Source organism: Thalassococcus arenae (assembly GCF_019104745.1).
GTDB classification, from domain to species: domain Bacteria; phylum Pseudomonadota; class Alphaproteobacteria; order Rhodobacterales; family Rhodobacteraceae; genus Thalassococcus_B; species Thalassococcus_B arenae.
The window spans coordinates 389,726-439,955 of sequence record NZ_JAHRWL010000002.1 but is presented as its reverse complement, the minus strand read 5'-3'; the positions used below and the strand labels follow the sequence as shown (position 1 = coordinate 439,955).

Annotated in this window: 40 protein-coding genes and 2 tRNA genes (1 of these 42 only partly in view); 21 read left to right on the top strand and 21 right to left on the bottom strand. The window is 65.7% G+C overall.

Annotation, left to right across the window (positions count from 1 at the left end; all coding sequences use genetic code 11):
- The coding region (locus KUH32_RS13445; RefSeq protein WP_284438342.1) for a calcium-binding protein at positions 1-8,642 on the bottom strand (8,642 nt) is incomplete at its 3' end.
- A gap of 57 nt (positions 8,643-8,699) precedes the next feature.
- On the opposite strand from KUH32_RS13445, the gene KUH32_RS18500 reads away from it, so the two are divergent.
- Entirely contained in the window at positions 8,700-9,380 is a 681-nt protein-coding gene (locus KUH32_RS18500) for a hypothetical protein (RefSeq protein WP_254899167.1), read from the top strand.
- A gap of 17 nt (positions 9,381-9,397) precedes the next feature.
- On the opposite strand, the gene KUH32_RS13440 is transcribed toward KUH32_RS18500, so the two are convergent.
- Together KUH32_RS13440 and KUH32_RS13435 are read right to left on the bottom strand one after the other, a co-directional pair.
- Positions 9,398-10,084, bottom strand: coding sequence for an imm11 family protein (locus tag KUH32_RS13440; protein WP_217779139.1), 687 nt, complete (start codon positions 10,082-10,084; stop codon positions 9,398-9,400).
- A gap of 3 nt (positions 10,085-10,087) precedes the next feature.
- Positions 10,088-10,615, bottom strand: a complete 528-nt coding sequence (locus KUH32_RS13435) for a toxin-activating lysine-acyltransferase (protein ID WP_217779138.1) — start codon at positions 10,613-10,615, stop codon at positions 10,088-10,090.
- A 387-nt stretch (positions 10,616-11,002) separates the two neighbouring features.
- On the opposite strand from KUH32_RS13435, the gene KUH32_RS13430 reads away from it, so the two are divergent.
- The 3 genes from KUH32_RS13430 to KUH32_RS13420 all read left to right on the top strand — a co-directional run bounded on the left by KUH32_RS13430 (position 11,003) and on the right by KUH32_RS13420 (position 13,928).
- Complete coding sequence (locus tag KUH32_RS13430; protein ID WP_217779137.1) at positions 11,003-11,332, top strand: SMR family transporter; 330 nt, start codon at positions 11,003-11,005, stop codon at positions 11,330-11,332.
- Between the two features lie 63 nt (positions 11,333-11,395).
- Entirely contained in the window at positions 11,396-13,213 is a 1,818-nt protein-coding gene (gene typA, locus KUH32_RS13425; protein ID WP_217779136.1) for a translational GTPase TypA, read from the top strand.
- 52 nt (positions 13,214-13,265) lie between these two features.
- Entirely contained in the window at positions 13,266-13,928 is a 663-nt protein-coding gene (locus KUH32_RS13420) for a DUF6639 family protein (RefSeq protein ID WP_217779135.1), read from the top strand.
- Positions 13,929-13,932: 4 nt separating this feature from the next.
- Here KUH32_RS13420 and KUH32_RS13415 read toward each other — a convergent pair whose 3' ends face one another.
- The 3 genes from KUH32_RS13415 to recA all read right to left on the bottom strand — a co-directional run bounded on the left by KUH32_RS13415 (position 13,933) and on the right by recA (position 18,155).
- Positions 13,933-14,220, bottom strand: a complete 288-nt coding sequence (locus KUH32_RS13415) for a DUF1330 domain-containing protein (RefSeq protein WP_217779134.1) — start codon at positions 14,218-14,220, stop codon at positions 13,933-13,935.
- 1 nt (position 14,221) lies between these two features.
- Positions 14,222-16,897, bottom strand: coding sequence for an alanine--tRNA ligase (alaS, locus tag KUH32_RS13410; protein WP_217779133.1), 2,676 nt, complete (start codon positions 16,895-16,897; stop codon positions 14,222-14,224).
- 181 nt (positions 16,898-17,078) lie between these two features.
- Positions 17,079-18,155, bottom strand: a complete 1,077-nt coding sequence (gene recA, locus KUH32_RS13405) for a recombinase RecA (protein ID WP_217779132.1) — start codon at positions 18,153-18,155, stop codon at positions 17,079-17,081.
- A gap of 182 nt (positions 18,156-18,337) precedes the next feature.
- On the opposite strand from recA, the gene KUH32_RS13400 reads away from it, so the two are divergent.
- A complete protein-coding gene (locus tag KUH32_RS13400) occupies positions 18,338-18,934 on the top strand; it encodes a gamma-glutamyl kinase (RefSeq protein WP_217779131.1) in 597 nt (198 codons plus the stop codon).
- Positions 18,935-18,946: 12 nt separating this feature from the next.
- Here the strand turns inward: KUH32_RS13400 and KUH32_RS13395 are convergent, their stop codons facing one another.
- The 3 genes from KUH32_RS13395 to guaB all read right to left on the bottom strand — a co-directional run bounded on the left by KUH32_RS13395 (position 18,947) and on the right by guaB (position 23,933).
- Complete coding sequence (locus tag KUH32_RS13395) at positions 18,947-21,124, bottom strand: hybrid sensor histidine kinase/response regulator (protein ID WP_217779824.1); 2,178 nt, start codon at positions 21,122-21,124, stop codon at positions 18,947-18,949.
- A 212-nt stretch (positions 21,125-21,336) separates the two neighbouring features.
- A complete protein-coding gene (locus KUH32_RS13390; protein ID WP_217779130.1) occupies positions 21,337-22,488 on the bottom strand; it encodes an RsmB/NOP family class I SAM-dependent RNA methyltransferase in 1,152 nt (383 codons plus the stop codon).
- Complete coding sequence (gene guaB / locus KUH32_RS13385; RefSeq protein WP_217779129.1) at positions 22,485-23,933, bottom strand: IMP dehydrogenase; 1,449 nt, start codon at positions 23,931-23,933, stop codon at positions 22,485-22,487. The genes KUH32_RS13390 and guaB overlap by 4 nt, the downstream gene beginning before the upstream one ends.
- A 156-nt stretch (positions 23,934-24,089) precedes the next feature.
- On the opposite strand from guaB, the gene speB reads away from it, so the two are divergent.
- The 4 genes from speB (at position 24,090) to KUH32_RS13365 (ending at position 29,155) form a co-directional block, all read left to right on the top strand.
- Positions 24,090-25,049, top strand: coding sequence for an agmatinase (gene speB / locus KUH32_RS13380; RefSeq protein WP_217779128.1), 960 nt, complete (start codon positions 24,090-24,092; stop codon positions 25,047-25,049).
- Between the two features lie 117 nt (positions 25,050-25,166).
- Positions 25,167-26,315 (top strand): CaiB/BaiF CoA transferase family protein, encoded by a 1,149-nt coding sequence (locus KUH32_RS13375; RefSeq protein WP_217779127.1) that lies wholly within the window; start codon positions 25,167-25,169, stop codon positions 26,313-26,315.
- 48 nt (positions 26,316-26,363) lie between these two features.
- The gene (locus tag KUH32_RS13370) at positions 26,364-27,029 is read left to right on the top strand and encodes a hypothetical protein (protein ID WP_217779126.1); all 666 of its coding nucleotides are present in this window, start codon (positions 26,364-26,366) and stop codon (positions 27,027-27,029) included.
- An 86-nt stretch (positions 27,030-27,115) separates the two neighbouring features.
- Complete coding sequence (locus tag KUH32_RS13365; RefSeq protein ID WP_217779125.1) at positions 27,116-29,155, top strand: ASKHA domain-containing protein; 2,040 nt, start codon at positions 27,116-27,118, stop codon at positions 29,153-29,155.
- A gap of 145 nt (positions 29,156-29,300) precedes the next feature.
- Here the strand turns inward: KUH32_RS13365 and KUH32_RS13360 are convergent, their stop codons facing one another.
- The gene (locus KUH32_RS13360; protein ID WP_217779124.1) at positions 29,301-29,609 is read right to left on the bottom strand and encodes a hypothetical protein; all 309 of its coding nucleotides are present in this window, start codon (positions 29,607-29,609) and stop codon (positions 29,301-29,303) included.
- Between the two features lie 151 nt (positions 29,610-29,760).
- On the opposite strand from KUH32_RS13360, the gene KUH32_RS13355 reads away from it, so the two are divergent.
- The 3 genes from KUH32_RS13355 to KUH32_RS13345 all read left to right on the top strand — a co-directional run bounded on the left by KUH32_RS13355 (position 29,761) and on the right by KUH32_RS13345 (position 31,616).
- Complete coding sequence (locus KUH32_RS13355) at positions 29,761-30,306, top strand: hypothetical protein (RefSeq protein ID WP_217779123.1); 546 nt, start codon at positions 29,761-29,763, stop codon at positions 30,304-30,306.
- 188 nt (positions 30,307-30,494) lie between these two features.
- The gene (locus KUH32_RS13350; protein ID WP_217779122.1) at positions 30,495-31,508 is read left to right on the top strand and encodes a helix-turn-helix domain-containing protein; all 1,014 of its coding nucleotides are present in this window, start codon (positions 30,495-30,497) and stop codon (positions 31,506-31,508) included.
- Positions 31,509-31,542: 34 nt separating this feature from the next.
- Positions 31,543-31,616: transfer RNA gene (locus KUH32_RS13345), tRNA-Gly, on the top strand.
- A 56-nt stretch (positions 31,617-31,672) separates the two neighbouring features.
- Here KUH32_RS13345 and KUH32_RS13340 read toward each other — a convergent pair.
- Complete coding sequence (locus KUH32_RS13340) at positions 31,673-32,767, bottom strand: acetoin utilization protein AcuC (protein ID WP_217779121.1); 1,095 nt, start codon at positions 32,765-32,767, stop codon at positions 31,673-31,675.
- 82 nt (positions 32,768-32,849) lie between these two features.
- On the opposite strand from KUH32_RS13340, the gene KUH32_RS13335 reads away from it, so the two are divergent.
- Positions 32,850-33,944 carry an AbrB family transcriptional regulator gene (locus KUH32_RS13335; RefSeq protein ID WP_217779120.1) on the top strand — a complete coding sequence of 365 codons (1,095 nt, stop codon included), beginning with the start codon at positions 32,850-32,852 and terminating at the stop codon, positions 33,942-33,944.
- Here the strand turns inward: KUH32_RS13335 and KUH32_RS13330 are convergent.
- The 3 genes from KUH32_RS13330 to KUH32_RS13320 form a co-directional block, all read right to left on the bottom strand.
- Complete coding sequence (locus tag KUH32_RS13330; protein ID WP_217779119.1) at positions 33,910-35,730, bottom strand: ABC-F family ATP-binding cassette domain-containing protein; 1,821 nt, start codon at positions 35,728-35,730, stop codon at positions 33,910-33,912. The two genes, KUH32_RS13335 and KUH32_RS13330, sit on opposite strands and share 35 nt — an antisense overlap.
- Before the next feature lie 112 nt (positions 35,731-35,842).
- Positions 35,843-36,577, bottom strand: a complete 735-nt coding sequence (locus KUH32_RS13325; RefSeq protein ID WP_217779118.1) for a GNAT family N-acetyltransferase — start codon at positions 36,575-36,577, stop codon at positions 35,843-35,845.
- A 78-nt stretch (positions 36,578-36,655) separates the two neighbouring features.
- Positions 36,656-37,117, bottom strand: a complete 462-nt coding sequence (locus KUH32_RS13320; protein ID WP_217779117.1) for an outer membrane protein assembly factor BamE — start codon at positions 37,115-37,117, stop codon at positions 36,656-36,658.
- Positions 37,118-37,210: 93 nt separating this feature from the next.
- On the opposite strand from KUH32_RS13320, the gene KUH32_RS13315 reads away from it, so the two are divergent.
- The 8 genes from KUH32_RS13315 to KUH32_RS13280 all read left to right on the top strand — a co-directional run bounded on the left by KUH32_RS13315 (position 37,211) and on the right by KUH32_RS13280 (position 42,822).
- The gene (locus KUH32_RS13315; RefSeq protein WP_217779116.1) at positions 37,211-37,774 is read left to right on the top strand and encodes a YceD family protein; all 564 of its coding nucleotides are present in this window, start codon (positions 37,211-37,213) and stop codon (positions 37,772-37,774) included.
- Positions 37,775-37,946: 172 nt separating this feature from the next.
- Positions 37,947-38,153 carry a 50S ribosomal protein L32 gene (gene rpmF, locus KUH32_RS13310; protein ID WP_217779115.1) on the top strand — a complete coding sequence of 69 codons (207 nt, stop codon included), beginning with the start codon at positions 37,947-37,949 and terminating at the stop codon, positions 38,151-38,153.
- Positions 38,154-38,174: 21 nt separating this feature from the next.
- Entirely contained in the window at positions 38,175-39,281 is a 1,107-nt protein-coding gene (plsX, locus tag KUH32_RS13305; RefSeq protein ID WP_217779114.1) for a phosphate acyltransferase PlsX, read from the top strand.
- Positions 39,278-40,249, top strand: a complete 972-nt coding sequence (locus KUH32_RS13300; RefSeq protein ID WP_217779113.1) for a beta-ketoacyl-ACP synthase III — start codon at positions 39,278-39,280, stop codon at positions 40,247-40,249. The genes plsX and KUH32_RS13300 overlap by 4 nt, the downstream gene beginning before the upstream one ends.
- Before the next feature lie 98 nt (positions 40,250-40,347).
- Entirely contained in the window at positions 40,348-40,650 is a 303-nt protein-coding gene (gene ihfA / locus KUH32_RS13295) for an integration host factor subunit alpha (RefSeq protein ID WP_217779112.1), read from the top strand.
- A gap of 10 nt (positions 40,651-40,660) precedes the next feature.
- Complete coding sequence (locus KUH32_RS13290) at positions 40,661-41,473, top strand: MerR family transcriptional regulator (RefSeq protein WP_217779111.1); 813 nt, start codon at positions 40,661-40,663, stop codon at positions 41,471-41,473.
- 69 nt (positions 41,474-41,542) lie between these two features.
- Positions 41,543-41,619: transfer RNA gene (locus tag KUH32_RS13285), tRNA-Pro, on the top strand.
- Between the two features lie 123 nt (positions 41,620-41,742).
- The gene (locus KUH32_RS13280) at positions 41,743-42,822 is read left to right on the top strand and encodes a 2'-deoxycytidine 5'-triphosphate deaminase (protein WP_217779110.1); all 1,080 of its coding nucleotides are present in this window, start codon (positions 41,743-41,745) and stop codon (positions 42,820-42,822) included.
- An 8-nt stretch (positions 42,823-42,830) separates the two neighbouring features.
- On the opposite strand, the gene KUH32_RS13275 is transcribed toward KUH32_RS13280, so the two are convergent.
- From KUH32_RS13275 to KUH32_RS13245, 7 genes are all read right to left on the bottom strand, one after another.
- Complete coding sequence (locus KUH32_RS13275) at positions 42,831-43,064, bottom strand: hypothetical protein (RefSeq protein WP_217779109.1); 234 nt, start codon at positions 43,062-43,064, stop codon at positions 42,831-42,833.
- Positions 43,065-43,134: 70 nt separating this feature from the next.
- Complete coding sequence (gene scpB, locus KUH32_RS13270) at positions 43,135-43,743, bottom strand: SMC-Scp complex subunit ScpB (RefSeq protein WP_217779823.1); 609 nt, start codon at positions 43,741-43,743, stop codon at positions 43,135-43,137.
- A gap of 64 nt (positions 43,744-43,807) precedes the next feature.
- Positions 43,808-44,611, bottom strand: a complete 804-nt coding sequence (locus KUH32_RS13265) for a segregation and condensation protein A (RefSeq protein ID WP_217779108.1) — start codon at positions 44,609-44,611, stop codon at positions 43,808-43,810.
- The gene (locus KUH32_RS13260; protein ID WP_217779107.1) at positions 44,608-45,618 is read right to left on the bottom strand and encodes a glycoside hydrolase family 3 N-terminal domain-containing protein; all 1,011 of its coding nucleotides are present in this window, start codon (positions 45,616-45,618) and stop codon (positions 44,608-44,610) included. Before KUH32_RS13260 ends, KUH32_RS13265 begins: the two co-directional genes overlap by 4 nt.
- Entirely contained in the window at positions 45,615-46,643 is a 1,029-nt protein-coding gene (locus tag KUH32_RS13255) for an SPOR domain-containing protein (RefSeq protein WP_217779106.1), read from the bottom strand. Before KUH32_RS13255 ends, KUH32_RS13260 begins: the two co-directional genes overlap by 4 nt.
- An 81-nt stretch (positions 46,644-46,724) precedes the next feature.
- Positions 46,725-48,467 (bottom strand): arginine--tRNA ligase, encoded by a 1,743-nt coding sequence (gene argS / locus KUH32_RS13250; RefSeq protein ID WP_217779105.1) that lies wholly within the window; start codon positions 48,465-48,467, stop codon positions 46,725-46,727.
- A gap of 75 nt (positions 48,468-48,542) precedes the next feature.
- A protein-coding gene (locus KUH32_RS13245) for a cation:proton antiporter (RefSeq protein WP_217779104.1) crosses the window boundary here: on the bottom strand, positions 48,543-50,230 show its 3' portion. 133 nt of this gene lie beyond the right edge of the window; the window shows 1,688 of its 1,821 coding nt (coding positions 134-1,821); its start codon lies off the right edge, out of view — the gene reads right to left on this strand; its stop codon occupies positions 48,543-48,545.

Sequence of the window (50,230 nt, the reverse complement as noted above, 5' to 3'; positions counted from 1 at the left end):
GTCACCTCGGTCGAGGCGACGTCGAGGAAGTCCAGCCGGTCTTGCCGATAGCTGGAGCGATAATCGTGGTCGTAATCCTCGATGGTGTAGGACCCGTCGCCGCGGCTGTGGGTGTAGGCTTCGAACCAGAAGGTACCGGTGACGGTGCCCGAAGCCTTTTCGTCGGCCACGGCGCGCGCCGCCAGTCCTTCGATGTCGTAGACCACGCCGTCCGAGAAGGTGATCGTTTCGATGGACCGATAGGCGTTTTCGTCGAAATTGCCCTTGATCCGGACCACTTCGCCATTGTCGATGCGGATCACCGCATCGGTGCCGTCGCTTTCCACCGTCACCTCGGTCGAGGCGACGTCGGTGAAGGTCAAGGTGTCGGTCCGGTAACTCGCGCGGTAGTCGCTGTCGTAGTCATCGATCGTGTAGGACCCGTCGCCGCGAGCGTGCACATAGTCTTCATGCGCGATGGTGCCGTAGATCGTGCCGCCCGTGGCCTTTGCATGGGCGATGACCTGGTCCAGCACGTCGACATGTGACCAAGTCGAACCATCGGCGAATTCGATGGTCTCGATCCGGCCCACGCCGTTGGACGAAAACTGGCCAACAACGCGCACTTGCGCGTCACCGGGCAGATGCAGGATCAGGTCGTTGCCGCTGCGCTCGGCCTCGACCAGGCCGGCCGCCGCCTGCGTCAGACGCAAGCGATCGGCGTTGCCGGCGACATCGCTGTCGACGATGACATCGTTGCCATGGGCAAAGTCGACCACGTAAAGATCGTCGCCCTGCGCCCCTTGGAGGCGATCATCGCCTTCCTGCCCGTTCAACGTATCGGCATTGTCCGACCCCACGATGGTGTCGTCAAAGGGCGTGCCCTGCCCGATGCTGCGGGCAAAGAGATCGGCCTTGGTCCAGCGCGTGCCGTCCGAGAACGCCACTTCTTCGATGCCGCGGTCGGCGATCCAGCGCAGGGTGACCTGGTCGTTGGTACCGGAAAAGTTCAGAACGATCTCGTCGCGGCTTTGCTCGATGCGGGTAACGGTCACGTCTTCGGGGACGTAGCCGAACAGGAAAAGCACATCGGCGCTGCCGGAACTGTCGGCGATGACATCCCGCCCGTCGCCGCGGGTGAACGTGTAGGAATCGTTGCCCGCGCCGCCCTGGATGTCATCGTCGCCCAATCCGGCAAAGATCGCGTCATTGCCGTTGGTTCCGGTGACATAGTCGTTGCGATCACTGGTTTGCGCATCGACGAAGGCCTGCAGCAGATCGGGCAATTGCCATTCGATCCCGCCAGCCAGCTGGATCACCGGCCAGCTGCCGGCCAGCAGAACGTCCTTGAGCACCAGCTGGTCGCCGGTTTCCGGCGAGGTCAGCACCAGGTCGTTGCTGCTGGGCGCGGCGCGCAGCACCTTGAGTTCGGCGACCGAAAACTCGGTCATCACGATGGCAGCGGCGGCAGGCGCCGCAACGACCTTCACCGTGTCGATCCCAGACCCCTTGGCAAAGACCAGCTGCGTATCGGCGCCCATCGTGATGACGTCGGATCCGCGGCCCGGTGCGATCTCGGTCAATGCGTCGCTGTCGCGCGCGTCCAGAACGTTGTCGAAATCGTTGGCCTCGGCCAGCAGCAGTTCGGCGCGCAGCGCCGCAACGCCCAGTTCCGCGCCATCCGCGAAGACGAAGGTTTCGATCCATTTCGACTGGTCGCTCGATGCCGCACCCAGAACGGCCAGGATATCGCCGTTCTGGCTGAGCCGGATGATCAGATCGCCGTTCAGCACTTCAAAGCTGACATGCTCGCGTGTGACGCCATTGCCGAACTGGATGCGGTCGATGCCGCCGGTTTCGATGATCGCGTCGCGGCCGTCGCCAAAGCCGAAGCCATAGCTGTCGTTGCCCAGGCCACCGCGCAACTCGTCGGTGCCCTTGCCGCCGGCCAGCACGTCGTCGCGGTCGTCAAAGCCGATGATCTGGTCGGCGCCATCGGTGCCCAGCACCATCCGCCCCTTGAGGTCATCCAGCGTCAGGACGCGCCCGTCGGCGAAATGGAACTCCTCGACCGAGGTACCGCCCAGCCCGCCCGCGATGGTCAGCACGTCGGTCGCGTTGCCCAGATCGATGATCAGATCTTCGCCCACGCGGCGCAGCACGAGGTCTTCGACCGTGACCGCATCGCCGAAGATCACCCGGTCGATCACGCCGGCACTGTCGGCCTGTTCCTCGATCCGGTCGAAATCGTATTGCACGCCGAAGGCATAGGTGTCGGCCAGGTTGCCGCCGATCAGCGTGTCGTCGCCCTGCCGGCCGTCCAGCGTGTTTTCCTGGTCGGGCGTTCCGGTGATGACGTTGTCGCCCCGGTTGCCGCCGACGATCTGCAACAATTCCTCGACATCCGAGATGTGCCAGCTGGTGCCGTCGACGAAATCGAACCATTCGACGCCGTCGGTGATGTTGCGGAACTGGTTGCGCACGCGCAGCGTGTCGGTGCGGCCGTCGATGGTGATCAGCAGATCGTCCTGGTCGCGGCTGAACTGGACGTTGTCGATGCTGATGTCGTCGCCAAAGGCGATCCGGTCGTCGGTCTCGACCTCCTTGCCCTTGCGGCCGTCCCAGACGGTGCGTTTCTGCACGTCCTCGATGACGTCCTGGCCATAACCCACGTCGAAGCGATAGATGTCGCCGTCCGAACCGCCGATCAGCGTGTCGTCGCCGGCGCGGCCATCCAGCAATTCCGAAAAGTCGCTGCCGCGCAGCACTTCGGAGGCCGAAGTGCCGATGACGTCGACGTCTTCGGGGTTGAGATCGGTGTAAAGAACCGTGTCGAAGGTTTCCGACAGCCCGTCATTGTCGTCGAAGTCGAAATACTCGACGGCTCGCGCCTGGGCGTCCTCGCGCAGGTACTGACCTTTCAGCACAACCCGCGCCCCGGTCGACGCCACCTCGAAGATCAGGTCGACGCCGTCGCGCAGGATCTCGGTATCCTCGAAGGCGATGCCGTTCAGGCGCAGCCGGTCGCCGCCGCCGCCGGCATCGACGATGGTGTCGTTGCCGTAATCCGGACCGTAGACATAGATATCGCTGCCGCCGAACCCTTCGAGCCAGTCATCGCCGGCACCGCCATCGATCAGGTCGGAGGTCAGGAAGCCGTAGATCGTGTCGTCGCCATCGGTCTTGGCGGCATCCACGAAAGCCTGCAGCAGCTTGGTCCACGACCAGACCGTGCCGTCGCCGAACACGAACTGCTCGATCCGGTTGGTCCACATGAAGGTGATCGCCTGGTATTCCAGGAAATCCTTCAGGATGACGCCATCGTCGGTGTTCTCGACCCGCATCGTCAGCGTGTCGGACGGGCCTTCGCGTTCGAACACGAAATCGGTCCAGCGCAGATCGTCCTGGAATTTCAGGGTGTCGTCCGGTGCCCCGAACAGGCCCAGGCTTTCCACATCGGCATCGTGCAGGACGTCGAGCCCGTAATCCAGACCGTAGAGATAGGTATCGCCGCCGCCGCGCCCGGTCAGCAGGTCGTCGCCCGCGCCGCCGTCCAGCGTGTCGGTGGTGATGAAGCCGTAGATCGGGTCTTCGCCATCGGTCTTGGCGTTCTGAAGCACCCGCGCGGTCATGTCCTCGAAATCGATCGACGAGCCGTCCTCGAAGGTCAGCTGTTCGACGATCGACGGGCCGACGTAGTCGAAACGGAATTCGTCGTTCAGGCGCGACCCCGTGGCCTGGTCGAACATCCCGATGAACCCGTCGAGGTTCCAGCGCATGCCGCCGAACTGTTCCTCGATGGTGATCCGGTCGCCGGTCGGATTGCCGTCCTCGTCGACCACCACGATCACCAGGTCGGTGCTTTCGCCGGCGCGCGTCAGACGCACGTCCTCGGCGGTCAGGTCGCCCAGGAACATCAGGTTGTCAAAGCCGCCCTTGCGGAAATCGACGACCTCGGCCCCGGCCTCGCGTTCCCGAATGACGTCGACCCCGTCGCCGGGGCGGAAGATGTACATGTCGTCGCCGACGCCGCCGATCAGAACATCGTTGCCAAGCGCGCCGATCAGCACGTCGGTGTCGCCCGAACCCACGACCACGTCATCGGTGTCGCGGGGATCGGAAACCGCCATGGCGATCAGGAACGGATCCCAGACCGCGCCGTCGGAAAACACGATCGACGACATCTGCGTCTGCAGTTGCTTGTTGCCCTGGAACGGGTTCAGCTGGCCCAGGAAATGGTTCTTGACCGTCAGGGTGCCGCCAAGGTCGGGGCCGGTCAGGATCAGGTCCTGGCCTTCGCGCCGGGCGACCACATCCTTGGACGACAGGTAGCTGAAGCGCAGCTCGTCGCCGGCGGAAAGGTCGATATCCTCGATCGTATCGTTGCCGAAATCGGCCCCGACGAAATACACGTCGCCGCCGCGTCCGCCCTGGTAGATCTGGTCGCCGCCGGACAGGTAGATGAAGTCGCCCCGGCCGGTGCCCACGACCTCGGTCGCGTCCGCGGCATGGTCGATCAGCAGCGTCTCGTCCATGCGCAGGATGTTCATCACAGCGCGCAGGTCCAGATCGATGCCCACCTGTTCGAAAGCCGGAAGCACCATCTGCAGGATGAATTTCTGATCCACCCCGACCGCAGCACCGCCGATATTGTCGCTGCCATCGACGACGTAATCCGCCGTCACGTAGGACAGGATCTGGTTCCACTTGGTCAGATAATCGAAGGCCGCATCGTAACCCGCTGGTGCCGCTTCGAAAATCGCTTCGAACATCGGCGCAAGCTCGCGATCGGTCGCGCCGGTGAACTTGTTGGTTTCCGCATCGAACGCCAGATCACGGGCGAAGTCGCTCAGACCGCCTTGCAATGCCATCCGCACGGCGACACCGCGGCTGGTGGTGATCCAGCTATCCAGCATCAGATCAAGAAGAGAGATCATCTCCTTGATACCGCTGACATATTCCGTTTCGCTCAGGCTGATGTCGCCGCTGCCATCGACCGAGTAATCAATCACCCCGGTGGCGCTGTCGACACGCGCCGTCAGCATGGCGGGGCGGAAATCGATGCCTGCCGTCGTGGCGATGGCAAAGTTGAACTGGCCAGGCGTCAGCAGCTCGACCCGGAAATTCGACCCATCGGCCGAACCGACCTCGTCCAGCGTGTCGAAATCGACCTCGAAATTGCGCAGGTTGAAATCGCGTGCGTGGCCGTTCTTGTGCTGCAGTTCCAGCGCCCGGTCCAGATTGCGCGCCCAGACATAGAAATCGCCATCGCGGTCGGTGACCTGGACGGTATAGTCCACGGCCTGCTCGTCGATGATGTACAGCCCGATATGATCGACATCGAGATTGGCCAGCGGGCTGAACTGCAGGTCTTCGATCCGCCATTCCTGCCCGTCGGCAACCGCCTGCGCCACCAGGTCGGCGCGGGTCGGTGCAGCGATTTCAACCCCATCCGCGTCCAGCACCGGTGCGCCCGAGGCCAGCCGCCAGGAACCGTCGCCGTTCTGGATGCCATGGTCGACGACCACCACGCGGTCATCGACGATCTCGGCCAGGTAGGGCCGCGCTTCGCGTGCCTGCAGCGGTTCGCCGCGCGACGACGGCGAAAACGCCTGTTCCAGTGTCCAGGTTTCCGCCGTGCCTGCCGATTGCGCCAGCACGTCCTCCAGCGTCGGCCGCGTCAGCACGCCGCCCTGCCCATCCACGATGTCGGCGCCCGAGGCCAGCGTCCAGTATCCGCCCTGCGCGTCCTCGACAAAGACGCCGCGATCCAGCAGCTCTGTGCCGTTCGCGTCGGTCCGGGTCAGCACCGGCGTCAGTTCGCGCGACAGTTCGAGCGTCATGCCCCAGCGGCTCAGCGTCTCGGACGCCTGTTCGCGCAGGATTTTCAGGTCCGGCACCGTCATCAGGGCGGAATCCCGCGCCACGATCTCGGCCAGTTCGAAATCGTTGGATTGCGCCACCGACAGCGCCACGACATTGCCGACGCCGCGCATCTCGATCAGCCCGTCGCCCTTCAACCAATCGGCGATGCCGTTTTCGCCGCTGAAGCGGGTCAACATGTTGTTGACTTCGAACGCGGCGTCATAGGCCGTCGACACCAGCCCGCTGTCGAAATGCACGCGGATATAGTCGAACAGGGTCGTGCCCTGCGGTGTCGTCACGTCCAGCGGGTTGCGCGACAGCTCGATCGTCAGGATGCCCTTGTCGGCCAGCGAACTCAGCTCGCCCTCGTCGGTTTCGCCATCCTGGTCGAAATCCTGCCAGACCAGCAGGTCGGCATAGATCGCGTCGCTGGCGTCGATGACGCCGTCCTGGTTGGCATCGTACTGCGCCAATTCGTCGATGCCGGACACCCCCACATCGCCGAACAGCTCCGAGATATCGTCGATCTTGCCGTTGCCGTCGCGGTCCAGCGCCAGGAACCCGTCATCGCCCTTGAGCCAGCCGGTGCTTTCCTTGAAGAAATCGCCGTCCAGATCGAAATAGACCTTGGATTCGAGCCGCGACACGGTCTCGATCCCGTCGCCGTCCAGGTCGATGATCAGCGGATCCTCATGCGCTGCCCAACGCACGTTCTTGCCGATCTTGACGGCGGTGAAATAGGCCGTGAACAGCAGATCCAGCATGCTGAGCAATTGCAGACCCGCCGAGGCGACCCAACCGACGGTCGTGGTGCCCAGAACGTTGGCGATGGTCTTGAGCGCGATGAAGATCGCCGCGTTGGGCTGCTTGAACGACATCGACAGATCGCCGACCAGCCACAGGTTCCAGCCGAACAGGTGACCCGCGAAATTATCGTAGTTCTTGAACAGCATCGCGCCGATGGGCAAAGGCTCGCCATCCGGGCCGACAACCTCGTCGTTCTGCGGAAAGCCCGCGAACATCGCGAATTTCGACAGCGTCCAGGTCACCAGGTTGGTGACCAGCAATTCCTGTTCCTCGGGGCGGTGGCTGTAGACGATCCAGGGGATGAAGTTGTCGAAATAGATGCCGAAATAGCCGCCATCGCCGATCATGTTGATATCGCCGGCCAGTGCCCCACCCACCGACAGGCTGAGCCACAACGGCACCCCGGACGACCCGCCCACCAGCGGCACACCCATCAACGCCAGGTAATCCGACGTGCCGGGGTCCATCATCACGGTCCCGGAATAGTACCAGATCTTGTCCGAATTCTCGTAGGCACCCTGGTCGACGGGGGCTTCTTCCAGTTCCCCCTGAACGTTGATGGACTTCACCGTCGTCGTGTAGGTATCGCCGTAAATTATCCCGCCGGCCGACGTGTTGTAGATCCAGTCCCGACCTGGCCCGCCAATGGTGACCGCGCGCTCGCCGCCCCAGACAAACAACCAGTCATCGCCGTCTCCGCCGTCCAGCAAAAGCTGCATGTCGGTTTCGGCCTCGAGACGAATATCGTCACTCTCCAAACCTTGCAGCGGCGCTTCGCCGATCGGATCGCCCTGGTTCAGCGTCTTGGGCCGGTACCCCAGCAGGACATCATCACCATCACCGGCCCTGACCTCGCCATAGCCGACATGCAGGATGGCGTTGTCGAATTCATTGCCGACCAATTGCGCGGCATCCTGACCGACAAGCCAGGCGTCACCGTGTTCGCTCGATGCTTCGACCTCCGCGGAATAGGCCGCCTGCAGCAGGTTCGGCGGTCGGCTGATGCCGAACACATGTTCGGCGATGCTTTGAGAAAACTCCTGTAGCGCGTCCATCAATGTGTTGAGCTGAATGGCTTCCATGAACGCCAGCGCCCATTCGGCAAAGGCCTTTAGCCATCGGCGTGGTGCTGCGGAATCCTCGTCATAGGCTTCGACAACATCCCTGAAATAGTCCTCCAGACTGCCAAAGGCCCACAGACCGACAACAGCGGCGGCAGCCAAAGGCCCTCCGACGGCAGCAGCACCGATGGCAGCTCCGATAATCAGGCCGGTTTCAATTGCGGTTGCGGCCAGCCCGTAAGTGAAACTGTTGGCGAGAATGAACGCGTTGCGCGTAGCCCAACTGTCGAAGCTTTCGCCGGAATCCTTCGTCTCGGCCCGGAACTTGGTGTAGACCATTTCGACCGACAGGATGAGCGCCAACGGTGTCGGCTTGAGCCCCCGAAGACCCGACTTCGTGACACCATCCGACAGTTCCCAGACACCCGCCTGGTTTCTCGAGAAATCGAACACTTCCGGGTTGATGTCGTACAGCGTTGTCGCCGAAGTCCGCAACAACTCGGCCGACCGCGCCTCACCCAGCGTTTTTACACCATCCATCGACAGATACGTCGTGAGGTAGTCGAAGTTGTTCGGCAAATTGGGAAGCAATCCGACCGGTCGATACGCCCGAAGCAGGTCTTCGGTATGATCGATCAGCGCCAAACCGCGGTCGCTTTGTAGTTCGACGCCGATCCTCGCGATATCGTTTCCGAATGACGAAATGATCTTGTCACGGGCGATCAGTTCGGCTTGCCGACGGATTTCCAGATCCGGATCCGGCGTGTCGTACGTATTGGAAGGAATATCGTACAATCCGGTATCACGATTGACATGCAACCGGTCGTAAGACAGGTCCTGACCTGCGACACCCGCCCGGAACGACTCCACCCCATCCGTTGAATAGCTGCCCGGATTCGTCAGGTCCAACGTGCCCGCTATACGGTTCATGTTAAAGGATTCATTGGCACGCGCATTGTGCGCATCCGCGGAATCAATGACACCGGTTTGGACAAACCCATCCGCGTTGTTGAATATCAGCAGCGGCCTATCCGTCAGGCCCGCTTCGCGCACGCCGTCCGTCTGAATGGCCATGTGCAGAAACTTGTTCAGCCCCTGGTGTTCTCGCGCCATGAAACGCGAAGCGAAATCATCTGCTTGGCGTTCAGCGATTTCCACATCCGTACCGACAGAGAGCAGTCGGCTGAATTCCACGTCCCGCACGTCGGCGCCGCGCATTTTGATTTCATCTATTCGCGCTCTTACGAAGTCGTCGTATGCGCTGTGACTGCCATTGTGAGTGGCAACGTTCAGTCGCAACGCGTCAACCACGCGGGACGGGACGTAGGTTCCGTTCAGGTCGAAATCGTTGTGAACATAACGAAATTCACCCGCTGCATCCGAAGTGATGCTGGAAAAGTATGCTCCATACCGGTATTCAGGAAGCGTTCCATTGCCACCCGGTTCTGCACCCGATGCCTGAGTCAGTATATTTGTCGGCGTTGTATGGTTGCGCTGCCCGATCGCCACCCGCGACCCATTGTCTTCGGGCGAAAAGAAAAAATAGTGTTCCTCGGCTCCCGCGGAATACCCGTCTCTTATCGTTCGGAAAAACGGGTTTTGCGGAGCATTGGTGAAAGCGGGGTTGGCCGTCGGATCAAAATCGTTCACGGATCAATACTCCAATAACAGGCAATCAACAAACATTAGACTTCAGCCCATTCGGACTGAGCACGATATCCTGTAAGGCCTAGCGCCTTCATTTTTTCGAACAGCGAGTCACGAACAAACACGCAGTACCAATGGAATCGGTAGTCGTGCCAAACGGCCATATCCTGAATAACGTTTTTCCGGACTGCCAGTCTTTCGCGGGATTTCGGAATGCCATCTGCGACATATGTCCATGAATGGCGCCCGTCGGGTTCGCCGCTCACGGTTTCTAAACCACCAAACGACGCATCGATTGCATCGACTTTGCGATGGACATGCCAGACGTAATACCGTGCCGGGTAATCCGTTCCGTCGGCATTCTTGATCGCAATAGGGAAGAAGGTGAATCCATCACCCGCGGGTTCTTCGGACTCGATCGCGTCCTTCATGCGCTGACTGACCAATTTGCCTGTCACACTTTCATGTATGTAATCCGGCAGCTCGGTTCCTTTTTCGAGCCTCAGGCATTTCGGAACCATGCTTTCAGGGCGCTTCAACTCAAGCGTTCGACCCCAGAACGGTTGTTTTCCGGACTTGACGACCTCGATCAGATAGTCGCGTTCCTTCTTTTTCTTGTATTCAACGAAATCCAAAGACGCTTGCTTGTCGGCTTCGGTGCAAAAGTTCAACCAATACTTGTTGTAGTGTTTTCCACCCGAATCGATATCCAGTATCACCGCCACGGTTCAGCCATCCTCTTCTTTTCGGCTCCGCGCCCCCAGCTTCTGCAGCGTCTGCTCGTCCACCAGGCGCGGGATGATCGGGTGCAGGCGCAGTTCGCCCTGTTTGGCGACCTGGCCGAAGCCGGCGATCACACGGGCCGTTGATTTCTGGTCTGGGGCGATGACGTCGAGCAGCCAGTTGATCTTGCCGCTGGTCCATTCGTCGGCCTTGAGACGGACCGGGAAAACCGCCGCCTTGATCTGTTCGCGGATCTTGCGGTCGACCTCTTCGGACACGCTGGCCCAGATCGCGATACCCGCGAGATCGGCCATCGGGTTGTCATCGGCGTCGACCTGCTGGGCGATCGCGATCCGGTCGCGCAGCATCGGTTCGAGGATCAGGTGATTGAGATCGGCCAGCGTGTTGTGGCGGTAGCGCGGCAGCGCCATCATCGCCAGCGCGACCTTGCCGAAATTTTCGCGTACCTGATTGCGGACGGCCGCAATCTTATCCAGCACGTCCGGATCGATTCCGGCGTTCGTCTTGTCCATGGCCCATCCCACGTTTCGTTTTTTATTGGGCCCAAGACATACCGACCCCACCGCATCACTCCGTCTTTGCGACGGTTACTCAACGATCTGGGAAAACAGTCTATTCCACCCCTGATTGATCGCACGCTAGCCAATCGCCACCGGTCGGGCAAACGAAAAATCAACCGCAAACGCTTGACGAATTGAACTGTGGCAACATCTACCAATCTTGGCGTCGCTGCGTCGACAAACAGCGCGATCCGCCCTGATTGTCCGATCACGCAGAGGCCGCAGCGGGCCGGCGCAGCGCCCGTCGTCCCGCGCGCGGCCGCAACATCAACAGAGCGCCATGTCTTTCCCGCCCGGACGGATGGCCCTAGTCTGGCCACCGGACAATCGGAGCGCCCCATGCCCTACCTGATCCTCGCCTTTGCCGTTCTGGCTGAAACCATCGGAACGACGGCCTTGCAGGCCTCGCAGCAATTCTCGCGGCTGGGGCCTTCGGTCATCGTCGTCCTGGCCTACGCCGCCGCCTTCTACCTGCTTGCCCTCGCGCTGAAATTCATTCCCGTCGGCGTCGCCTACGCGATATGGTCCGGGCTTGGCATCGTGCTGATCGCGCTGATCGGGTTCGCCGTTTTCGGCCAGCGGCTGGACCTGCCCGCCATCGCCGGCATCGGGCTGATCATGGCCGGTATCGTCGTCATTCAGCTCTTTTCCGCATCGGCCGGTCACTAGGCGCTGGCCTTTCCGGCCACGCGCGGTTACGTCGCGCGCAAACCAACCGGAAAGGGCCCTGTCATGGACCTGCGCAACATCGCGATCATAGCCCACGTCGACCACGGCAAGACCACGCTTGTGGACGAATTGCTCAAGCAATCGGGCGCGTTCCGCGAAAACCAGGCGGTGGCCGAACGGGCGATGGACAGCAACGATCTCGAGCGCGAACGCGGCATCACGATTCTGGCCAAAGCGACTTCGGTCGAATGGAAAGGCACGCGGATCAACATCGTCGACACGCCCGGGCACGCCGATTTCGGCGGCGAGGTCGAACGCATCCTGTCGATGGTGGACGGCGTGGTGCTGCTGGTCGACGCCGCCGAAGGGCCGATGCCGCAGACCAAGTTCGTGACATCCAAGGCGCTGGCCCTTGGACTGCGCCCCATCGTGGTGCTGAACAAGGTCGACAAGCCCGACGCCGAGCCCGACCGCGCGCTTGACGAATGCTTTGACCTGTTCGCCGCGCTGGATGCCGACGAGGACCAGCTGGATTTCCCGCATCTCTACGCCTCGGGGCGCTCCGGCTGGGCCGATACGGCACTGGACGGCCCGCGCAAGAACCTCGACGCGCTGTTCAAGCTGATCGTCAACCACGTGCCCGCGCCCAAGCAGATCAAGCATGCGGACGAGGATTTCCGCATGCTGGCGACCACGCTGGGCGCCGATCCCTTTGTCGGGCGCATCCTGACCGGACGGGTCGAATCCGGCCGGCTGAAGGTGGGCCAGACCGTGCAGGCGCTGTCGCGCGTGGGCCAGAAGATCGAGCAGTTCCGCGTGACCCGCATCCAGGCCTTCCGCGGCCTGACGATGCAGGATATCGACGAGGCGCGCGCGGGCGACATCGTCTCGCTTGCCGGGATGGCCAAGGCCACCGTGGCCGACACGATCTGCGCGCTGGCGGTCGAAGAACCCCTGCCCGCCCTGCCCATCGACCCGCCGACGATCACCGTCACCTTCGGCATCAACGACAGCCCGCTGGCGGGCCGCGACGGCAAGAAGGTGCAGTCGCGCGTGATCCGCGAACGGCTCATGAAAGAGGCGGAATCGAACGTCGCGATCAAGGTCAAGGACACGCCGGGCGGCGAGGCCTTCGAGGTGTCGGGCCGCGGCGAATTGCAGATGGGCGTGCTGATCGAGAACATGCGCCGCGAAGGCTTCGAGCTGTCGATCTCGCGCCCGCAGGTCATCATGCGCGACACCGCCGACGGGCTGCTGGAACCGATCGAGGAAGCCACGATCGACGTCGACGACGACTATTCCGGCGCGGTGATCGAAAAGCTGACCGGCACCCGCAAGGGCGAGCTGGTGGAAATGCGCCCCGCCGGCACCGGCAAGACCCGCATCATCGCCCATGTGCCGTCGCGCGGGCTGATCGGCTATCACGGCGAGTTCCTGACCGACACCCGCGGTACGGGCGTGCTGAACCGCGTCTTCCACGGCTGGGCGCCGCACAAGGGCCCGATCCCCGGCCGCCGCGCCGGCGTGCTGATCTCGATGGAGAACGGCGAAGCCGTGGCCTATGCGCTTTGGAACCTCGAAGAGCGCGGCCGCATGTTCGTCGAGCCGCAGGAAAAGGTCTATACCGGCATGATCATCGGCGAGCATTCGCGCGACAACGATCTGGAAGTGAACCCGCTCAAGGGCAAGAAGCTGACCAACGTCCGTGCCAGCGGAACCGACGAGGCCGTGCGCCTGACCCCGGTCAGCCGGATGACGCTGGAACAGGCTATCGCCTATATCAACGACGACGAACTGGTCGAGGTGACGCCGAACGCGATCCGCCTGCGCAAGCGCTATCTGGATCCGCACGAACGCAAGCGGATGTCGAAAACCGCCTGATCCCTTCCGCTGGTGGCATTCCGCGACTAGGCTGGTGCCGGGAGGCAGGGCGTTGAGACGGCTACTGGCATTGAGCTTTGCGGGAATGGCGGGCGCGGTGATGGCGCAACCGCAGGCTTGCGACAACGGCATCGTGACGGCCGTGGCCGACGATCCCGCGTTGCGCACAGCGATCTGCACCGCGTCGGACCGGGGCTTGTCCGTGCTTCGGGATTGCGGTTTGCGGCAGCCCGAAACGCTGACGATCGCCGCGGTCGCGCAGGTCGACACGCCTTGCCTCGGGCTTTTCCATTGCGGTGAGCAGTTCGTCGAAGTCCTGACCCCCGGCGCCATGTCGGAATTGCGCGATAGCGAAGGCCTTTTCGCGCATCTGCCCGTCGAACGGTTGTTCGACAGCGTGGTCGCCCACGAACTTGCCCACAGCACGATGGATGGCGCGCCCTGTCCGTTCGACAACTGTATCGCCAGCCAGGAATACTTCGCCTATGCGGTGCAGATCGCCAGCCTGACCGAAACCGAACGCGCACCGATCGAGGCGCGTCTCGAACCCGACCAGAAAGTCAGCCGCGACAACATCAACGCGATGATCCTCTTCATGGCGCCGCATCGGTTCGGCGCCTATACTTGGGTGCACCTGACGCAACGCGATGGCATGTGCGCCTATCTGGGCCGGGTCCAATCGGGCGATCTGGTATTCGACCGCCCACACCCCTGACCGGTCACTCGGTGGTCTCGACCACCATCAATTCCCGCTCCGACGCGTCGCGCGCATGGTTCAGCGCCTGCTGGTATTCGGGCGAGTTGTAACACGCCACCGCCGCCTCGACGCTGGGAAAGCGGGCGACCACGTTGCGCGGACGCTCCTGCCCTTCCAACTGCACATAGCGCCCTCCGCGGGCGATGAAGGTGCCGCCATGCTTGGCGATGGCCGGGCCGGCCAGTTCGGCGTATTTGCCATAGGCCTCGGCATCGGTCACGGTGACATGGGCAATCCAGAGTGCCGGCATCCTATCCTCCCATCACGGTTTCTGCCGCCTTGATCGCGGCCTCGGCATTGGCCGCCGTGGCGCCGCCGCCCTGGGCCATGTCGGGCCGGCCACCGCCGCCCTTGCCGCCCAATTCGGCAACCGCCGCCTTGACCAGGTCGACCGCGGAAAGGGTGCCTGTCAGATCGTCGGTCACCCCCGCGGCCACTGCCGCCTTGCCGCCGGTATCGGCGATCAGCAGCACCGCGCCGGATCCCAGCCGCGCCTTGTGTTCGTCGATCAGCGGCGGCAAGTCCTTGCCCGACACCCCCGACAGCAGCTGGGCTACGAATTTCACGCCGTTCACCGACCGCGCCTCGACGCCGCCGCCCTGCCCGGTCCCGCCTGCCATGGCCAGGTCGCGGCGCAGCTGCGCCACCTCGTTGGCCAGCGCCTTGCGTTCGTCCAGCAGCGCCTTGACGCGGCCGGGCACATCCGTTGCCTGGGCCTTCAACTCCAGCGCCGCCTGCGCCAACAGGTGGTCCTGACGCGTCAGATAGCGCATCGCCTCGGCCCCGGTCAGCGCCTCGATCCGGCGCACACCGGCGCTGGAGGCACTGTCGCCCAGCGTCACGAAGGCGCCGATATCGCCGGTCTGGCGCACATGCGTGCCGCCGCAAAGCTCGATCGAATAGGTCTTGCCGTCGCTGCCCTTGCCCGACCCGGTCTGCGTGCCCATCGACACCACGCGCACCTCGTCGCCGTATTTCTCTCCGAACAGCGCCTGCGCGCCGATCCCGCGCGCGTCGTCCGGTGTCATGATCCGCGTCGTCACCGCGCTGTTCTGGCGGATATACGCGTTGACCTCGTCCTCGACGCGGCGCAGCTCGTCCAGGCTCAACGCCTTGTTGTGGCTGAAATCGAACCGCAGCCGGTCGGGCGCGTTCAGCGACCCGCGCTGCGCGACGTGGTCGCCAAGCGCATGGCGCAACGCCTCGTGCAGCAGATGCGTGGCCGAATGGTTGGCGCGGATCGCGCCGCGCCGGTCGTGATCGACCTCGAGCTGCAGCGCGTCGCCCTTGGCGAAGACGCCCCGCCGCACCGTGACCTGGTGCGCGATCACCTTGCCACCGCCCATCCGTTGGGTATCGGTAACGTCGGCTATGTCATCTTCGTCCTCCAGCCGCCGCAGCCAGCCGGTATCGCCCACCTGGCCGCCCGCCTCGCCGTAGAACGGTGTCTGGTTCAGCACGACCCAGCCGGTTTCGCCCTCGGCCAGCGTGTCCACCGCCGCACCATCGCGCACCAGCGTCAGCACCTGGCCCTCGGCGATCTCGGTGTCGTAGCCCAGGAAATCCGTGGCCCCGGCCTTTTCGGCGATGTCGAACCAGATCGCGGCGTCCGCAGCCTCGCCCGAGCCCGACCAGGCTGCGCGCGCCTTGGCCTTCTGGTCTTCCATCGCCGCGTCGAACCCGGCCTGGTCCACCTTGCGGCCGCGTTCGCGCAGCGCATCCTGGGTCAGGTCCAGCGGAAAGCCGTAGGTGTCATACAACTTGAACGCCGTCTCTCCCGGCAGCGTCGCCTCGTCGGGCAGCCCGTCCAGCGCTTCGTCCAGCAGTTTCAACCCGCGGTCCAGCGTCTGCTTGAAGCGCGTCTCCTCGCTCAGCAGCGTCTCGGTGATCAGCGCCTGCGCCCGTCCAAGCTCGGGATAGGCCGCCCCCATCTGGCGCACCAGGGCCGGCACCAGCCGATGCATCACCGGGTCCTTGGCGCCCAGCATATGCGCGTGCCGCATCGCCCGCCGCATGATCCGGCGCAAGACATAGCCACGCCCGTCATTGCTGGGCATCACACCGTCGGCGATCAGGAACGACGTCGATCGCAGGTGATCGGCGATCACCCGGTGATGGGTCTTGCCCGGCCCGTCCGGATCGGTCGAGGTCGCGTCGGCGCTGGCCTCGATCAGGCTGCGGATCAGGTCGGTGGCATAATTGTCGTTGGTGCCCTGCAACAGCGCCGCGACCCGTTCGATGCCCATGCCGGTGTCGATGGACTGCGCCGCCAGCTCGCGCCGGGTGCCATCCTCGAACTGCTCGTATTGCATGAAAACCAGGTTCCAGATCTCCACGAACCGGTCGCCATCCTCTTCCGGGCTTCCCGGAGGACCGCCCCAATACTTGTCGCCGTGGTCGTAGAAGATTTCGGTGCAGGGGCCGCACGGGCCCGTCGGGCCCATCATCCAGAAATTGTCGTTCGTGGCGATGCGGATGATCCGGTCTTCGGGCACGCCGACCCTCTTCCAGATTTCCGCCGCCTCGTCGTCGGTGTGATAGACCGTGACCAGCAGCCGCTTGGCATCGATACCCAGGTTCCTGGTCACAAGCTCCCAGGCAAAGGGGATCGCCTCGGACTTGAAATAATCGCCAAAGCTGAAATTCCCCAGCATTTCAAAGAAGGTATGGTGCCGCGCCGTATAGCCGACATTGTCCAGATCGTTGTGCTTGCCCCCGGCGCGAACGCATTTCTGCGCCGTGGTCGCGCGTTTGTAGTCGCGCGTCTCGACCCCGGTGAACAGGTTCTTGAACTGCACCATCCCGGAATTGGCGAACATCAGGGTGGGGTCGTTGCGCGGCACAAGCGGGCTCGAGGCCACGATCTCGTGACCCTGCTTCTCGAAATAGTTCAGAAAGGTCGACCGGATGTCGTTCAGCGTGGGCATGGCGGGGCCTTGATTGAAGATGTCCGCGCAGATGTATCCCCGCGCTCCGGCGCTGTCCACAGCCCCAAAAGCCGAAACGAAAGCGGGGCGCCGCGTCCGACGCCCCGCTCCCGGAGTATTCTCGGCCTTCCGTCGAAGACCGGGGGGTTTCTGCAGTCCCCGTCTGCGACCGTTCGGGGCCTCAGGCCTCCATCACGTCGGTATCGTCCTCGTCCGTGGCGCCCATGTCGAAATCCAGTCCATGCGCGGCGCGGATCTTGTCCTCGATTTCCAGCGCCACTGCCTTGTTTTCCTTCAGGAACGTCTTGGCGTTCTCGCGGCCCTGGCCGATCCGTTCGTCGCCGTAGGAATACCAGGCACCGGATTTCTCGACCACGCCGGCCTTGACGCCCAGGTCGATCAGCTCGCCGGTCTTCGAAATGCCCTCGCCATACATGATGTCGAATTCGACCTGCTTGAAGGGCGGCGCGACCTTGTTCTTGACGACCTTGACGCGGGTCTGGTTGCCTACCACCTCGTCGCGGTCCTTGACCGATCCGATGCGGCGGATATCCAGCCGAACCGACGAGTAGAATTTCAGCGCGTTGCCGCCAGTCGTGGTCTCGGGGCTGCCGAACATCACGCCGATCTTCATGCGGATCTGGTTGATGAAGATGACCATGCAATTCGACCGCGCGATCGAACCGGTCAGCTTGCGCATCGCCTGGCTCATCAGGCGGGCATGCACGCCGACGCTGCTGTCGCCCATATCGCCTTCAAGCTCGGATTTCGGCGTCAGCGCCGCGACCGAATCGACCACCACCAGGCTGACCGCGCCCGAGCGCACCAGCGTGTCGGTGATCTCCAGTGCCTGTTCGCCGGTGTCGGGTTGGCTGATCAGCAATTCGTCCAGGTCGACGCCGAGCTTGCGGGCATATTGCGGGTCGAGCGCGTGTTCGGCGTCGACAAAGGCGCAGACGCCGCCCTTTTTCTGTTCCTCGGCCACCACGTGCAGCGTCAGCGTCGTCTTGCCCGAGCTTTCCGGGCCGTAGATCTCGACGATCCGGCCCTTGGGCAGCCCGCCGATGCCAAGCGCGATGTCGAGCCCCAGCGAGCCTGTCGAGGTCGACTCGATATCCTTCAGGGCGTTGTCGCCGCCCAGTTTCATGATCGATCCCTTGCCGAACTGCCGTTCGATCTGGGCCAGGGCGCTGTCTAGCGCCTTCTGCTTGTCCGCGTTGCGCTTGCTGTCCATTGCCAGGAGATCTGCCGTTGCCATTCTGGTTTTCCCTATCGCCGTTATTCCACACCCGTTTCCGGGCGGCAATCGCTGCTTCGTTCACCTCTTGTTCCCATCGCTTATGAGATCAAAAAGAGAACATTTCAAGTCAATTCTTTCCTTTCCTACCTTGCCTCCCGATGGTTAAAGGAAAATTGACGCGCGGCTGATCGGGGGAAGAGATGCTGGTTTTCTGGAAGGCACGGCTGGTCTTGCTGTCCGTGCCCAAGACCGGCACCACCGCCTACCAGGCGGCTCTGGCGCCGCATGCGTCGCTGGTTGTCTCGGACCCGCCCGAGCTGAAACACGCGCCGGTCTACCGCTACAACCGCTTCTTCCGGCCGATGTTCGAAAAGGTCGGCGCGCCGGACATGGCGTTGATGGCCGTCGTGCGCGAACCGGTGGACTGGCTGGGATCATGGTACCGCTACCGCCAGCGCCCCTTCCTCGACGGCAAGCCGGCCTCGACCGCGGGCATCAGCTTCGACGATTTCGTCGACGCCTACTCCACCGGCGATCCGCCGGCCTTCGCCAATGTGGGCAGCCAGGCCAAATTCGTCGAACCGCGTCCCAACGGCGTCTCGGTCACACACCTGTTCCGCTACGAGGATCAGGACCGGATCCGCGGGTTCCTGTCCGACCGGCTCGGTGTCGCGCTGGATCTGCCGCAGCGCAACGTCTCGCCCCGGGCTACGCTGGAGCTCAGCCCCGGGGTCGAGGCCAAGTTGCACCGCAAATGCGCCGCGGATTTCGCGTTGTGGGACAGCGCCGGAGCCTGAGAGCCTGAACGGTCACGCGAACTGCGCGTGCACCGTTTCGGTCAGATCGGCAAGCGAGAACGGTTTGGCCAGGAATGTCGAATTCGGAATGTCCTGCTGGCCTTCGCCGAACATGTCCTCGGCATAGCCCGAAACGAACACCACGCGCACATCGGGGCGCTTTTCGCGAGCTTTGCGCACCCAGGTCGGCCCGTCCATGCCGGGCATGACCACATCGGTCACGAAGACATCGACCAGCATGTCCGCATCGTCCAGCAATGCCAGCGCGTCTTCGGCGGTTTCGGCCTCGACCACAGTGTAGCCGCGCAACCGCAGCGCCCGGGCGGCAAAGGCACGCACCGGCGCCTCGTCCTCGACCAGCAGCACGACACCCGACCCCTTTTGCGGCAGTTTCCGCCGGGCTTGCGGCTCGGGCTCGACCGATGCTTCGCGCCGTGCTTCATGCGCAGGGAACAGCAGTGTGAAACAGGTGCCGCCGCCCAGCACGCTGTCGACGAAGATGAACCCGCCCGATTGCTTGACGATGCCATAGACCGTGGACAGGCCGAGCCCGGTGCCCTCTCCGGTCCGCTTGGTCGTGAAGAAAGGCTCGAACACCTTCTGCAGCTTGTCCGGCGGAATGCCGACCCCGGCATCGGTGACCTTGACGCACACATAGGTGCCCGGCTCCACCACGGCCCGGTCGCGGGTCAATGGCTCGCGCAGCACCTGGCGTTCGGTCTCGATCAAAATCTCGCCGCCTTCGGACATCGCGTCTCGGGCATTGACGACCAGGTTCATCATCACCTGCTCCAGCTGCCGCCGGTCACCGCGAATCGGCGGCAGGATGGGATCGTGGCGCAGCGACAGCGTCACCCGTTCGCCGACCAGCCGGTTCAGCAGATGCGTCAGGTCCGACATGGTGTCGCGCAGGTCCAGCACTTCCGGCCGCATGGTCTGCTTGCGCGAAAACGCCAGCAACTGCCCCACCAGCGCCGCTGCCCGATTGGCGTTCTGGTTGATCTGCATGAGGTCGCCGTAATCGGGATCGCCCTGGTCGTGGCGCAGCAGCATCAGGTCGCAATGCCCCGAGATCGCCGTCAGCAGGTTGTTGAAATCATGCGCCACGCCACCGGCAAGCTGGCCGATCGCCTGCATCTTCTGGCTTTGCACGAATTGCGCTTCCAGCGTCTTGAGTTCGGTCGCGTCGTTCAGGACAGCGACGAGGACCGGCGCGCCGTCTTCCAGCGTGCGGGTCAACGTCACCTGGATGAACACCTCGCGGTCGGCACGCGTCAGACGCAGGAATTCGGAACGATGCAGACCCTTGCCGTCGGCCGCCTCGGCGATCCAGTCCTTGATGGGGCGGCCCAGACCCTCGACATAATCGCCGATCGCGGTCGGTGCGTCGGCGGCGATGTCTAGCAGCTTGGCGGCGCCGCGATTGGCCCGCAGGATGCGCCCATCCGGCGCGATCTTGAGCAGGGCCACGGGAAGCCGATCGAAGTCGGTATAGCTCGCCGCATCGGATTCGGGATCGGAAACCGGAAACAGCGTCAGTTCGACCCGGCCGGCACCGGTTTCGGCCTGCTGCACCAGGAAACGCTTGGTTCCGTCGACCGTATCGAAACTGTGCACGCCGCCGGGTTTCAACGGCAGGTCGCGCACCACTTCGTCGATCCGCTTGGCCCGGTGTCCGACCAGTGCGCGTGCCCTGGCCGACATGTACAGCACCGCACCGTTCCGGCCCAACGTCATCACCGCCTGTTCGCCCGACGCGGCCGCACCTGCCATGCCCCGCTCGAGCCGCCAGAGCGTGATTTCGGGTGACATCATGCGCGCGGTGACGCGCAGGCCCTCGGCATGGCTGGTGACATCCTCGACCGCGGGACGACCGCGGGACGCGGCCAGGCCCAGCCGGTGCAATATCCCTTCGGGTGACGCGAACACCTCGCCCAGCACCTGTGCCAGCGGTTTCGACGGAACCACGTCGAACCGCGCCCGCGCGGCCGCGTTGGCCACCAGAAGATGCCCGTCGCCATCGGTCAGGAAACACCAGGCCGGATCGTCCTCGATCCAGTCCGCGATCGCATTCGGGCCGCCCGGCCTGCGCCAGAGCGCGGCGGCGCCTTGCCCGGCAAGACCCAGGAAACCCACGGCGAACACGCCCGAAGCCGCCCAAAAACCCAACCCGGCCGTCGGGTTCGGCATCAACCAGGCGCCGGCGATGCAGATCGGAACCAAGATGCCGAAGAGCGCCGCGCGCTGGTACAAGACCCGACGCCGCTCCTGATCGCTGCTATCCCCCGAAACCGACACTGCCGCCCCCAATACATCGAATCGCCCGCTACATTTCACGGCGGAGCTTCTAACAGCAGGTTAACCCCGGGCCGGGCACATCTCAAGGTTGAGCGGCCGCGCCTTCAGCGCCGCAGAACGGCTAGATAGAATCCATCTCCGTCCTGGTCGGGCGGAAACAGGCGTTCGGTTTCCAGCCGCCAGCCGGGATTGCGCGCCTGGAACCGATCGATCTGGTCGCGGTTCTCTGCCGCGAAAATGGAACAGGTCGCATAGGCCAACGCTCCGCCGCGGCCGACCAGGCCGGACGCGGCATCGAGGATGGATGCCTGAATGATCCCGAGTTCGGTGAAGCGGTCCGGCGTCAGGCGCCACTTGCCTTCGGGCGCGCGCCGCCAGGCACCGCTGCCCGAACAGGGCACATCCGTCAGCACCAGGTCGTAGGGCCCGCGCGGGTCGGCAACCATGCGGATATCGGCCCCGGCGCGGGCCGCGCGGCCGGGCAGATCGGCCATGCGCGCGGGGTCGGCGTCATGCGCGTCGACCGGCCCGCCGTTCAGCCGGGCGGCCATCGCCAGCGCCTTGCCGCCACCGCCGGCACACTGGTCGAGCACCGTCATCCCCGGATGCAGGGGCAAGGCTTCTACCACCGCCTGGGACGAGGCATCCTGCAGTTCGACCAGGCCCGACGCATAGGCCTCGGATCGCGCCAGGGCCCGCGTGTTCCCGGTGACCCGCAACGCGAAACGCGCCCGCGGCGCGGGCTCCACGCCGATGCCTTCTTCGGCAAGGGCGCGCAGCGCTTCATCAAGATCGCCTCGCAACGTATTGACACGAAGAAAGGTTTCCGCCCTAGACCTGAACGCATCAGCCACCGTTTCGGCCTTGTCCGCCCAATCGGCAACCACCTTCTGCCAAAGCCAGTCCGGAAGGTCCGCAGCCTCGGCCCCCGCGGGATCGCGGCCGGCGGCGCGCTCCGCTTGGGTCAGCGGCGCCGGTCCATGCCCGGCTCCGGAAAACAGCGTGTCCGGGTCGATCCCCTGCTGCCGCAGCAGCCCCAGCATCCGCGCGCGACCGGTTTCCGCACCTCCCAGAACCGCGGTCGAACGCCAGCGCCGCACGGCATCGAAGACGTGGTCGCGCACGGCCGCACGATCCTTCGACCCGGCATATCGCGCGCCCCGCGCCCAGCCCAGCAACGCCTTTTCCGCCGCTTCCCCGGCGGCGATGCGGTCGAGGATCCCGATGGCCGCCTGAACCCGCGCCGCCGGTGTCATCCGACGCGGTAATTCGGGCTTTCGCGGGTGATCTGCACGTCGTGCACGTGGCTTTCCTTGAGCCCCGCATTGGTGATCTTCACGAAGGTGCAGTTGCGGCGCATCTCGTCCACCGTCGCGCAGCCGGTATAGCCCATCGCCGCGCGCAGACCGCCCACCAGCTGATGGATCACCGCGCTGGCGCTGCCCTTGTAGGGCACCTGCCCCTCGATGCCTTCGGGCACCAGCTTGTCGCTGGCGGCGTCCTTCTGGAAATAGCGGTCGGCCGAGCCGCGTGCCATCGCGCCCAGGCTGCCCATGCCGCGATAGGCCTTGAAGCTGCGGCCCTGGTACAGGATGACCTCGCCCGGGCTTTCGTCGGTGCCCGCGATCATGCTGCCGACCATCGCGCAGGACGCGCCCGCGGCGATGGCCTTGGCGAAATCGCCGGAAAACTTGATCCCGCCATCGGCGATGACCGGCACATCGCCCGCCGCCGCGGCGCAATCGCTGATCGCGGTCAGCTGCGGCACCCCGACACCGGCCACCATGCGCGTGGTGCAGATGCTGCCCGGCCCGATGCCCACCTTGACGGCATCGGCGCCGGCGTCGATCAGCGCCCGCGTCGCCTCGGCCGTGGCGACGTTGCCGGCGATCACCTGCACTTCGTTGGACAGCCGTTTTGCACGCGCGACCGCCTCGATCACGCCCTGGCTGTGGCCATGCGCAGTGTCGATGACCACGATATCGACCCCGGCATCGACCAGCGCCTCGGTCCGCGCGAATCCGGCATCGCCGACGCTGGTGGCCGCGGCGACGCGCAGCCGCCCCAACGCATCCTTGCAGGCGGTGGGGTTCAGCACCGCCTGTTCGGTGTCCTTCAATGTCAGCAGGCCGGTCAGCTTGCCGGTCTTGTCGGTGACCAGCAGTTTTTCGATCCGGCGCCCCTTCATCAGGCTGATCGCCTCGTCGCGATCCGCCGGTTCGGCCAGGATCGCCAGGTTGTCCGAGGTCATCATCACCCGCACCGGCGTGTCGTCACTTTGTGCGAACCGCATGTCCCGGTTGGTGACGATGCCGACCACGCGGTGATTGGCGTCGACCACCGGAAAGCCGGTAAAGCCGTAGCGCTCGGTCAACAGCTTGGCATCGGCCAGCGTCTGGTCGGGGCTCAGCGTGACCGGGTTGTAGACGATCCCGCTTTCGAAGCGCTTGACCCGGCGGACCTGGCGGGCCTGCTCGTCGATGTCGAGGTTCTTGTGGATCACCCCCATGCCGCCCGCCTGCGCCATGGTGATCGCCATGCGCGCCTCGGTCACGGTGTCCATGGCCGAGCTGAGCAGGGGAATGTTCAGCGCGATGGCGCGCGTGACGCGGGTACGCGTGTCGGCGGTGCTGGGCAGGACGCTGGACGCGCCGGGAACCAGAAGAACGTCGTCGAAGGTGAGCGCCTCGCGAATCTCCATGGGGGTCTCCTTGGGAGGGGTCCGGTTGGCACGTCCCTATTGCATGGGCCGGGCCCGGGTGAAAGGGTAATTCGACGGAGGGAGGGGGCCAGCCCCCTCTGGCGGCAAGCCGCCATTCACCCCCGGGATATTTCCGAACCAGAGAAGGGTGAAGGGATGCACGGATACGACAAGGGCCGCCTCGACCTGCCCTACACCGGCATCTGCACCTTCGCGAAACGGCCCTACCAGCCGGATTGGGGCGCGCTGCAGGCGGAGGTGGCGGTGCTGGGCGCGCCGTTCGATGCGGGCACCCAGTGGCGCGCAGGGGCGCGGTTCGGGCCGCGCGCGGTGCGCGAGGCCTCGACCCTGTTCAGTTTCGGCCATGCCGGTGCCTATGACCACGAGGACGACGTGACCTATCTGGGCGGGGATGTGCGCATCGTCGACATGGGCGACGCCGACATCGTCCACACCGACACGCTGCAGAGCCATGCCAACATCCGCGCCGGCGTCGAGGCGGCACTGCGCGCGGGCGCCCTGCCGGTGGTGATCGGCGGCGACCATTCGGTCAACATCCCCTGCATCGAGGCCTATGAAGGCCACGCGCCCTTTCACCTGTTGCAGATCGACGCCCATCTGGATTTCGTCGATGAACGCCACGGCGTGACCCGGGGCCATGGCAACCCGATGCGCCGTGCGGCGGAGAAACCCTGGGTCAGCGGATTGACCCAGCTCGGCATCCGCAACGTGTCTTCGACCGCCAGGGAAGGCTATGACGACGCCCGCGCCCGTGGCTCCGACATCCTGTCGGTGCGGCAGATGCGCGGGCTGGGCCCGCGGGCCACCGCCGCGCGGCTGCCGGCGGGCGCGCCGGTCTACATCACCATCGACATCGATGCCTTCTGCCCGTCCATCGCACCGGGCACCGGCACGCCCAGCCATGGCGGATTTCTGTACTACGAGGTTCTGGAGCTGCTCCAGGCGGTCGCGCATGACCATGACGTGGTCGGCATAGACCTGGTCGAGGTGGCGCCCGACTACGACCCGACGGGGTCCACCGCGATCCTGGCCGCGCAACTGTTGATGAACCTGCTGGGCTTCGTCTTTCACGCCCGCGCATTGCGCAACGGCTAGGCATCCTCCGCATCCGGGTGCGGCGGAACACCGCCCCCCGGCCCCGACGCCCTTGCCGTCATCGCCGCTTCACGCTTGTCTGGCAGCGAGCAGCAAACACAAGAACCGGAGACCTCCATGTCCCTGCCCCTGCGCGGATACACCATCCTCGACCTGACCCATGTGCTGGCCGGGCCTTTCTGTACGCAGATCCTGTCCGACATGGGTGCCGAGATCATCAAGGTCGAACGGCCCGGCATCGGCGACGACACCCGCGCCTTTCCACCCTTCAAGGATAAGAAATCGGCCTATTTCGCCGGCTTGAACCATGGCAAGAAATCCATCGCGCTGGATCTGCATGCCGATGACGACAAGGCGATTTTCGAACGTCTGCTCGATCGCGCCGACGTGCTGGTCGAAAACTTCCGCCCCGGCGTGTTGGAACGGCTGGGCTATGGCTGGGAGGCCGTGCATGCGCGCTTTCCCCAGATCGTCTACGGCGCGGTGTCGGGTTTCGGCCATACCGGCCCGGATGCCAAGCGGCCCGCCTACGACATGGTGGTTCAGGCGCGCGGCGGGGTGATGTCGATCACCGGCGAAAAGGGCCGCGAACCGGTGCGCGTGGGGGCCTCGATCGGCGATATCGTGGCAGGCATGTTCCTGTGCCAGGGTATCCTCGCCGCGCTTCTGGACCGCCAGCGCAGCGGCAAGGGCCGCAAGATCGACGTGGCCATGCTCGACAGCCAGCTGGCGATCCTCGAACACGCCGTCGCCATCACCTCGATCACCGGCAAGCCGCCGGTGCCTTCGGGTGCGCGCCATCCCACGATCACCCCGTTCGAAACCTTTCACGCCTCGGACGGGCTGTTCGTGATCGCCGCCGGCAACGACAAGCTGTTCGAAAAGCTGTGCGTGGCCCTGCAATTGCCGCTGGCGCAGGACGAACGCTTTGCCACCAACCCGGCGCGCTGTGAAAACGCCCGGCTGCTGAAGCGCCTGATCGAGGCGGTGACGCTGGACCAGACCCGCGCGCACTGGATCGCCAAGCTGACCAACGCCGGAATTCCCACCGGCCCGATCCAGGATGTGGGCCAGGTGATGAAGGATCCGCAGATCCTGGCGCGCAACATGGTGGTCGACGTTCTGGACAAGTACGGCCGCACGGCCTTCAAGGCCGCCGGCAACCCCATCAAGATGTCCGACTGCCCCGACCTGCCCACCCGGCCGCCCGCTCCGGACCTGGACGGCAACCGGGCCGAGATCCTGCGGTGGCTGGAAAAGGGCTGACCGGCGACGCCGCTTGCCGTGCCGTCCGGGCCGGCGCACACTCGTCCGATGGAAGACCGACAGCCAGGAACCGCGCGGCGGATCGGGCGCACGGTCCTGCGTCTGGGCGCGTCGGGACTCGTGATCGCCGCCGGCCTGTCGCTGTTCGACGTGGTGCAGGACCAGCTGCACGGCACGGCGCCGGGAATGCTGCCGTTGGCCTTGCTGCTGCTGGCCTTCGTGCTGCTCATGGCCCTGCCCTTCGTGCCCGGCGTCGAGATCGGCATCGCGCTGCTGCTGATGCGCGGCGCCGAGATCGCACCCTATGTCTGGCTGGCCACGACCGCCGCGCTTTGCCTGGCCTATCTTGCCGGGCGGTGGCTGCCGACGCGCTGGCTGGTGACGGCGCTCGAAGACCTGCACCTGCGGCGCGGCGCGGCACTGGTCGCCCGGATCAGCGGAACGCCACCGGCACTGCGGATGCGCTGGCTGGGCAGCCGCCTGCCGCTCTGGCTGCGCCCGATGGTCCGGCGCGGGCGCTATCCCGCGCTGGCGGTGCTGCTGAACCTGCCGGGCAACGCGGTGCTGGGCGGCGGCGGCGGCATCGCCCTGATGGCCGGGCTCAGCGGCATCTTCACCGCGCCGGCCACGCTGCTGACGGTGCTGCTGGCGACCGCGCCGGTGCCGCTGGCGGTGTGGCTTTTCGGCCCGACCATCCTGCCCTGGACCGGCTGAGACGCTTTCCGCCTCTCATCCGACGCAACCCGCCTTTCCCTCGGGGCGTGAATCGCTATCTTCCCGCCGCAAAGGCAGGAGCGCGCATGTCCCAGGATCCCCTCGTCGTCTTCACCCCGTCCGGCAAACGCGGGCGGTTTCCGGTCGGCACGCCGGTGCTGACCGCCGCCCGGCAGCTGGGCGTCGATCTCGATTCGGTCTGCGGCGGACGCGGCATCTGCTCCAAGTGCCAGATCACCCCCAGCTACGGCGAGTTCCCCAAGCATGGCGTCACCGTGGCCGCCGACGCGCTGTCGGAGTGGAACGCGGTCGAGGAACGCTATGACCAGAAACGCGGCCTGAAATCCGGGCGCCGACTGGGCTGCCAGGCGACGGTTCAGGGCGACATCGTCATCGACGTGCCCCCCGAAAGCCAGGTGCACCGCCAGGTGGTGCGCAAGGCCGCCACGGCCCGCGTGATCGAGATGGACCCGGCCACGCGCCTGTTCTACGTCGAGGTCGAAGAGCCCGACATGCACGAGCCCACCGGCGATCTCGAACGCCTGGCCCGCGCGCTCCGGACGCAATGGGACATCCCCGCCATCGACACCGATTTCGCGGCGCTGCAAACCCTGCAACGGGTGCTGCGCAAGGGCCACTGGAAGATCACCGTGGCGCTCTACAAGGCCAGCGACAGTGCGACCCCGCGCCTGGTCGCAGCCTGGCCGGGGCTGCACGAGACCGGGCTCTACGGCCTGGCCATCGATCTCGGCTCGACCACCATCGCCGCGCATCTGACCTCGCTGGAAACCGGGCAGGTCGTGGCGTCCTCGGGCATCATGAACCCGCAGATCCGCTTTGGCGAAGACCTGATGAGCCGCGTCAGCTATGCCATGATGAACCCCGGCGGCGATGCCGAGATGACCCGCGCCGCGCGCGAGGCGATCGACACGCTGGCCCGCGACATCGCCGCCGAGGCGCAGGTCGATCCGTCGCTGATCCTCGAAACGGTGTTCGTCTGCAACCCGGTCATGCACCACCTGCTGCTGGGCATCGACCCGGTGGAACTGGGCCAGGCGCCCTTCGCGCTGGCCACATCCGGTCCGCTCGAGCTTTCGGCGGCCGAACTGGGCCTCGCGGCGCTGCGCCCCTCGGCCCGGATCTACATCCTGCCCTGCATCGCCGGCCATGTCGGCGCCGATGCCGCCGCCGTGGCCCTGTCCGAAGAACCCGGCAAATCGCAGGACCTGGTTCTGGTCGTCGATGTCGGCACCAATGCCGAAATCCTGCTGGGCAACACCACCCGCGTGCTGGCCTGCTCCTCGCCCACCGGCCCGGCCTTTGAAGGCGCGCAGATCAGTTCCGGCCAGCGCGCCGCACCCGGCGCCATCGAGGCGATCCGCATCGACCCCGTCACCAAGGAACCGCGCTTCCGCGTCATCGGCTGCGATCTGTGGTCGGACGAAGACGGCTTCTGGGACCGCACCGCCGAGACCGGGATCACCGGCATCTGCGGCTCGGGCATCATCGAGGCGGTGGCCGAACTGCGCCTGGCCGGGCTGCTGGACGAAGGCGGGCTGATCGGATCGGCCGAACAGACCGGCACCACCCGCTGCGTGCCCGAGGGCCGGACACACGCCTACCTGATCCACGACGCCACCGCCGAAGGCGGCCCGCGTATCACCGTCACCCAGGGCGACATTCGCGCGATCCAGCTTGCCAAGTCGGCGCTCTATGCCGGTGCGCGTCTGCTGATGGACGAAATGGGCGTCGACACCGTCGACCGCGTGGTGCTGGCGGGGGCGTTCGGCGCGCATATCTCGCCGCTGCACGCCATGGTGCTGGGGATGATCCCCGATGTGCCGCTCGACAAGGTCACCTCTGCAGGCAACGCCGCCGGAACCGGCGCGCGCATCGCGCTGTGCAACACCGCCTCGCGGCGCGAGATCGAGGCCACCGTGCGCGAGATCACCAAGGTCGAGACCGCGATCGAGCCGAAATTCCAGGAACATTTCGTCGCCGCCAACGCGATTCCGCACAAGACCGACCCGTTCCCGGAACTGGCCAAGATCGTGACCTTGCCAAAGGTGGCCTTCAACACCGGCGGCGACCGCGAAGGCGGCGGGCGGCGGCGCAGGCGGGCCTGACAGAGCTGCCGGGTGACGCGCGGAATCATCCGCTCGGAACTCACCGGATCACGGTATCACCACGCGTGAGCGGGTCCGAACGCTTGCTCGAACACAGCCGCGCACGTCACTCGGCGGATCGCGTTCCGCAGACCCGGCGCTGTGCTCACTGGTTCGACGACCATGCGCAGCGGTCGAAATCGGCGTAGTGCAGCAGCGCCTCGGTGCGGCCGGACGGCACGAGGCGCGAACAGCCTTCCAGCGCATCGGCGCTTTCGAACACCGACACGACACCGTCGCCGCCGCCGCGCGCGCACAGCTCCTCGCCCGAGGCCAGCCACCGCACGATGCGCGCCCCGCCCTTGATTTCCGCCGCGAACAGATGCTCGGCCCCGCTGTCGTTGCGCACGCAGACCTGCGCAGCGGCAAGCCCCGGCAGGGCGCAGGCGGTCAGGACGGCTAAGACAGATCTCATCCCTTCACTGCACCACGCGCCCGCGCACCTGTCCAGTCACGCTGTCGCACGGGAATGACACCGCAACGTGACACCCCGCGCTCCGATCGTGACCCAGCGGCCCGGCCACGGCGGCTAGCATGGAGATACCGCAAGCAAAAGGAGGACACCCATGTTCCGCACAGCCAAAGCCGCCACGCTGGCGCTCGCTCTGGCCAGCCCCGCCATGGCCCAGGACGACGCCTTCGGCACTGATGCCGATGCCGATTACGCTGCCACGCTGTGGCAAGTCATGACCGAAATGCGCCTGGCCGGCGACGGGATGCTGCAGGCCTTTCCCTATGACGGGGTCGAGCCGCACGGCATGATGCTGGAGACCTTCTACACCACCGCCACCGTCGGCGGGCACGAGGGCCAGCTGGTGGTCAAGCGCAATTACGGCCCTGAAGGCGTCAGCGCCGAAGAGGTGCTGAGCGATCCCGGCAAGCACCTGGGCGCCTACACCGTGATGTTCCGCCGCGAAAAAGGCTATGACGCAGACAATGCCGATTGGTTCTGGGTCAAGTACCTGCCCGACGGATCGCTGGACAAGAACCCGGCGGGGATGCGGCTGGCCGGTCGGGTGGCCAAGGGCGCCGATGCGGGCTGCATCGCCTGCCATTCCGGGGCCGAAAACTACCTGTTCACCAATGCCGGTTTCGGCGCGATGATGCAGTAGACAAGGCTGTGCCGGGCGCGCCGGTGACGGCTCGGCCGATCGAACCGGGACTTTTGTCCAGCGTTATCAGATTTTTGAAGAAATGGACCGGTCCTTTTCAAAATCGATCAGCCACCAAGTGACCGGTCCGCGTCGCGCTTGTGTTACCCTTGGGTCAGCCCAAACCGTCAACAGAAGGCGTTTCGCCCATGCCCGACCTGCCCTCTTACCTGCACGGCGCCACGCTGGCGCTGCTCATCCTGCTGCTGGCGCAGGTCGCGATGGCGCGCATCGACACCGCGCTGCGCATCGCCGCCGCGGGCTACCTCCTGGGCGGCATCACGCATCATTTCCTCGGAACCGATCCGGCCAGCGCCAATCCGGCGCTGCTGCTGTTCTGCCTGATGAACCCTGCCTTCCTGTGGTGGATGGTGCTGTGCATCTTCGACGAACACCCCCGCCACGGTGCGGTGGGGGCGATGATGACGGGCTTTCTGGCCATCGCGCTGCTGCTGCCGCCAGGGCTGGCGCCGGCGGCCGGGCAACTGGCGACGATCGCGGTGCTGGGTCACGTGGTCTATCGCTCGCTCACCGGCCTGTCCGAAGACCTGGTCGGCGCGCGCCGCGCGTTCCGGCTGACCATCGGCCTGGTGTTGCCCTTGATCGGGATCGCCGACGCTTTGGCCCTGGCACTGCAACCGGTGCCGACCGAAACCCTGCTGATCGCCAAGCTGGCCACCGACCTGGCCGTCGCCCTGGGATTTGCGATCTGGATCACCGCCCTGCGACCGGGCCTGTTCGACACGCACCAACCCCGCAACCGCGTTGATTTCCGCGACGAGGCGGATGCCCGCGCGCTGGCCGATCTGCTGGCCACCGGCATCCACCGGCAGGAAGGGCTGACGATCGGTGCCTTGGCAAATGAGCTGTCGCTGCCCGAGCACCGGGTGCGGCAGATCATCAACACCCGCATGGGCTATCGGAATTTCAGCGCCTTGCTGAACGACCTGCGCATCGACGACGCCAAGGCGCAACTGGCCGATCCGGACAAGCGGCACCTGCAGATCGCCCAGATCGCCTTTGCCGCGGGCTATGCCTCGCTGCCGCCGTTCAACCGTGCCTTCCGCGACCGCACCGGCCAGTCGCCCAGCGAATTCCGGCGCGACCGGTGGGATGCGGAAACCCCGGGGCAAACCCACCGAACCGGCCTGCGCCCGGCTTGACGGCAACCGCGGCAGGGCGTAAGCCCGGTCGCAAGCGGGTATGGTGTAGTGGTAGCGCGCCGGCTTCCCAAGCCTGAAGTGCGGGTTCGATTCCCGCTACCCGCTCCAGCTTTTTCGCTCTTTCACCAATCCGTACTGAATTCGGGCAAAACAGGACGGATTGGTCACAGCCGATCCCGCAAGCGGGCAACGGCCGCGCGCACCGCGTCGCGCACGGGACCGGGGCGGGGCGGATCGGCAAGCGTTGTCAGCAGCGCCGGATCGGGCCGCGCCTTGCGGTGCCAGCCAAGCCCCGCCAGCACGTTCTGCGCCTGGGGCGCAAGACGCTCCGGCACGTCCTGCCCCGACAATTCCGCCCAGACCCGCGTCCAGCATCGCGCCACGCTCCACGGGTTGTAGCCGCCGCCGCCCGACACGATCAGCCGCGGCGCCAGCGGCCGCAATTCCCGGACCGCCTCGACATGGGCATTGTTGGACAGGCGCAACCGCGACAAGGGGTCTTCGGCCAGCGCATCCGCTCCGCATTGCAAGAAGACCGCGTCGGGCCGGAAATCCACAACCGCCGGTACGACAAGCTCCTGCAATACAAAGGAAAACTCGTCGTCGTTGAAATCGCGCGGCACCGGCAGGTTGAAGGCTGCACCACCGCCGTCATCCTCCAGCGCGCCGGTGAAGGGCCAGCGCCCGCCCTCGTGCACCGAGATCATCCGCACGCTGTCGGACCCGGAAAAGGCCACCTCGACCCCGTCGCCGTGATGGGCGTCGATATCGACATAGGCAACGCGCGCCAGCCCCATCTCGAGCAACCGCTTGATCGTCAGAACCGGCTCGTTGAGATAGCAAAAGCCCGCCGCGCGGTCGGCCAGCCCATGATGGGTGCCGCCACCGGGGTTGAAGACCGCACCGCCCGGCGCCACCAGTTCCGCCGCCAGCAACCCGCCGCCCACCGCCGTCGCCGGCCGGCGGAACATCTCGGCGAAGACCGGGTTCGACAAGGTGCCCAACCCATAGCGCCGACGCACCGTATCCGACACCGCGCCCGCCATCTCGGCCTGCATCAAGGCCGCGACGTAATCCTCTGTATGAAAACGACAAAGCGCCTCTGGCTTGGCGCGCGGCGAAGTCCGGTATCGCTCTGGCCCAAGCCAGCCCAGGGCGCGGCACAGGTCGATCACCGCGGGCACCCGTTCGATCGACAGCGGGTGCCGGGTGCCATAGCGCGAACCGCGATAGATCGGAGAGCCGATGAAAAGCGTCATGGCCCGAACCTAATCGAACGGGCGCCGCGGCCAAGGGCGGAAAGGCTTTGTTTCTGGCGGCTTGCGAACGTATCAGCAGGGTATGACGACGCGACGCATCACCCTGCTGACCCTCGCGCTCATGGCGGTCGGCGCCGTGGGCGGCTGGCTGGCATCCGTGGCGCATCTGCCGCTGCCCTGGCTTCTGGGCAGCCTGGCGGTCACCGCACTGCTGCAGCCGCTGCCGCCGATCGACCGCGCACTCGGCCCCTACCGCTATCCGATGACCCTGCGCAGCTTTTTCGTCGCGCTGATCGGGGTGATGATCGGCAGCCAGGTCACGCCGGAATTGCTGGGGCTCGTCGCGGCGTTGCCATGGACGCTGGCCGGTCTGTTCGTCTTCGTCCTGCTGGCCCATGGCGGCAATTTCGTCATCTTCCGCCAGTTCGGCGGCTACGACCGGCCCACCGCCTTCTATTCGGGCACACCCGGCGGGCTGATGGAAAGCATCCTGATGGGCGAAGAGGCCGGGGCCGACACGCGAATCCTGACGGCCCAGCAATTCCTGCGGATCATCATCGTGGTGACGCTGCTGCCTCTGGGCCTGTCGCTGTGGCTGGGCCGACCGGTGGGCAGTGCGTCGGGCCTGGCCGGCGATGTCGCCGCCACGTCGATCGCGCCGCCGCAGCTTGTGCTGATCCTTTGCACGGCCGCCATCGGCCTGTGGCTGGGTCGCCGGCTGCGCCTGCCTGCGGCCCAGTTGACCGGGCCGTTGGTGCTGGCCTCGGCGGCCAGCCTGACCGGTTCGCTGGACCTGCACCTGCCCTATTGGTTGATCGCGCTGGCGCAACTGGCCATCGGCGTCAGCCTGGGCATTCGGTTCCGCGGGCTGGACCTGGCGCTGCTGCGCCGGTCGTTCGGGCTGAGCCTGGTCTCGGTCGGGTTCATGATGGCGCTTGGCGCGGGGTTCGCCGCGGCGCTGACGGCGGTGACCGACCTGCCTTTCCTGCACCTGCTGGTCAGCTATGCGCCCGGCGGCGTGGCCGAAATGTCGGTGGTGGCGCTGAGCCTGGCCGCCAGCCCCGCGCTGGTCAGCCTGCATCACATCCTGCGCATCCTGCTCACGGTGGTCGAGATGGGCGTGCTGGCACGGCTGTTGCGGATCAGCCCGCCGCCTCGGCCTTCTCCGCCAGGATGAGCCATTCCTCTTCGGCCGCGGCCAGACGCGCCTGCCGGTCCGTCAGCGCCTCGGTCGCCTTGCGGAACTTGACCGGCTCGCGGGTGAACAGATCGGCATCGGCCAGCAGTCCTTCCAGCTTGCCGATCTCGGCTTCGATCCGCGCGATCTCGTCGGGCAGAGCCTCCAGCCGGTGCCGTTCGGTAAAGGACAGCCCCGCGGGTTTCGCCTTTGGCTTGGGTGCGTTGTCGGCCTTGGCCGGTTTCGCGGCCCGCTTCGTGACGGCCGGCTCGGCGCCATCTCCGCGCTGGCTGCGGTAATCGCTCCACCCGCCGGCATAGACCACCGCTCGGCCGTCGCCTTCCATCGCAACCGTGGTCGTGGCTACGCGGTCCAGGAAATCGCGGTCGTGGCTGACCAGCAGCACGGTGCCGTCATACTCGCCCAGCAGGTCCTGCAACAGGTCCAGCGTTTCGACGTCGAGATCGTTGGTCGGTTCGTCCAGCACCAGCAGGTTGCTGTCCTGCGCCATGATCCGCGCCAGCAGCAGCCGCGCCTTTTCGCCCCCCGACAGCGCCCGCACCGGCGCCCGGGCCTGGCGTTCGTCGAACAGGAAATCCTTGAGATAGCCCACCACGTGCTTGGGCTGGCCGCGCACCATCACCTGATCGGACTGGCCCGAGACCCGCATCGTGGGGTCGGTGGTCAGGCTGTCCCAAAGGCTCTGGTCGGGGTCGAGCTGCGACCGGGTCTGGTCGAACACCGCCATCGCCAGGTTGGTGCCCAGCTTGACGGTGCCGCTGTCCGGCGCGATCTCGCCTGTCAGGATGCGGATCAGGGTGGTCTTGCCCACACCGTTCGGCCCGACAAAGGCGACCCGGTCGCCGCGCTGCACCGTCAGGGTCAGATCGCGCACGATCCGCCGGTCGCCGAAGGCATGGGTGACGCCCCGCGCCTCGATCACCTTCTTGCCCGATTGCGGGCCGGACGCGAAGTCCATCGCAGCAGTGCCCTGCCGGCGGATCATCGCGGCGCGGTCGGCGCGCAGGTCGCGCAGCGCGCGCAGCCGGCCCTGGTTGCGCGTGCGCCGCGCCGAGATGCCCTCGACCGCCCAGCGGGCTTCGGCCTTGATCCTGCGGTCCAGCTTGTGCCGCGCGCTGTCCTCTTCGGCCCAGGTCTTGTCGCGCCAATCCTCGAAGGCGGCAAAACCCTTGTCCAGACGCCGCACCTGGCCGCGGTCGATCCACAGCGTCGCGCGGCTGAGTTCGGTCAGGAACCGGCGGTCGTGGCTGATCAGGACAAAGGCGGCCTGGGTCGCGCGCAATTCCTCTTCGAGCCAGCCGATCGCCTCGATATCGAGGTGGTTGGTCGGCTCGTCCAGCAGCATCAGTGCCGGATCGGTCGCCAGAAGCCGCGCCAGCGCCGCGCGGCGCCGCTCACCGCCCGACGCCGTCGCCACGGGGCGGTCGGGGTCGAATTTCAGCCCCGCCCCGGCGCGTTCCACGCGATACAGCTCGGACGGCGCCAGATCCTGCGCGGCGAAATCGCCCAGCGTCGCGAATCCCGACAGGTCCGGGTCCTGCTCCATGTAGCCGGCACTCACGCCCGGCCCCAGCACCCGATCGCCGCGATCGGGCTCAACCAGGCCCGCCATCACCTTCATCAGCGTCGATTTGCCCGATCCGTTGCGCCCGACCAGCGCGATCCGGTCGCCGGGCTGCACGACCAGGCTGAGCCCGTCAAAGACGGGATCGCCGCCGAAAGTCAGCGCAATCTCGGAAAGCTGAAGAAGCGGAGCCGGTGCCATGGCGCGCAGCTAAGAGAGCGGACGCGCGACGTCAATGCCCGATCCCCTGCTTCATCTGGCCGAAAATACCCCGGGAAGTGTGAGGGGCTGGCCCCTCACCGGCCTGCGGTTCTCAACCCGCGACCGCGCGCAGCAACCGCTTGCGCGCCGGCGGGATCGCCGCGATCTCGACGCCGGTGAAGACATGCAGCGTGTTCATCTGCACATCGACCACGGCGTGGTCGCTGACCCAGCCGCCCATCATCAGGTAGGTGCGCAGCAAGGGCGGCATCCGCGACATCGCCTTTTTCGCGTCGGGCTTGCGCCGCAGCCGCTGGGCGAAACGGAAGACGTCCGGCGCCTTGACCCGCGGCAGCCAGCGCTTGGGTGCCAGGTGGCGGTGTTTCAGCATCGCGAAGGCGTCGTAATACTGTTTGGCATCCGTGCCGGTGAACGAAGCGCAGCCGAACAGCAATTCGACCCCGTGGTCGTCGACATAGGCCGCCATGGCACCCCAGGCGGCGCGCAGGATATCCGGGTCGTGTCGGTCGGGATGGATGCAGAATCGGCCCATCTCGACCATCGGACCGCGGTAGGATTCGAGCGCCGACAACTCGTAATACTGCGCCGCGTAGCTGCGGCTGATGTCGCGGCCGTCACTGAGCGGCAGGAAACGGAAGCAGCAGACCAGCGCCCCGTCGCGCAGATCGGTCACCAGAACGTGGTCGCACAACGGATCGAAGGGGTCGCTGTCCGACCCGTCCGGATCGCCATGAAAGGCCATCGCGCGCAGGCGCTGCGCGGCGCGCAGGTCGTCGCCTGTCGCGGCATGCCGGACGGCATAACGCCCCTTGCAGAAGCGGATCATCGCGCTGCCCTCGTGCCTGGACCCCCGGCCGGTTCGCGGACTGGGTGCCAGAGCGTCATGACAGGACCGTGACGGACGTCAGTTGGTCAGCAATTCGCTGGCGTTCAGGCCGCCGATATTGCCGAAAAGCTTGCGAATGAACCCGATGTCGCGGTCGCTGGACTGGGTCACCCGGCGCACCAGGGGCACGACCTGCCCGTCCTCGAGGCCGTAAGTGACGACGTTGTCGACCACGCCGGTTTCGTCGAAGGTGATGGCCAGCACGGTCCGGTCGATGACTTCGGGCCGGCGCCAGGCGAAATGACGCACCTGCGATTCGACGTAGTAGATGCCGCCTTCGGTACGCACGCTTGCAGTGGTCGGCACACCGATCGTGTCCTCGACCGAAGCGCGGGTATCGATGCCGGGAACGATCTGCTGCAATTCTTCTTCGGGCGGCACGTAGCCATGCGTCCGGTATTGCGCGGTGCAGCCGCTCAGCACGGCGATACCCGCCACCGCAACCACCAGTTTCACGCGCGCTGAGATGCCGCTTGTCATGCTCACGCCTAGCCTCGACCCTTGTTTCGGCCTCGCGGCCCTTCTATCCCGATTACAGAAGGAATGCCCGCCGTTCAAGCAAAGGACAACGCCATGCCCGCGCACGAGGCCAAGACGACGCGCCTGACCCCGTCGGCACTGGACCAGAACCACCCGACCGAGTTCACGATCGTACCGGATGCACCGACCCGCCATGCGCTGGCCGACGAGTTGGGCCTGCTGGATCTGCGCAAGCTGCGCTTCGCGGGTGCGCTGCACCCGGAGGGCAAGGCGGGCTTTGTCCTGAAGGCCGAACTCGGCGCCACGGTGGTGCAGCCCTGTGTCGTCACGCTGGCGCCGGTGACCACCCGGATCGACACGCCGGTGCTGCGCCGCTTCGTTCCCGCCGACCGCCTGGAGCATTTCGAGGCCGGGTCCGAGACCGAAACCCCCGAGGATGACAGCATCGAACCGCTGGGTGCGGTGATCGACCTCGACGCGGTGATGGCCGAGGCGCTGGCGCTGGCCTTGCCGGTCTATCCGCGCGCCGAGGGCGCCGATCTGGGCGAGGCGGTGTTCGCAGGTCAGGGAATCGATCCGCTGCGCGACGACGATCTCAAGCCGCTGGCCGGCCTTGCCGCGCTGCGCGACAAGCTGACGGACGGGAACAAGGAATAACCGGCGGCCAACCGAAAAGATTCCGCTTGCCCTTTCGCCCGCTCTGCGTATTTTCGCGCCTTCACCGAATTCCGGGCTTGTGTCACCGGGTGCCTTGGCAGTAAGAGGCGCGGACACACGCGGCCCGCCCATGGCAGGGACGCCCTGCCCCTGAGACGATCGAGATAGAGACATGGCTGTCCAGCAGAACAAGGTTTCGAAATCGCGCCGCAACAATCGTCGCGCACATGACGCGCTCGTTGCCGCGAATCCCAACGAATGCGACAATTGCGGCGAACTGAAGCGTCCGCACCACGTCTGCCCGTCGTGCGGCCACTACGCCGAGCGCGAAGTCGTGGCGATGGCGGACGAGATCGATCTGGACGACGACGCGGCATAACGCCCTTCAAGGCCTGCGCCCATGAACTCTGAGCGGGATCGCGCGAGGACGGGCAACGGGCCTGTTGTGATTTCGGTCGACGCGATGGGCGGCGACCGTGGGCCGGCGGCCGTGGTCGCCGGTATCGTGCGTTCGGCCACCATCAACCCCGATATCCGGTTCATCCTGCACGGCCCCCGGGACGAGCTCGAGCGCCTTATCTCGCGCCGCAAGCAATTGCGCGACCGCTGCGAGATCCGCGACGCCGCCGGTGTCGTGACGATGCACGACAAACCCAGCCAGGTCATGCGCAACGGCAAGGACACGTCGATGTGGTCGACGCTGGATTGCGTGCGCAACGGCGAAGCGACCGTGGCGGTCAGTTGCGGCAATACCGGCGCGCTGATGGCGCTGAGCATGATCCGTCTGCGCAAGCTGCCCGGCGTCAACCGCCCCGCCATCGCGATCCTGTGGCCGTCGCGCAACCCGCAGGGTTTCAACGTGATGCTGGATGTCGGGGCCGATATCCGTGCCGACGCCCGCGACCTGCTGCAATACGCTTTGATGGGCGCTTCCTATGCCCGCAACGGCCTGAACCTGCCGGTGCCGCGCGTCGGCCTTCTGAACGTCGGTACCGAGGAACACAAGGGCCGGGCCGAGCTGAAAGAGGCGCATGACCTGATCGGCGATCTGGCCGAACAGGGCAAATACGAATTCGTGGGCTTCGTCGAAGGCGGCGACATCCCCGGCAATACCTGCGACGTGATCGTCACCGACGGATTTACCGGCAACGTGGCGCTGAAGACCGGTGAAGGCACCGCGTCGCTGATCGGCGACCTGCTGCGCGAGGCCTTCGCCTATACCCCGCTGTCTCGGCTGGCCTCGTTGCTGGCCTACACGTCGCTGCGGCGGCTGAAGAAACGCATCGACCCGCGCCGGGTGAACGGCGGTGTCTTTCTGGGCCTGAACGGAACGGTGGTGAAATCCCACGGTTCGGCGGATGCCACCGGCATTTCCTCGGCTGTCAAACTGGCCTTCGAACTGGCGCAATCGGGATTCGCCGACCGGCTGGCGGCGCGGGTTGCCTCGGCGGCCGAGCTTGCGCAGGATGACGCGCAAGCAGAGCAGCAAAAAGAATCAGGCACATGACAACGCGGGCAGTCGTGATCGGGGTTGGGCATTACCTGCCCGAACGCGTCGTGGAAAACGCCGAGTTCGAAAAATCTCTGGACACTTCCGACGAATGGATCCGCGCCCGGTCCGGCATCGAACGGCGGCATTTCGCGGCCGAGGGCCAGACCACGTCGGATCTTGCGGTGCGCGCGTCGCGGGCGGCATTGGCCGATGCCGGCCTGGCGGGCGACGATCTGGATGCGATCATCCTGGCCACCTCGACCGCCGATCTGACCTTTCCGTCGGCCGCCACGATGGTGCAGGCCGAACTGGGCATGACACGTGGTTTCGCCTTTGACGTCCAGGCGGTCTGTGCGGGCTTCATCTATGCCCTGGCCAACGCCAACGCGCTGATCGTGTCGGGACAGGCGAAACGGGTTCTGGTGATCGGCGCGGAAACCTTTTCGCGGATCATGGACTGGACCGACCGCACCACCTGCGTGCTGTTCGGCGACGGTGCCGGCGCCCTGGTCCTCGAGGCGCGCGAAGGCGCCGGAACCAATGCCGACAGGGGTATCCTGGCCACCGACCTGCATTCCGACGGCCGGTTCCGCGACATCCTCTACGTCGATGGCGGCGTCAGTACGCAGAATACCGGCCATCTTCGGATGCAGGGCAAGGAGGTGTTCCGCCACGCCGTGGAAAAGCTGGCGGCGACCGCCACGGCCGCGCTCGACAAGATCGGCATGGAGGCGCAGGAAGTCGATTGGGTGGTGCCGCACCAGGCCAATATCCGCATCATCGCGGGCACTGCGAAGAAACTGGGTTTGCCGATGGAACGGGTCGTGGTGACCGTGCAGGACCACGGCAACACGTCGGCCGCATCGATCCCGCTGGCACTGTCGGTGGGCAAGGAACGCGGCCAGATCAAGCCCGGCGATGTGCTGGTCACCGAAGCCATTGGCGGCGGGCTTGCCTGGGGGTCGGTTGTGTTGCGCTGGTGACGCCGAAAACGCCGCGTGAACCCGCCCATACAAGTGCTTGATATTGACTCGGAAATTGCACCGGTCCATCCTCGTGCGAAAGAAGGGGAGGACCGGAGATGGGTGACAATACCTTGACGCGCATGGATCTGAGCGAGGCGGTCTTTCGAGAAGTGGGCCTGTCGCGCAACGAAAGCGCCGATCTGGTCGAAGCCGTTCTGCAGCACATGTCCGACGCGCTGGTCGCTGGCGAGCAGGTCAAGATCTCGTCCTTCGGCACGTTTTCGGTACGCGACAAGGCGGCCCGCGTGGGGCGCAATCCCAAGACCGGTGAAGAGGTTCCGATCCAGCCGCGCCGGGTACTGACCTTTCGGCCGTCGCACCTGATGAAGGAACGCGTCGCCAACGGCAACCGCAAGTAAGGGGCACGCCATGGCCAAGTCGCGCGATGCCTTCCGGACCATCTCGGAAGTCGCCGAATGGCTGGACACGCCGGCCCATGTGCTGCGGTTCTGGGAAAGCAAGTTCACCCAGATCAAGCCCGTGAAACGCGCCGGCGGGCGCCGCTACTACCGCCCCAATGACATGGAATTGCTGGGCGGAATCAAGAAGTTGCTGCATGAAGACGGGATGACCATCAAGGGCGCGCAAAAGGTATTGCGCGAACAGGGGGTCAAGTATGTCGCGGGTTTGTCGACGACGCGCGTGACCGCGGATCCCGAACCCGACACGCTGGTCGAAGACGCGCCCTACGTCGAAGTCGAAAGCCCCGAAACCGTCGTGCCCTTTGCGCGCGCCGAAGACGACGGATCGGCCGGACCGCGTGCCGGAGCCGAGATCGAGCAAGGCACCGATCCGGCCGAGACCGAAGCGCCTCAAGCCGACGACGACGGCAGGACGGCGGAGCCGGAGGCCGAAACCGACGCGGTGGCGGAGGCAGCTGCCGACGGCGATGGTGACGCCGCCGGTAGAGACGCGACCGCCGAAGACGACCTGGCGTTGCCGGATTTCCTGAAACGCCCGGACGCGTCCGAAGAAACCCCGCCACCGGCACCCGACGCGCCCGCGGTGCAGCCGCGGGTTCCCGACGATCCGGATATCGACGCGATCACGGCCGAGCCTGGCCTGCTGGGACGCTCGGCAGCCCTGTCTGACTTGCCGCCGGAGATCGCGCACGCGGTTGCCGAACAGCTGCCCGCACTTTGGCGTCACGCGCAGAAGTTGACCGGGCCTGTAGCGCGCTGAGCCTCGGCGGAAATTGCGGTATGGGGGTTGCTCCCACCCGGAAAACCGCTATGACACGGAACCACAAGTCGGGCTATGGCGCAGCCTGGTAGCGCGTCCGTCTGGGGGACGGAAGGTCGCAGGTTCGAGTCCTGCTAGCCCGACCAAGAAACCTCCGATTTTGAAAATTCTCTGCCCCGGTTCCGTCCGTCCGGATCGGGCCCGATTACCTCTCCAATTTCCTGTCCGCGCTTGCTAAGACGGCGTAAACCGGAAAAGGGGGAAGTGACATGGCGGGGGTGCTGGCCAGTCAGCAGATCGAGGCGCTTCTGGCTTCGGACGCGATCCACACGGAAACGCCGCTGGCCGAAGGCCAGATCCAGCCTGCCAGCCTGGACCTGCGGCTGGGCAATGTCGCCTATCGCGTGCGTGCTTCTTTCCTGGCCGGCAAAGGCCGCAGCGTGGCCGACCGCATCGCCGAATTCGAGATGCACCGCATCGACCTGACGGCCGGAGCGGTGCTGGAGAAGGGCTGCGTGTATGTCGTGCCGCTGATGGAGAGCCTGGCCCTGCCCGCCGATCTGTCGGCCATCGCCAACGCCAAGAGTTCGACCGGGCGGCTGGATCTGCTGACCCGCACGATCACCGATGGCGGCACCGAGTTCGACCGCATCGGCGCGGGCTATGCAGGCCCGCTCTACGCCGAGATCTGCCCACGGTCGTTTTCGGTGCTGGTCCGGCCCGGCATGCGGCTGAACCAGATCCGGTTCCGCCGCGGTCGCGCGGTGCTGGACGATGCCGAACTGACCGCGTTGCATCAGGCCGAAACGCTGGTTACCGGCGGACCGGCGGTAGTCGGCGAAGGCCTGGGCTTTTCCGTCGACCTGACGCCGGGACCGGCGGGTGTGGTGGGTTACCGGGCCAAGCCGCATACCGGCGTGATCGACCTTGACCGGATCGGGCATTACGACCCGGCCGAATACTGGGAAGTGCTGCGCAGCGACAATGGCCGACTGATCCTGGACCCCGACGCCTTCTACATCCTGGTCAGCCGCGAGGCGGTGCATATCCCGCCCGGCTACGCCGCCGAGATGGCGCCTTACCTGGCGATGGTGGGCGAGTTCCGGGTGCATTACGCGGGCTTTTTCGACCCCGGTTTCGGCCATGACGCGGCGGGCGGATCGGGCGCGCGCGGCGTTCTGGAAGTGCGCTGCCACGAGGCGCCTTTCGTGCTGGAACACGGGCAGATCGTGGGGCGGCTGGTCTATGAGCGCATGGACGAGGCGCCCGCGCAGCTATACGGCGCCGGCATCGCATCGAATTATCAAGGCCAGGGACTGAAGCTGTCCAAGCATTTCGCCGCGCCCTGAGGGCAGGGTCAGAAGCGGTTCATCCGGCCCGCCACCTTGGCCGCCTGCTTGGCCTGGCGCATCTGCTTGTTGTTCTGGCGCATCTGGCGGCGTTCCTGCGGCGTCAGCCCGTCGGTATCCGGCGCGCTCTGCTGGCCGCCGCCGCCTCGAAACGCCCGGTTCATGCCGGCATCCACGCCTTTGGAAATCAGTTTCCGCATGACGAGGCGGACAACCATATTGATGATCTGGTTCGCGTTCATGGCGCGCTCCTTTGCTGCTCACGGGGCAGTATAGCGCAGATTGCGCCGAAATCAGGGCATTTTCCGCGGATCAGTCCTCGAACATCTCGGACTGGCCTTCGTCGGTCTCTTCCTCGAGGTCGACATCGCCCTCGCCCATGGTCGGCATCATGCCGGGCGGCGTGCTGTCCAGCAGCCCCGCCGAGCGCAATTCCTTGAGCCCTGGCAGATCCCGCGCCGATTCGAGGCCGAAATGGTCCAGGAAGCTTTGTGTCACCACGAACGTCACCGGGCGGCCCGGCGTCATCTTGCGCCGGCCAAAGCGGATCCACTCCATCTCGAGCAACTGGTCCACCGTGCCGCGGCTGACGCTGACGCCGCGGATTTCCTCGATCTCGGCGCGGGTGACGGGCTGGTGATAGGCGATGATCGCCAGGGTTTCGATCGCCGCACGGCTGAGCTTGCGGGTTTCGACGGTCTCGCGGCTCATCAGAAAGCCCAGGTCGGGCGCGGTGCGGATTGCCCAGGCATCGCCGACCTTGACCACGCGCACGCCGCGCCCCTCGTAGCGGTTTCGCAGGTGTTGCAGCGCCTCGGCCGCGTCGCAGCCATGCGGCATGCGCGATTCCAGTTCCCTGACCGTAACCGGCTCGACCGACGCGAACAGGATCGCTTCGACCATGCGTTCCTGTTCGCCCATCGGCGGGGCTTCGAACAGGCTTTCACGCGGGCTGTCCGTGTCCTCCTGGGTCGGCTGATCGGCGTCAGTCACGGCGGCCCTCCTTGCGGCGCAGCTGGATCGGCGCGAACATCTCGGACTGGCGCAGTTCGGCGTGGCCGTCGCGGACCAGTTCCAGCGTCGCGGCGAACGTCGCCGCGGTGGCCGAGCGCCAGCGCACCGGATCGGCGTCCCAGCCATCGGGCAGGTAGCTGGACAGATCCGTCCAGGTGCCGGCGAACCCGATCATCGAACGCATCCGGTCCAGCGCCTGCTCCATCGTGTAGACGCTGTCGCGATCCATCGTGAAGGGGCGGAATTCATCGCGGGTGCGAATGCGGGAATAGGCCTGCATCAGGTCGAGCAGCGTCGCGGTATAGGTGACCTTCTTGATCCGCTCGACTTCCTCCGGCACGCCGCGGGCAAAGAAATCATAGCCCAGACGGTCACGCGCCATCAGCCGCGCCGCGGCGTCGCGCATGGCCTGCAGACGCTCCAGCTGGAATGCCAGATGCGCGGCCAGCTCCTCGCCGCTCGGGCCCTGTTCGGCGGGATCGGGCGGCAGCAAGAGGCGCGATTTCAGGAAGGCCAGCCAGGCCGCCATGACCAGATAGTCGGCCGCCAGTTCGATCCGCAGCGCCTTGGCCTTTTCGACAAAGGCCAGGTATTGCCGCGCCAGGTCGAGGATCGAGATCTTGCGCAGGTCCACCTTTTGCGTCCGCGACAGCATCAGCAGCACGTCCAGCGGCCCCTCGAAGCCATCGACATCCACCACCAGAGCTTCCGCCGCGAGGCGGTCGGCCACGCTGGTCGGCTGGAAATCGGCGGCGGTCTCGAACTCGTCAGTCATCCATGGCGCTCATGCCCAAGCGCCTCAAACTCGGCTTCCAACGCGTCGATGTCAACCGGTTGGACGGCGGGACATGCCGCGATGACGGCGTCTGCGCGCGCCTGTGCGGCATCGCTCATGGTGCCCACAAGATCCATCAGCGCCTGCATCTCGGCCAGATCGCCGTTGCAATGCAGAACGACGTCGCAACCCGCCGCCAACGCCGCGGCGCCGCGCTCGGACACCGTGCCCGACAAGGCCTGCATCGAGATGTCGTCGGTCATCAGCAGCCCGCCGAACCCGATATCGCGGCGGATCAGGTCGATCATCGCGGTCGAGATCGTGGCCGGGTTGCCGGGGTCGATGGCGTCGAAGACCAGGTGCGCGGTCATGCCCATCGCCTGCCCCGCGAAAGGCCGGAAGGCGGCGAAATCGGCGGCGTCCAGCGTGGCACGGTCGGCCGCGATGCGCGGTAGCGACAGGTGGCTGTCCAGCACCGCGCGGCCATGGCCGGGAATATGTTTTACGACGGGACAGATCCCGCCTTGTTCCAGCCCCTCGACCACCGCCCGCCCGATTTCGACGACACGATCGAGGCTGTCGGCGTAACAGCGGTTGCGCAGAAAGGCATGGGTGTCGGGACGGGCGATATCGAGCATCGGCGCACAGTTCGCGGTGATGCCCATGCCCCGCAATTCATGCGCGATCAGCCGGTAGCGCAGACGCATCGCGCGCGCGGCGTTGGCGCCGTGGCGGGCGACCTCGTCCAGGGGCGGCAGCCAGTCGCGACCCAGCGGCGGGCGGTAGCGCTGCACGCGCCCGCCTTCCTGATCGATCAGGATGGGGGCCTCCCGGCCGACTGCATCTCTGAGTTCTTCTGTAAGATTAGCTACTTGCGATACGTTTTCAATGTTTCGCGCGAACAGGATGAAGCCAAAGGGATCGGCTCGGGCGAAGAACCGCTTTTCGTCGGCGCCGAGCCGCGTCCCGGCGCAGCCCAGGATGGCCGCGCCAAAGCGGCGCGTCACCGCGCCACCACCGGGATGCAGTCGACATTCTGCGCGACGAAAGCAGAGCAGAAGCGGCGGGCATCCGCCAGGTCTTCGAAGCCGTGCGCCCGCAATCGGTAGAACACCCGTCCGCCGGAACTTGCCCGCTGGATGACCCGCGACTTGTCGACAAGGTAATCACCGAACCGCGCTTCCAGTCGCGCCCATTCGGAACGGGCGGTCTCGGCGCTGTCGAACGCGCCGATCTGAACCAGCCGGGTTCCGGTGGGAATTGCCGCCGGATCGATTTCCTTTTGTGCCTCGGCCTCGGTCGGCGTCACCGCGGCCTCGAGCGAGGCGGTCTGCAGACCGACCGGGCGGCGCATCGGACGCAGCGAACGCACCAGCCCCTCGCCCGGCTTTGCCACCGGCAACGGCGCCTGGACCTCGGTCACGACCTCTGCCTCATCCGCGCTGTCGGTCTCGGATATCTCGGTGACGACCGCCGCGGCCTCTCCGGGCTCCATGTCGGTCAGTGGCACAGCACCGGCGGCGATCTGTTCGACAAGCCTCTGGATCGCGTCGCCGGTTCCGTCCGGCTCGGCCGCGCCTGTCTCCTCGGCCATGACCGGGGCTTCCGGCGCGGGTTCGGCCAGGCTGGGCATCGGGGTCAGCGTGACGCGTTTGGGCTGCGCCTCGGGCCGCGCGGCGGGCTTGATCGCGCCAAGCGCCACATCCTCGGAAGACAGGCCCGGCGGTGCCGGCGCCAGAACCAGCCGATCGGCGGCGTCTTCGGCACCACCCCGCCCGGCCACGGCGTTGACCGCCAGGCCCTGGTGATCGGCCAGCTGGCCGCCGGGATCGTTCGGCGCCTCACGCATCGGACCCTGCACCGCCTGGACCACGGGAATGCCGCTGACGTCGCGCACCAGCAGCCGGTAACCCCACACGCCGACACCGGCGATCAGTGCCAGAGACACAAGCGCACCGGCCCAGTTTGCCGCCGTCGCGACGCCGCGCGTCGCAGGGGCGCTGTCTGCCCCATCATAGGTGAAATCCGCCATTTTTCGCCTCGTTCTCCCCCGCACGTTGTGCCGCACGGGTGCGTTGTCTGCTCGTCTCCGACGCAGGCCGAGGCGCTTTTGTCAGCGCATTTCTTCTGCCGGCGTCACACCCAAGATACCAAGACCGGCCGAAATGACAACCGCGACGGCCCGCGCCAAGGCGATTTTCGCCTGACTGGTGGCAACGTCGTCCTGCAGAAAGCGCAGCGCCGGTTCGTCATGGCCACGGTTCCAAAGACCGTGCAGTTCGGCAGCCAGTTCCGAGAGGTAGGTCGCCACGCGGTGTGGTTCGTGCGTGCGGGCGGCGATTTCGATCAGCCGCGGCCATTCCGCCAGCTTGCGCGCCAGCGCCAGTTCGGCGGAATGGGTCATGCCGGACAGGTCGGCCTTGGCCAGCGTGCAATCGTCGATCGCGATCCCCTGCTCGGCCGCCTTGCGCAGCACCGAAGCGACGCGGGCATGGGCGTACTGCACATAGAAGACCGGGTTTTCCTTGGATTGCTCGACCACCTTGTCGAAATCGAAATCCAGCGGCACATCGTTGCGCCGCGTCAGCATGTGGAACCGCGCCACGTCGGGACCGACCATGTCGACCAGGTCGCGCAGTGTGACGAAGGTTCCGGCGCGTTTCGACATCTTGAAAGGCTGACCGTTCTTGAACAGCTTGACCAGTTGCAAAAGCTTGATGTCCAGCGGAACCCGGTCACCCGACAACGCCTTGACCACCGCCTTGAGCCGCTTGACATAGCCGCCGTGATCAGCGCCGAAGATGTTGATCAGCTGGTCGAAACCGCGCTGGACCTTGTCGTAGTGATAGGCGATGTCGGGGGCGAAATAGGCCCAGGTGCCGTCGGCTTTTTGCACCGGGCGGTCCTCGTCATCGCCGAACGCGGTCGACTTGAACAGCCATTGTTCGCGTTCTTCCCAATCGTCATCCGCCTTGCCCTTGGGCATCGGCAGGGTGCCCCAATAGATCAGCCCCTGCTGTTTGAGCGTGTCGATCGCGTCTTCGATCCGGCCGGTATCGAACAGCGACTTCTCCGAGAAATAGTGGTCCATGTGCACGCCGAGCGCGGCCAGGTCTTCGCGGATCAGGTCCATCATCGCGTTGGTGGCGAACTCGCGCACCGCGTCGAGCCACTCTGCCTCGGGCGCGTCGAGCCACACATCGCCGACCTTGTCCTTGAGCGCCTCGCCCACCGGGATCAGGTAGTCGCCGGGATAGCTGCCCTCGGGCCAGTCGACGCTGAGGTCATGCGCCTCCTGGTAGCGCAGGTAGGCGGAGCGGGCCAGCTTTTCGACCTGCGCGCCGCCATCGTTGATGTAGTATTCCCGCGTCACGTCGTAGCCCGCGTAGTCCAGCAGCGCGGCCAGCGCATCGCCGACGATGGCTCCGCGGGCATGGCCGACATGCATCGGACCGGTGGGGTTGGCCGAAACGAATTCGACATTGACCCGCTGCCCCTGCCCCATCACCGACCGCCCGTAGGCGGTTCCGGCGGCCAGGATGGCGCGCGGCAGGTCCTGCCACAGCGCCTGGGCCAGCCGCAGGTTGATGAACCCGGGGCCAGCCACCTCGGCGCTGTCGATGCGCGGATCGGCGATCAGCAGCGGCACCAGGGTTTCGGCGAGGTCGCGGGGCTTGAGGCCGGCCGGCTTGGCCAGCACCATCGCGGCATTGGTGGCCATATCGCCATGGGCGGCGTCGCGCGGCGGTTCGACCGTGACGGGGCCCAGATCCAGCCCGCCGGGCAAGGCGCCCTCGGCCTGAAGCGCTGCGATGGCATCGGCCACGACGCCGGCGATGTCGGTAAACAGGTTCATGGTCAACTCCGGATGTCGCGCCACCCCTTATCACGAGGGCGCTTGGCGTCAATGTCGGGGGCGCCGCGCCGCGGCTTACTTGACGTCCCTGCGTTCCTGCCGGGCGGGCCCAAGCGTGATCAGCTGAACGCCATCGAGATCGCGCGGCGCGTCGTCGGGGCCCAGAAAGCGCAGGTTGCCGTTGGGGCCCAGTTCGGCCACGACCACCGCCTGCGGGTTCTTTTCGCGCCATTGCGCCAGCGTGAATTCCCCCGTCAGCCGCGTGGTGCGGAATTCATCGCCCTCGACCAGCCGGGCGTTCAACTCGAAAAACGTCTGCCCCGCCCCGATCGCGCGCCCGCCCAGCGTCGACGGCAACGCGTGACGCGACGAGGTTTCGCGCACGCGCTTGACCTGGAACACGTTGTCGCGGCCGAATTCCGGCGCCAGGTCGGTGGCCACCAGGGTGTTGTAGGCGTCGTTGTCGGTTGCGGCGACGATCTTTTCGTAGGCCATGAATTCCAGCCGGTGCTCGGCCGCCTCGGACAGCACGTCGCCGTAATAGGTTTCGATCCCTTCCTCGCGGGCATTGCGCAGATGCGCCCCGTTGGGGTCGGCGATCAGCACCGGTAGCTCGAGTTTCTGCAACGCCTTGGCAAAGGCCACGGCAAAGCGCGAACCGCCGACGATCAGAACGCCGGGCTTGCGCGAGGCCGTGAGGCCCAGCAGCCGCGCCATCGGTGTGAGCGTGAAGCCGTGCAGCACCACGGTCGCGGCGACCAGGGCGAAGGCCAGCGGCGCGACGCGGTCGGCATCGGCGATCCCCAGTTCCACCAGCCGTTCGCCGAACAGCCCCGCCACCGCCACCAGCACCACGCCGCGCGGTCCGGTGAACGCCACCAGCAGCCGTTCGCGCCAGGGAACGTTGGAGAAGGCCAGCGCCAGCAGCACCGGCAGGGGACGCGCGACCAGGATCACCGCCACGACGAACAGCAGCGCGCGCAGATCCAGCGACATCAGCGTCTGCATCGACATGTTGGCGGCCAGCAGGATGAACACGCCGGACACCAGCAGGACGGTGGCATGTTCCTTGAAGCGACGCAGTTCGGTATAGCTGGGCAGATCGGCATTGGCGATCCAGATGCCCATGATCGTCACCGCCAGCAGGCCGGATTCGTGCAGCACCGCGTCGGAGACGGCGAAGATCGCCAGCAACAGGACGAACAGCACCGGCACTTTCATGTATTCCGGCACCCACGCTTCGCGGAACGCCCGCGACAGGCCCCAGCCCGCGGCGATGCCGAGGATCGTCGCGATCCCGATGCCGAGCGCGATCTCGTAGGCGGCCGCCCCCATCGACGTCGCGGTCTGCAGAACGACCACCACCTCGAAGGCCAGCACCGCCGCCAGCGCGCCGACCGGGTCGTTGACGATGGCCTCCCATTGCAGCAGCGCGGCGGGGCGTTTCTGAAGCTTGGCCTGGCGCAGCAAGGGCGCGATGACGGTGGGTCCGGTGACGATCAGGATGCCGCCGAAGACCGTGGAGGTCGCCCAGCTGAGCCCCGCGACGTAGTGCAGCGTGGCCGAGGAAACCAGCCACCCCAGCGGCCCGCCGATGAAAACCAGCCGCCTGACGCCCTTGGCAGCGTCGCTCAGGGTGTGGAAGTTCAGCGTCAGACCGCCTTCGAACAGGATGATCGCCACGGCGATGGCGACCATCGGCTTGACCAGATCACCAAAGACCTCGGACGGGTCGAACAGGCCCAGAACCGGCCCGACCAACA

What these genes read in the sequence shown, in the direction of transcription:
- KUH32_RS13435 (WP_217779138.1), bottom strand. Translation starts at nt 10,615, where the DNA reads ATGGACAAGACGAACGCCGGAATCGATCCGGACGTGCTGGATAAGATT.
- KUH32_RS13430 (WP_217779137.1), top strand. Translation starts at nt 11,003, where the DNA reads ATGCCCTACCTGATCCTCGCCTTTGCCGTTCTGGCTGAAACCATCGGA.
- typA (WP_217779136.1), top strand. Translation starts at nt 11,396, where the DNA reads ATGGACCTGCGCAACATCGCGATCATAGCCCACGTCGACCACGGCAAG.
- KUH32_RS13415 (WP_217779134.1), bottom strand. Translation starts at nt 14,220, where the DNA reads ATGCCGGCACTCTGGATTGCCCATGTCACCGTGACCGATGCCGAGGCC.
- alaS (WP_217779133.1), bottom strand. Translation starts at nt 16,897, where the DNA reads ATGCCCACGCTGAACGACATCCGGTCGACCTTTCTGAACTATTTCGAG.
- recA (WP_217779132.1), bottom strand. Translation starts at nt 18,155, where the DNA reads ATGGCAACGGCAGATCTCCTGGCAATGGACAGCAAGCGCAACGCGGAC.
- KUH32_RS13400 (WP_217779131.1), top strand. Translation starts at nt 18,338, where the DNA reads ATGCTGGTTTTCTGGAAGGCACGGCTGGTCTTGCTGTCCGTGCCCAAG.
- KUH32_RS13395 (WP_217779824.1), bottom strand. Translation starts at nt 21,124, where the DNA reads ATGCCGAACCCGACGGCCGGGTTGGGTTTTTGGGCGGCTTCGGGCGTG.
- KUH32_RS13390 (WP_217779130.1), bottom strand. Translation starts at nt 22,488, where the DNA reads ATGACACCGGCGGCGCGGGTTCAGGCGGCCATCGGGATCCTCGACCGC.
- guaB (WP_217779129.1), bottom strand. Translation starts at nt 23,933, where the DNA reads ATGGAGATTCGCGAGGCGCTCACCTTCGACGACGTTCTTCTGGTTCCC.
- speB (WP_217779128.1), top strand. Translation starts at nt 24,090, where the DNA reads ATGCACGGATACGACAAGGGCCGCCTCGACCTGCCCTACACCGGCATC.
- KUH32_RS13375 (WP_217779127.1), top strand. Translation starts at nt 25,167, where the DNA reads ATGTCCCTGCCCCTGCGCGGATACACCATCCTCGACCTGACCCATGTG.
- KUH32_RS13370 (WP_217779126.1), top strand. Translation starts at nt 26,364, where the DNA reads ATGGAAGACCGACAGCCAGGAACCGCGCGGCGGATCGGGCGCACGGTC.
- KUH32_RS13365 (WP_217779125.1), top strand. Translation starts at nt 27,116, where the DNA reads ATGTCCCAGGATCCCCTCGTCGTCTTCACCCCGTCCGGCAAACGCGGG.
- KUH32_RS13360 (WP_217779124.1), bottom strand. Translation starts at nt 29,609, where the DNA reads ATGAGATCTGTCTTAGCCGTCCTGACCGCCTGCGCCCTGCCGGGGCTT.
- KUH32_RS13355 (WP_217779123.1), top strand. Translation starts at nt 29,761, where the DNA reads ATGTTCCGCACAGCCAAAGCCGCCACGCTGGCGCTCGCTCTGGCCAGC.
- KUH32_RS13350 (WP_217779122.1), top strand. Translation starts at nt 30,495, where the DNA reads ATGCCCGACCTGCCCTCTTACCTGCACGGCGCCACGCTGGCGCTGCTC.
- KUH32_RS13340 (WP_217779121.1), bottom strand. Translation starts at nt 32,767, where the DNA reads ATGACGCTTTTCATCGGCTCTCCGATCTATCGCGGTTCGCGCTATGGC.
- KUH32_RS13335 (WP_217779120.1), top strand. Translation starts at nt 32,850, where the DNA reads ATGACGACGCGACGCATCACCCTGCTGACCCTCGCGCTCATGGCGGTC.
- KUH32_RS13330 (WP_217779119.1), bottom strand. Translation starts at nt 35,730, where the DNA reads ATGGCACCGGCTCCGCTTCTTCAGCTTTCCGAGATTGCGCTGACTTTC.
- KUH32_RS13325 (WP_217779118.1), bottom strand. Translation starts at nt 36,577, where the DNA reads ATGATCCGCTTCTGCAAGGGGCGTTATGCCGTCCGGCATGCCGCGACA.
- KUH32_RS13320 (WP_217779117.1), bottom strand. Translation starts at nt 37,117, where the DNA reads ATGACAAGCGGCATCTCAGCGCGCGTGAAACTGGTGGTTGCGGTGGCG.
- KUH32_RS13315 (WP_217779116.1), top strand. Translation starts at nt 37,211, where the DNA reads ATGCCCGCGCACGAGGCCAAGACGACGCGCCTGACCCCGTCGGCACTG.
- rpmF (WP_217779115.1), top strand. Translation starts at nt 37,947, where the DNA reads ATGGCTGTCCAGCAGAACAAGGTTTCGAAATCGCGCCGCAACAATCGT.
- plsX (WP_217779114.1), top strand. Translation starts at nt 38,175, where the DNA reads ATGAACTCTGAGCGGGATCGCGCGAGGACGGGCAACGGGCCTGTTGTG.
- KUH32_RS13300 (WP_217779113.1), top strand. Translation starts at nt 39,278, where the DNA reads ATGACAACGCGGGCAGTCGTGATCGGGGTTGGGCATTACCTGCCCGAA.
- ihfA (WP_217779112.1), top strand. Translation starts at nt 40,348, where the DNA reads ATGGGTGACAATACCTTGACGCGCATGGATCTGAGCGAGGCGGTCTTT.
- KUH32_RS13290 (WP_217779111.1), top strand. Translation starts at nt 40,661, where the DNA reads ATGGCCAAGTCGCGCGATGCCTTCCGGACCATCTCGGAAGTCGCCGAA.
- KUH32_RS13280 (WP_217779110.1), top strand. Translation starts at nt 41,743, where the DNA reads ATGGCGGGGGTGCTGGCCAGTCAGCAGATCGAGGCGCTTCTGGCTTCG.
- KUH32_RS13275 (WP_217779109.1), bottom strand. Translation starts at nt 43,064, where the DNA reads ATGAACGCGAACCAGATCATCAATATGGTTGTCCGCCTCGTCATGCGG.
- scpB (WP_217779823.1), bottom strand. Translation starts at nt 43,743, where the DNA reads ATGGGCGAACAGGAACGCATGGTCGAAGCGATCCTGTTCGCGTCGGTC.
- KUH32_RS13265 (WP_217779108.1), bottom strand. Translation starts at nt 44,611, where the DNA reads ATGACTGACGAGTTCGAGACCGCCGCCGATTTCCAGCCGACCAGCGTG.
- KUH32_RS13255 (WP_217779106.1), bottom strand. Translation starts at nt 46,643, where the DNA reads ATGGCGGATTTCACCTATGATGGGGCAGACAGCGCCCCTGCGACGCGC.
- argS (WP_217779105.1), bottom strand. Translation starts at nt 48,467, where the DNA reads ATGAACCTGTTTACCGACATCGCCGGCGTCGTGGCCGATGCCATCGCA.